The following is a 45,305-nucleotide window of genomic DNA, read 5'->3' on the forward strand; positions in this document are numbered from 1 at the left end:
TGAAAAGGAGGCCAGCGTGCCATACCTGACACAGCTCGCGAAGGTGGCCCGCCGTACCGGCTGCCCGGTGACTGAGGTGTCCGGCTGGAAGACTCGCGGACACGGGCCTCAGCCCGAGGTCGACGGCGTCGTCTGCCACCACACCGCCGGCTGGAATGACATGCACGTGGTCCGCGACGGCCGACCGGGTCTTGACGGGCCGCTGTCGCACATCTGGCTACGCCGCGACGGACGGATCTTCATCGTTGCTGCGGGTCGGTGCTGGCACAACGCGCCGAGTCTGTCGCTGGGCCACACCAACAGCCGCTCGATCGGTATCGAGGCGGAGAACGACGGCCGGACGGCGTGGCCCAAGGTGCAGTTGGACGCCTACAAGCGGCTGTGTGCGGAGCTGTGCCGCGAGTTCGGGCTGCCGGTGTCGACGGTGAAGGGCCACAAGGAGGTCAACTCCTCCAAGCCGGACCCGCACTCGATCAACATGACCAGCTTTCGCAAGGACGTCGCCGCGTTGCTCAAGGGTGAGCCCGCGGCGCCGGCCCTCACGTGGACGGAGAAGCTCGTGAAGGACCTACCCGTGCTCCGCCCCAAAGACGACAACTACGACGTCAAGACGGCCAGGAGCGCACTCTTCGCCCGCGGCTACCTCCCCGAGGCCGTCTACGCCACCGTGGGGCTGCAGGCATGGCTGGAGCGGACCAAGTACGACGACGAATTCGCGGGCCTCATCAAGGGCTTCCAGAAGCTGAAGAAGCTCGACGCGGATTGCCTGATCGGCCCCGACACCTGGCGAGCCCTGCTGACGGCCTCCAGATGAGCGACGGCCTGTTCGCCCTCTGGTGGCCGTGGCCGTACCAAGAACGCCTCCCCGTGGCATCCATGCCGGCGGAGGAGATCGAGCCCGGGGAGCGCATCCCTGGGCTCATCGACGAGTGCAACTGACCGCGAGACCACGTTCTCGCCCTGGGCGGTCCTGCCGGATGCAGGGCCGCCCTTCGCATGTCCCCTGATAGGAAGAGCATCCTCGAATGCGCATCAACAAGAGCGCGACCCTCGCCGCCGGCGTTCTCATCGCGGCGAGCATGACCACCGGTACGGCGTCGGCTGCTGCCGCGCCCGGCGTGGGCGACCTCAAGATTGTGGAGGTCGGTACGGACGCGATGGGCAGCGACACGTTCGCTAACCGGAACCGCGAGTTCGTCACCTTCAAGAACGACACCGCCGCCGCGATCGACATCGATGGTGTGGTCGTTCAGGACAACTGGTCGAAGAACAACCCGAGCCCGCACACCTGCAACAAGTACGTGATCACCGGCCTGCCCGGTCAGGGCTCCGGCGCGATGCTCGGCGTGGGCGAGACCGTGACCGTCTTCAACGGCAGCAGGTGGGGCGGCAACTACAAGAACGGCAGCGAGTACCGGCTGTACGCGCGAAGCGACGTGGACTGCGGCACCGCCGGCCACTTCCTGAACAACGACGCCGACTCTGTCTGGGTGACCGCGGGCGTTACCGCGGTCGACAGCAAGTCGTGGGACTGGAACGGCGGCTACACCGTCAAGTAGGAGGCTGTCATGAAGAAGGTCACCATCTTCGGCCAAGAGCCTGCGATGATCCTCGGGGCCGTCAACGCCCTGGTCGCGCTCGTGGTCGCATACGGCCTGGATCTGTCGCAGGTGCAGACAGCGGCTATCTCGACGGTGGCGAGTGGCGTCTTGGCCATCGCTGTCGCGGTGATGACGCGCCCGGTCGTCGTTTCCGCGCTGACGGGTGCGGTGTCCACGGTGATGGCCGCGGTCGCCGGGTTCGGGCTGGAGTTCACCGCGGACCAGATCGGCGCCACCGTCACGGTCCTGTCGATCGTGCTGGCGCTGGTGCTGCGGGCGAACGTGACCCCTGTGTCCGGGCCGGTGCAGCCTCAGTAACTGGAGTCCGTTTCGTCCGCTTTCCCGGATCCGGGAAGTCGTCTGAGCTGGCTCTTTGCCAGTTGGGGCAATAAGTAGCCCGCTCTCCCTTCGGGGAGGGCGGGCTTCTTTGCTTTGTACGGCTACTGATCCGCGACGGAGCAATGGAGCGCTAGGCGCATCCGCACTTCGCTGCGCGTGTAACCGCCACCAGCCTCCGACGCAGCGGAGAGCAACATGTCCAGCTCCGGCCTCGTCCGGCGCTGATACATGATGGTGCTCTTCGCTATCCCGAGAGTCTGACAGGCGGCACCCAGAGTGGATCCCTCCCGTAGTGCCTCAAGGAGCGGGCGGAGTTGGTCAGCCTCGTGGCGGACGAGCGCCCGATCAACGTTGGCGGCGAAGGCCGGGTGCTGTTGCATATGCCTGTGGACTGTCGAGCGTTCTACTCCAACGGCTGCGGCGGCAAGGCTGATTCGACCAAGCCGGGCTACAGCATCAACGCAAGCTGAATGCCATGGGGCCTCGGATAGCGTCTGAGTGCGCTCTTGGCGTGCTCGCTCCGCGTTCCAGGCCCGGCAGTCGGGGCATCGGCAGCGGCGATCCTTGTAGCTGTACTCGGTCCCGTGAGAGTGCGATTCGTCTCGCGTAACCAGCAGCACAAGATCGAGGTCACGCCGCCATAGCCGATCCCAGCGCGCCCTCGACAACACCTGCTGAGTGGTCACCCCCAGGTCTGCGGCGGCTTCGCCCAGAGGAACGCCACGCGCGAGCGCCACCAGCAGCAATGTCTGAGCCTCGTGGGGAAAGTCGCGGTCTGCCTGCTGCTGGCGCCTGCGCCGCTCCTGCTCGGCGTGCAGCCGCTTCTCTGCGCCCGTCCGAGCAGGCTTCGTCATGGGAGCGCTGGGAGCGAAGCGTCGGTGTTCCCTCGCGAGAGCGTGTCCAGCACTGCGAGTGCCTGGATGCGACTCCATCCCCGGCACGCCTGCGCCAGCGCCGCCTGCTCAACACCCTCGGGCAACTCGTCGGGGTCGATGTCCTCGACTTCCTGTGCGAGCAACTCGCCGGGATTGTGTAGCCATGTCGCGTCCACAACGGTCGAGCGGACGAGGTGCCGCAAGACCTGCCAGAGGGCGCCGGGCATTGGCTCCAGGTCGGCCAATTCCAGTGCGAACAGCCGTTCCAGCAGCTCATCGGCCTCGGGCAGAAAACCGGGCCGATCGAGGCCACGGGCACGAGCGATGGCCTTGTCCACCTCGCCGACGCTGATGCCCAGCAAATCGGCGGCATGCTGGCGTCCGCCTCGGCCGTACTCCTCCACCCCTTTGAGGATCCATCGGGACCGGTCATCGGCGGCGCGCGTACGGGCAACCTCGCCCCGGGCCTTGGCCGCTTCTGCGTGGGCGAACCAATCGGGCGTCGTCACTTCGTCTCCTCCACAGTGCTGAGCGTCTCGGCCTCGATCTCGTCGAACCGTTCGGTGACCGCGTTGCTGGCCTGCTCCAGCAGCTCGTCTAATTCCAGCCCTTCCAGGGTGGCGTCGATGGGGCCGTGGATCTCGCTGAGATGCGGGAACCAGTGGCAGTCGTCGGGCAGCAGGTTGTCGAACTCGCGCTCCTGGGCGTCCATCAGCGCTTCGGCGAGGGCGCCCTGCTGGTCGTCGGTGTATTCGCCGTTGTTGATGTAGCTCATCCAGCCGTCGACCTGGTAGTCGCGGCCGAGCGTGTAGTTCCTGGCGAGGACGGTCGTGGTGGTCATGGAGGACTCCTAGGTGGTGGTGGAGGGTTAGAGGGCGGCGATGGCGGCGCGGACGCCGGAGACGATGGCCTGCCACACCTCGGCGGGGGTGGCGACCCGGGACTCGCTGTAGCCGTAGCGGCAGTGGAGCTTGCCGGTGGCGGCGTCGAACCACACCTGGTCGATGCTGGCGAGCAGCTTGTACGCCTGGCTGTTGGAGATGGTCTCGCCCTGGTAGGTGGCGCCGGAGATGTTGCCGGTGTTGTAGTGGCTGGTCTCGATCCCGGCGAGGGCGGCCCAGTCGTTGAGGTAGACGCGGTCGTGGCCGTTCTTGATCCAGCGGTTGCCGCCGATCGCGGTCATCGTCTCGATGGAGAAGACGGTCTTCTTGGCGGTGAGGGAGATGCGGCGGGCGAGGGAGGCGGCTTCGATGACCCACCGGCCGGCGACCTTGGCGGCGGCGACGGCGCCGTACCGGCACCAGTGCCGGATGGTGGCGACGGTGACGCTGGCCTGGGTGGCGGCGGTGGTGGTGTCCATCTCGGCTTCCTCTCTGGTGCGTTCTCCCTACGCACATAACTATGCCCTACCCCATAAGGTTTGTCTATGGGGTAGGGCATAGTTTTTGGCGGACTGCCCCGGTCCTCTGCTCGTACGGGTGTTCGGTCTAGGATCCCCTCGAACCACGAACGGGGAGACCATGGCAGACCTACCTGACGACCTGATCCAACTCCGGCGCGACTTCCTGGCCGCCCAAGGCCGCCTCGCCGCCGCTGGTCGAGTGCTGCCCTCACACGCTGCCGTCGTCGCGGGAGAAGCCGAACCAGCCACGCCCGAGCAGCATCAGGCGTGGCAGACCGCGCAGGCGGAATGCCGCCGCCTAGCCGTAGCCATCCAGGAGCACTCGCACTGGGAGGAGACTCCTGACCGTAAAGCGGCACGTACAGCGCTGGACGCGATCCAGACGTGAAGACGCCCCGGCCTCAACAGAGACCGGGGCTTGCTCAGGGTGCTGGCTATACGTTCTCGCCTTTGCTGGCCAGGTAGACCCCGCGGTTGACGCCGTGATGGAACGGGCACCCACCATGCGGCCACGTGGGCCAAAGCTCGTCCGCGATCACGCATGCCGAGCAGTCCTCAGCGTCTTCCTCGTTCACGTCGAGCAGGTCCATCAGGTCGATTTCGCTTGCCTCGGCAAGAGACATGGCACCTCTCTTCGTCTCGTTGGTGGGAGTGGGGCTCAGGAGCTCGTCTACCGGTGGAATCCCAGCACGCTCCGGATCGTCGTTCCAGTGGTGGCCTTCTCAGACGCGGCCACCCACGCCTCCATGGCCGCCTCTTTCTCCGGGCCGTCTGGTGTGGACTCGGCCTTCTGTTTGAGCTCCGTCAGTTCGCGGGCGGTTGGTCTGCCGGTCACGATTCCTCTGTCCACTGCTCGACGACCCAGCGCGGAATGATCCCCTCGCTGCCGCAGAAGTCGCAGCCGCTGCCCTCACATCCGGGGCAGGTAGCTGGGTTGTCCTCATACCAGGGCTTGTTGCCGGGAAGGGTCACGTCTCCTCCTCTTCAGTGCTGGTGGATGCCAGCGGATGCCGTGGCGTGCAGAGCGCCGCCTATCGTCGTGACGCCGGCCACGGAGACCTGGTGGCGGCACTGCGGGCGGCACATGCACCCGTACGTCACAGTGGGCGTCCCGTCGACCCAGGTCATGGTGTGGTCGGGGGCGTCGGCCGGTTTGAACGTCATCGTCAGCGCCCGCCCTTCTCGCTACGCGCCTTCTCGATCGCGCCCGGGTACGCCTCCTTGAAGTGGAGTTCGCCCTTCTTCCAGTCGACCCGGTCGAGGCGGTAGCCCTGCTTCTTCTTCTCTTCGACGAGTTCAGAGAATGATTCCTGGGTCAGTTTGCCGATGCTCATGGTTCTCCTTTGATGTGTTGGTGTTGATGAGATCTGGCCTTGCGGGCACCCGCCCGGCCGGGGAAGTGCCGGGCGAGCACCCGCAACGTCAGCTCAGTCCTTCTCCAGGGCGGCGGCGCGTTGCGCGTCTGCGAGCCTGTCGCTCAGCATTTCGAGCTCGTGGCGGGCGTCTGCCTTCTCGTCTGCAGTCATGATCGCCTTGTGTGTTTTGACGAACTCGAACAGGGCGTCGTACTCGCTCTTGAGGCGCCGCGCCTGCTGTTTGAAATAGCCCACGACACGTCAGCGCTTACCGCGCTTGGGGGGAGCCCACCACGGCCGGCGAAGTTCCTCGGCGGCCTCGCCCCAGTCCTTCGCGTTGGCCGCCGCGACCCTGCGGTTGCTGTCGTGCTGCCGGGCCAGGTACCTGTCGGCGTGCCGGTCGGTGCTCTGGCCGGAATCGAGGCGCTTCTGGTACTCCTCCGCCTTCTGCTTCTCTTCGCGTGCTTTGGCGGCTTCCTGGCTGGCGATCTCCGCCGCGCTGCCTGCCAACTTCTTGCGTTCCTTACCCCAACCCATGTGTGTCCTCCTCTCGGTGGAGCTGGCTGCTCCGGGCACCCGCCCAGGCGGGGAAGTGACTGGGCGGGCACCCGCAACGGTCAGCCGGTGACGTGCCGGATGCCGTCCACGACGCTCGTGTTGCCGTCGCGGTGCCGGTTCTGCTCGTCGGCGATGGCGCGAAGGTCCTGCGGGGACACGCCCGCCTTGAGTTGCTTTTCCGTCCACGCACGGGTCTGGTCGTAGGTGGCGGTGTTCACGTCCAGCGTGCTGGGCTTGGGCTTCGCCATGCTGTCCTCCTCGGGGGATTGGTGGAGCTGGGCCGCTCCGGGCACCCGCCACGCCCCCGGACGTGGCGAGCACCCGCAACAGGCAGACCTCACTTGAGGACCTTGGTCGCGAACACGGCGAGCTGGTCGGCGCCCGTGAAGATGCTGTTCAGTAGGCCATTGACCGCGTCGGCGGCCTGGGCGGGACGGCTGAACAGATAGAACACGGCGAAGGCGATGCCCACGTACATGAGCGGCTTCTTGAGACGGTGCATGACAGTCCTTTCTGTTGTCAGGAGTCGCGGACGCCTTCGCGGTCGGGGTGTGCCCGCCGGGCACGCTCGGGCCGGTTGGCGTTGCGGACGAAGAGCACGATGGCTCCGATGGCCAGCGCCGCGTACACGGCCATCGCGGCGAACGCGGCCGGGACGCTCGCGGTGGAGAGCCACACGCATGCGATCAGGCCGCCGATGGCGAACACCCAGCAGGCAAGGAGGATCAGGAAGCGTTGCATCAGCTTGGTCCCCTCGGGGGTTAACGGGTGAGGTAGCCCTTGCCGCGGCAGCCGTGGCATTTGCGCGATTTGAGGTGCTTGCCGCCGGTAAGCGACATCACGACGATCTCGCCTTCGCCATCGCATGTCGGGCAGGTCATGCCGGGTCTGAAGAAGACGCCGAGGATTCCCATGTCTGTTTCTCCGATCGGTTGTAACGGGATCTTGGGAGCGGGTGCTCCGGACACCCCTCCCGAGAGATCGGGAAGGTCTCCGCAACCACCGCTCGCGGGCCCTTCGACGCAACCGTGAGTGACCGTCTTGGGGCTACAGCAGGGCTGCCTCCGAGCGCCGCGCAGGGGTTAAGCGGCCGAAGGCGGGTTAAATTTTTAGTCCTCGGGTTAAATCCAACGATCACGTCGCTGAGCTGGGGAAAGTTAAGCGCGAGTCCGGGTTAAGCGGGTTAAGCGAAGGGGCCCGGAAGCCTGGAGATGGAGTGTCCCGAGGGGATGTTCCTCTCTTAACCCGCGTCGTCCTCGTGGGTGACGCCGGCTGTGGCGATCTCCACCATGCGGCAACGGATGGTGATCGGATCGATGGGATAGCGGTTCTTCGACGAGGGCACCTTGACGCCGAGGAGGCCCAGTTCGCGCACCAGCTCCATCCGGTCGCGGAGTAGCGCGTAAGGGCGGTGCCGCGAGTACGCAGACTTCAAGGCAGCCAACGCCTGGGCGGCCGGAACCGGGTCGGCGCCGATCACATCGAGCAGGTCCGCCAGAAGGTCCCTCTCCTCGTCGTCAAAGGTGGCGTTGCCGAGGGCAGCCTTCTCCCTCAGCGCCACCGCCCGCGCCACGACCGAGCCCATCTCTGCGTACGGCACGTAGTAGGTGCGCAGCAGGCCGGCCTTGGCTTGGAAGCCGCTCGCCATGCAGGTGCCGATGTCGCCCGGCCCTTCCTCCGTCTTCGGCTCTAGGCCGACAGCGGAGATGCCCCTCTTGTACGAGCCGGTGCCGAGCACCGCGTCGTTCGAGGTCTGGTCGCCGATGGCGAAGCACGCCTTGTTGGAGATGACCGCCATCAGCTTGCGCGGCAGCGACGCCGACGACGGTTCCGGGGTGGCGAAGATCAGGGTGACGGCGTACTTTCGGGCCGCGCCCATCAGCTTCACACACAGCTCTTCGGCCTCCTCTCCGAACTCCTCGTTGAGGAACAGCGCCTGGCACTCGTCGATGACGATGATGCGCGGTCGTAGCCGCTCGTCCTTCTCTGCGAGTTCCCTGGTCACCATGGGGGCGCCGTGCTCCTGCAGCGCCTTGCCTCGCACGCTGAGTTCGGCGTACACCTCGCGCAGAAGGAACAGGCACGCTTCGACGACCTCGTCGCCCGGTCCCGTGAGCAGGGTCCGCAGGCGGGGTCGGAGCGGGTCGTAGTCGGCGTTCGTGGCGAAGACGAACACGTCGATCTCGACCAGGTAGTCGAGGATGGCCCCCAGCAGCAGCGTGAGGATCATCGTGGATTTGCCGGAGCCCATCATGCCGGCCAGCGCGTAGTTCTTCTGAAACAGCAGGCCGATGACGGTCTTGCCGCGAATGTTCCGCGACACGGGGACGCCCTCGAAGTAGTCGCCGACGCCGTCCTTCAGTAGCGGCCAGTCAGGCATCGGGCCGGTCAGCGATCCCTGGTCGGCGACCCACAGGTCCAGCACGCCGGGCTGCTTCTTGGGCTCGGTGGCCCACACCTCGACGGGCAGGCGTACGAGGTTGTGCGCGAGCACGGGCTTCTTCTGATTGATCATTTCTACGGTGACGCCCGGCGGCGGTTCAAGCTGGGTCCGGTACCCCTCACCGTCGCGCTGGGTCGGCAGCACGATCCGCGGCTTCCAACCCGCCTTGAAAGCCCTGTTCAGCGGGGCGATACCCAGGTGCTTCAGCGCGTTGATGATCGCTGACTCGTCGGGAATGACGTCCCGGCTGCTGTCGCTCTCTCGATCGTCGGCAACAAGCCACGTCGGCGTCTCACCCAGGCGGCGGCCTTCACGATGGCCTGCCCACGCCAGCAGCGGGACGAAGGCCACCACGAACACGGACCAGGCAACTCTGGTGGCACTGGCCAGCCATCGGAGGACGCCGCCGAACCACACCCACAGGTCCGTCCAACCTCCCGCGCCGGTCGCCCACACCACCGTGGCCGCCACGACCAGCAGCACCGGCACGGCCAGGAGGCAGCAGCAGGTGAGGATCGCCATCTTGAGCACCAGTAGCGGCAGCTTCATGAGCCGCTCGTAGCGGTCGTTCTTGGCTTCCTTCCGCTTTTCGATCCAGAACGCCAGCGCTTCGCGGTCGCCGGTGGCCTTCGCGATGCGGATCTGCTCGCGGATGTCTCCGCTGGTGAGGCCGTCTTTCGCGCGGACGATCCAGGAGTGCCAGCCCGCGAGAACGAGAGCGCCGTGCTGCGCGGCGGTGCGGGCACGCTTCCTGGTGGCGGGGGAGGGCCGCAGCACCGTCACCCGGTCGACCACCGCGGACGGCAGGCGGCTGGAGCGTTCGGGCACGTCGGAGACGATTTCGGCCTCGACGACTGCGGGCTCCACCTCGTGCTCCTGCCGGGGCTCCAGCTCGTCGTGGCGCTGCTCGTCTTCGGGCAGGGTCAGGCCGGGAGCGTCGTCGGCGTTGCGGACGATCTCCAACCTGCGGCGCGGGCTCTCGGTCAAGACGAGACCTCCTCCCTCAGCCAGACCGGGGTGCGGTAGACGCGCAGAGCACGGCCATCCAACGCGGACGCGGTGGCCAGGTGCACCGACAGGCAGGCGACCACGAAGGCGGCCACGTAGACGGCGAACCGTCCGGCGTTCCACAGCGTGTACAGCGGGAACGCGACCGCGACGGCGCCGAGCCAGTAGAAGGGGTGCCACCACTTCAAGGGACGCGGCTCGGCTGTGTCCTGGTCGTCGTCGGGCAGATCGACGATCGACGCCTGGATGAGCGCGAAGGCGGCCAGGAGCCAGACGGCAACGGTGACGATCGTGTTCATGACTGGTCTCCAGTCGGGGCGGCGGGGGCAGGGTGTGTGCCGTTCAGACGGGTCGGCTCGATCGGCGGGATGAGCGGCTCAGCGAGGCTGTTCTGACCCGGTGTCGGCACGGGCTCGGACGGCTGCGGTTCCTGTTCGCGCTTGACGTCGTCGATGACCTCTTGCGCCTCGCGGATCTCCAGCCCGAAGCGGTCCGACAGTTGACGCCGGCCGATGCCGCGGCGCCCGTTCTTGATGCTGTCGGCGTACGCCCACCGTGCCGCTTCGAACCGGTCGGAGGGGATGAGTTCGACGTCGACCTCGACGAGCTTCTCGACCTCGATCTCGCGGACCACCACCCGCTCCGGCATCTGTGTCGGGATGGCCTCGCGGATGGCCTTCAGGAGCCGCATGAACAACTCGACGGCGATCACCAGGACGAGGGCGGATGTGCCGCTGACCAGTCCGCCTTCGATCCCGGAGGCGAGTCCGTGGGCGGCGTTCCCGATGAGGGTTGCGACGATTCCCAGCCACAGCGCCGCACGTGCGAGAGGTGGAACAGGGATGCGGGAGCGGGTGCAGTACAGCATCACCAGCGACGCCATGATGATCAGCCCGTCGATGGCGAGGGGGAACAGGCGTGCCGTGTCTTCGGCCTCGCCGTAGCGCCTCCCAAGGGTGATCAGGTGGCGGTACGAGATGTAGAACGTGATGCCGATCAGAAGGACGAGGACGAGCCATGCAGCCGTCTTGATCCAACCGTCGCCGACCGGCTTCTCCGGCGCGACCTCGGGCTGGCACACGCCGGGGTCGGCGCGGTCGGCGTCAAGGCCCTCGGCGGGCTGGGTGGTGTTCAAGGCGTGCTCCTACGTGTCGGTGTCGTCGAGCTCGTCCGGCTCGGCGGGTTCGTCGGTGGCGGGCTGTAGGGCGGCGAGCATGGCGAGCTCCTCGGCGTTGAGGGCCGCTACAGCTCGGGCGAGCCGCCGGCGTCGCCGCTCTTCAGGGGTCATCGGGGGTGCTCCGTGTGTGGCCCCGTCCGCGGGGGCGCGATGGTTTGGATGCCAGGACACGTCCGCCGCGGACGGGGGAGTAGAAGGGGGTCAGCGCCGGACGCGGTACTTGGCCTCGCCGCGCTTGACCATGCCGGTGTTGCCGTCGCTGAACTCGATCCAGCGGCCTCGCATGAGGAGGCCGTCCTCGTCGCCGATGTCGTAGGCGTCGACCACGCGTGTGCCGTCTTCGAGGACGCCGCCTTTCTTCAGGTCGGCGGCGTCCACTTCACGAATCGCCATGTTGTTCACGTCCTTTTCGTCGTCTCGGGGGAGTAGGGTTGCCCGGCCGCCGCGGCGAGGGTTACCCCCCCGGGATGAGCGGCAGCCGGGCAGGTTCATCGCGCAGCCCTCCGACAGGAGCAGCGGCGGTTCGAACAGCGAGGGTCAGTGCAGGCGATCGTGTCGATCGCCGGGGCGCTCATGTAGCCGCGACGCTTGGGCTGGTGGACCATCCGGCTGGTGACCTCGTTGATCCGCTCCCGGATCTCGTCAGGGGTACGGGTCGTCATCGAGACACCACCTGACGAGGAACGCGCCGGTAGTCGGACAGCCGGACCACGTTGTCGGGCAGGACGGTGGCAGGGGCGATCTCCACGTCATTCGCTTCAAGAAGAAGCCCGACCTTGGCGGAGAGGACGGAAGCGTCCTCCAAGAGCGCGTGGAGCAGGTCTACGGGGACCGCGATGGTCTCCGGAGCTGTATGTGTCATGATGAGGGAGTCCTTCCGTCCTTGACCGGCCTGGAGGACATGCGGGCGGCCCGGATCGTGGAAGTGAGGGGCCGCCCGTCGCATGTCTGGGGCGATCGCGAGCGTCAGTAGGAAATCGCGCCCCATGACGGGAAATGCCGATGCGGATAAATCGCCCGACAAGTTCGCGGGGCTCTTCATGGATTGCCCTCCCTGGAACTGATAGGGCGTCGGCTCGGCTTTCAGGTCGTGCGAAGAGGCGTCGCGTCTAGGTCTACTGAGTTTCGCTAAGCGGTGTTAGCGTGTTGTGCTTAGACGGTAACGCGCCCTATGGGTGTCGTCAAGGCAGCTAAGCGCATCCGCTAAGACCTCTTAGTACTCAAACACCTCAAACAGGGACATAGATGTTCATTGATGCTGATGCGGTTCTTGATCTAGTAACTAGCTCAAACGATCCCGTCGAGCGAATCAAGAACGTAGGGGCCGCCCTCGTAGAGATCCAAAACCTGACGGCAGAGCTCGGCCGACTGCGACGCGAGGAGGTGGAGGAGTTGAAAGCGGCCGGCATGTCACAGAACGCCATCGCCAGGGCGATCGGGCTGACGAGCGCCAGGATGAGCCAGGTTATGAATAACGCCCCAGCCCCGGAGCGCGCTTTTTTCGGCGTAAAGATTGAGCCGATCATCGCGGCCGTCGCCGAGAAACGAGAGGCAGACAAGCCGAAGCCAGGCCCCGTGATTTCCATCGACGACATGCAGGCATACGACGGCCTGCGCAACCTAGTCGCAGACCTCGGATTGACGTCGACCTATGAAGTGGTAAGACCGCCCGGCAATATATGGCTCAACCGAAACGGACTCGTCGTCATTTGCGGACCTCGTCACTCATCTCTCATTGAGCAGGTGCTGGGATCTGACGACAAGCTCTCGTTCGAAAAGGACGACGCCGGATGGCACCTGGTGGACCATGTCGAAGGCGTTGCCTACCGCTCGCCGGAAGACTCCGACGAGCCAGGCGACATCGCCTATCTCGGTCGCCTGCCGCGGCCTGACGGCAAAGGGTATTTCCTGTACCTCGCTGGCATCCACGCCGCCGGCGCCGCAGGGGTCGTCCACTACCTCGGCAACGAACTGGCCAGCCTGTACCGGGAGGTCCGCAACCGCAGGTTCTCGACCCTGATCCAGTGCCGCTACGACCCGGAAACCCATACGATCATCTCCAGCGAAAGGATCACGCCGGTCTACAAGCATGAAGGATGACGTTGCATATCGCGTTCGAGACGGTCGCTGGTTCCCCTGATCGAGTCAACGAGGATTGGGCGGCGGCCAGCCCGAACGCCGTGATCGTCCTTGACGGAGTGACCGCGCCTCGCGTGGCAAGCCGGGGATGCCGCCACCCTGTTGCCTGGTTCACGCAGCAGCTCGGTGTGCGTCTGCTCATGCTGCTCGACGACGACCTGGACATGCCAGACGCACTCGCCAAAGCGATCGACCAGGTTGCCGAGCTACACCGGAACTCCTGTGACCTGGAGAGTCCCGGTGTTCCGGCAGCGGCTGTTGCCATGATCCGCAAGCGCGGGGATGGCACGCTGGACTATCTCGTGCTGGCTGACACGGTGATCGTTTTGGACACCGACACGGAGATGCGAGTGGTGTCGGATTCGCGCGTGGAGCATGCCGCGCCAGAGGAGCTCGCCGCCACCAGAGAAGAAGCCATCGGCACGCCTGAGCATCAAGCAGCGGTAGCACGAATGTCGGTCGAGCAGTTGAAGAAGCGCAACGTGCCAGGTGGCTACTGGGTGGCAGCCGCAGAACGGGAAGCAGCGTTCAACGCCCTCGTCGGCCACGTGCCGGTAGAGCGGGTTCGGCGAGTGGCGATACTCACCGATGGAGCCAGCCGGGCGGTGGACACCTTCAACGAGATGGACTGGGCGGCCTGCCTCGACTACCTCCAGGAACACGGACCGCGAGGCCTCATTCAGCATGTTCGCCGCATCGAGCAGACTGACCCCGCTGGCGCGAGATGGCCGCGGTTCAAGGTGTCAGACGACGCCACGGTGGCCATCGTGGAGATGTAACTGGTGGATGGAATGGGGGCATGAAACCCATCGCCTGACCTTCTTTCACGCTCTACCTTTGGAGCATGGACCCCACAGAGAGTGATCACTTCGCCACGATCACGACCCCCGCCGGAAGCGTCGTCCACTTCCCGTTCCTCACTGGACAGGAAGCGGGCCAGATCGCCCAGCAGTATGGCCCTCCAACCGAGCCGCTCCCGCCCCACATCGAAGCGGGCAAGGATAAGCAGCCCTGCGGGAAGTGCGGGGGCCAGGGACACTGGTACGAGACCGTGGAAGTCGAGAGCCCGTCCGGGAGCAAGGTCACCACGCAGAAGCGGGTCAACTGCCGGACCTGCGGCGGCACTGGAAGCATCCCCAAGTAGATCGGCCCCGTCTCCGAGAGGAGGCGGGGCCGCGGTCGCGTTGAGGCGTCTATCGTTCGCAGACCACGCCGTCGCCGTCGCGGTCCTGGTACCAGGAGTACTCGGGGTCTACGCCCTTCCTGTACGGGCCGTAACCGTTGCGGTTGGCTTCGGCGCAGGTGCCGTAGCGCGGATCGTTCCCGGAGGGCGGGTCGCTCTCCGTCGGCGTCGGCTTTGGCGTCGGGGTGGGATTGCTGCCGCCTCCGTCGCACTTACCGGACCAGATGCGCAGCCGCTCCTTCTTCGCCTTGGCCTGCTCGGCGAGCATGACCTTGATGTACTTGTCGTTAGGCTTGTACAGGGCAGCTTTGCCGTATCCGTATCTGATGAGGTTCCTGTTGACGTGCACGCCCTTGGCGTTGAACGCGTAGTACAGCCAGCGCCCGTACCTGTCCTTTGGCGCCTTGTCGGCGAGCGGGTAGACCGCCTTACCGACCGGGAGCAGAGCGGCGGTACGGGCGGTCGCGGTCTTGAACCAGCACTGGCCGCGCTCCGGGGTGTCCACCTCTAAGAGCCGGACCCGTAGTTTTTTGCCGCCGCGCATGACGTCGATCGTGTCGCCGTCCACGATTTTCACGACCTTGGCCGACACCGTGCCCTTCGGAAGGCCCGGGGGAGCGGCATACGCCGGCGCCGCGATGGCAAGCGGGGCGAGGACGGCGGCGGCTGTGAGGGTGGTGGCCGTGCATGAGCGTACGCGCATGGCGTGACTCCAGAGACTGAAGATGTGGACGGGGGTAGGACGCCCGAGAGGCTGGCGAGGTGTACAGCCGTGCGCCGCCGCTGTGCTCAGCTATCCGTTGGCTGCCGTTGGATGCCGAGTTGTTCCAGCGGTCCGAACTCTTTCTCGACCCAGCCGAGTCGGCCGCTGGCGGCGCCGTTCAGCAACTCGATCACTGGCTCGTTGGTTTTCGGGTCGGTGCGTCCGCTGTCCATCCACAAGCGGCCTTCGCGGTCCATCCATGCCCAGGCGACGTTGGAGCTCATGGCGCGTCTCCGGTCCAGATGGACAGCCCGCGGTCCTCGTCGCTGCGGCCCTGGGATGCCTCCCACGCCCACACCTTGACCCGGTTGCGCGTGGCTTCCTGTGTCAGCTCGGTCTCGGTTGCGGCCCGGACCTCTTGCACGCATCCGTAGTCGAGAGCGTTCTGGGGCAGCTTCTGAAAGAGACGGGCGTGGAAGCCGTCTCCGTCTGCCCACGTCTCGTACTGCAGCAGACCGCGGGGTTGGGAAGGCTGCCCATTGTCCGTAGGGTTGTCCATAGTCGGACCTCCACCCGTCCGATCAAGGCCCCTGCCAGGTGGTTGCACGCCTGGCGGGGGCCATCTTTATGTGCGCATCAGTGTGGCACGTCAAGGTGTCTTAAACCATCCCTACGTGCATTACAGAGCCCCTACGTGTACCTATGTTTGCCCTGGTACACCCAGCCATCGTTGATCGCATGCATCCGAGTCGATCGAAGTGGCGGCAGGCATACGCGGCCATCTGCGACCGGATCCGCACCGGCGAGCTCGCCCCCGGCGACAGGGTGCCGACCGTGCACGAGCTGATGACCGAGTGGGGCATGTCCAACACCGTCGCCCAGAAGGTGCATCGGGCCTTGCGCGAAGCGGGGCTAGTGGAGACGGAGCCCGGTACGGGCAGCTACGTGCTTGAGGGCGCCGCGGAGAAACTTCAGGCGGCCGGCGAGGACGACGGCTGAGTCTGCGACCTTGCCATGTCCGGAACGCGATTACCTGACCAGGGCACGCTAGGTCATGACCGGGCATGCCCTGTCTCACCGGATCAGGCGCGGGCATGCCCTCTTACGGTCGGCTCCATGATCGAGTGGGCGCCGGACGAGACAGTGTGGGAGCAGCTCTATACGATTCTGCGCGAACGCATCGAAACCGGTACTTATAAGCCACGGATGCCGCTGCCGTCGATAACCCACCTAGAGCAGGAGTTTGGGGTGGCCAGAGGGACGGTCCGGAAGGTATTGGGCAAGTTGAAGGATGACGGCTACCTTCGGGCGATTCCAGGCAAGGGGACCTTTGTCGTGCCTCGAACGCAGTAACCGGACAGCGCTCACGCCCCAGCCTCAACCGCTGGGGCGTTTTGATGCCCGGCGTCCGTTGTCACCCTCCGTCTTTACGTAACCCATGACGTTTGGGCCCACGCAAGTTCGACGAAGTGAAGCCAAAGGTCCGCGTCTGACATGGCATACCGACGACCCGCACACACTCGCTCGACGCGCCCCGACGCGGCTTCCCGGCCGGCACGTGCCGAATCACGCACTCCGCCCGCGCATGCCGAGCGGAGGACGCGCTCAACTCATGTCGCCGTGGGCACGCGTCCGGCCGATGCCAGCCTGAACGGCGGGCTCGCACCGGCGGGTGGGGATGGCACGGACATTGTGGGCTTCCGATGACATACGCCGATACGGACGGTGACGAGCGCAAGCACGCCTGGCCTCTTTCGCTCCCTGCCGTAGCAGCCTGGGCCAGTGCCCTGATCCTCCTCGGCTGCACCGCTTTCGCCGGCATGATCGTGGCAATGTCCGCAGCCCTCGGCGCCTCCGCCGTAGCGTGGTGGACCCGCACACCCGCCAGGCCGACCACCCAGTGTGACACGCGCCTGCCATTCCGATGGAGTGCGTGGCGTTCGCGCTCGCCAGCCCCGGCAACAGCATGGCGCAACGCCACCATAGCCACACTGGTCTGCGCAGCGGCGACCTCGGCATCGGTCGCCTTCCGAGTCCAGGCCCTGACCACCGGACCGACGGCCGAACTGGCGGCAAGGGGCTCGTCCATCACCGCCCAGATCGCCCTGACCGACGATCCCAAACGCCGGCCGCACCGAGGTGGGCACTTCAACCAGGAGAGCTACGTCATCCCGGCCACCCTGAAGGTCATTCGACTCGCCGGGAGCAGGCAAGCCGTCAACGTCCCGATCACCGTCTTCGCCAGCGGACGCCACTGGAGTGCCTTGCTCCCCAGCCAGCACCTTGAAGTCACCGGCCGCCTGGCAGAACCGACCCCCGGCGACCTGGTTGCAGCCATCCTCTTGGTCCGGGGCGCACCACGAGTCCTGACGCCACCGTCCCAACTCCAGACGGTCGCAGGCAGCCTGAGATCCGGCCTGCGAGCCGCTGCGGACACCCTTCCCCCGGACCAGCGCGGCCTCCTCCCGGGCCTGGTCGTCGGCGACGTCTCACGCATGGATCCCCAGGTGGCATCCGACCTCAGGGAATCCGGGATGAACCACTTGCACGCGGTGAGCGGGGCAAACCTGGCCATCGTCGCAGGCGCGGCCCTCGCGATCTCCCGCCTCGTCGGCCTCTCCCTGCCCATGAGAGCGGGCTTCGCCGCCCTCGCGATGCTCGCGTTCGCCGTGGTGGCCCGCCCCTCCCCGAGCGTTCTGCGAGCCCTCCTCATGGGCTTGGTGGCGGCCGTCGCCCTCGGTACAGGCCGCGCAAGGGACGGCCTGGCGGCTCTGTCGGCAACGGTCCTCCTGCTGATGCTGTTCGCGCCCGAGCTGGCTCGCTCGTACGGCTTCGCCCTCTCGGTCGCGGCCACCGCAGGCATCCTCATCCTCGCCCCACGCTGGCGCGACCACCTCTCACCCACAGAGAACGAGGGCGACGAGTCCGAGCATGAACGGGAGACGAAGGGCGAGGACCGCAACCAGCGCCAGGTACACCAGCGGCACCAGAGCCCAGGCCACCGCCAGAACCCAGCTCAGAGCCGTGATGGGGCACCGCAGGGCGGTTCCGGGCGGCCGTACCGGCTCCCGCGATGGATGGCCGAGGCGGTGGCGGTGCCGGCGGCGGCCCAGGTGGCGGTGACTCCCGTGCTGGTGCTGATGTCGGGACAGTTGACGCCCGTGGCGGTGCTCGCCAACCTGCTCGTGGCACCGGCGGTGGCCCCCGCGACCCTGCTCGGGTTCGGCGCCGCACTCATCGCACCCCTATGGCCCGATGCCGCGAGCCTCCTGGTCATCCCGGCCGGTTACGCCGTCGGCTGGATCATCGCGGTCGCCCGCTGGGCGGTGAACCTCCCCTTCGCCACCGTGCCGTGGCCCAGCGGCCTCCTGGGGCTCGGCCTGCTCGGGCTCACGGTGGCGATCGCGATCCCCATCCTGCGCCGCCGGGCCTGGCGAGTGCTCGCGTTGACGGCTGCCGGCGCCGCGCTGGTGGCGGTGTTGGTGGTCCGCCCCATCACCGGGCCCTGGCCGCCCAAGGGATGGCTGATGGTGATGTGCGACGTCGGGCAGGGCGACGGGCTGGTCGTCGCGGCCGGACCAGGGCGGGGCGTCGTCGTGGACACCGGACCCGATCCGATCGCCATGGACCGGTGTCTGCGCAGCCTCGGCGTAGATGACGTACCGCTGCTCGTCCTCACGCACCCGCATGCCGATCACGTGGACGGCCTCCCCGGCGTCCTCAGGAACCGGCGCGTCGGCGCCGTGGTCGTCAGCCCGCACCAGACCGGCGCCGGAGCCGCCGACCGGATCTCGGCCACGTTGGCGCAGCGCCGGATACCCGAATGGGTGGCCGGACCGGGCAGCCGCTGGCGGTTCGGCCCATCGGAGCTGACCGTGCTCGCCCCCGATCCCGCCATGAGCGAGATGCACGGGCATGGGGAGGGCAGCGAGATCAACAACTCCAGCGTGGTCCTCCACGTACGCTGGCGTCCCGGCTCGATCCTGCTCAGCGGTGACCTGGAGACGGAAGCCCAGGACGATCTGCTGCACCGGGCCGGCATACGAGCGGACATCCTCAAAACCCCGCACCACGGATCGAACAGGCAGTCACCCGCCTTCCTGTCGTCCGTCGGGGCGCGAGCGGCGTTGATCAGTGTGGGCGCCGACAACGACTACGGTCATCCGGCCCCGTCCACGCTCGCCCTCCTGCGGCGGCTCGGCGCGGCCACCTACCGCACCGACCAGTCAGGAGATCTTGCTGTGGTGGAGCGGGATGGGGGATTGGCGGTGGTTCCGCGCGGGCCGTAGCCACCGGCTCTGGTGTCTCGGACAAATAAGAGGTACGCCAAACCCGTACTGAGGGTGGGCGGGTCATTCTCTTGAATACCAGGTTGTCGGCGGCGCATGGCATGCTGCCAGGCATGGCGGGAACCGATCCAGCACCTGTGACCTTGGTGCTCGGCGATGAGGAATTGCTGGCCGAGCGGGCGGCGAGTGGCATCGTCGCGGCGGCGCGGGCCGCTGATCCGAGTGTCGAGACGCACGACCTCGTGGGGAGCAAGGTGACGACCGGTGAGCTGACGCAGCTGACCTCCCCCTCGCTCTTCGGCGATCGGTCCGTGGTGGTGATCCGCTCGGCGCAGGATCTGGCGAAGGACGTGATCAACGAGATCGTGGCCTACGCCAAGCAGCCGTCCGACGACACCGCGCTCGTGCTGATGCACCCGGGTGGGGTGAAGGGGAAGGCACTGGTCGATGGGGTGAAGAAGGCCAGGGCCGCGATGATCACGATCAACAAGGTCACCAAGGCGGGGGAGCGGCTGGAGTTCGTCAAGGGGGAGATCAAGCGGGCCGGTCGTGGCATCTCCGGGGACGCCGCGCAGGCGTTGCTCGATGCCGTCGGCAACGATCTGCGGGAGCTGGCGGCGGCGTGCAGCCAGCTGGTGTTCGACACCGAGGACAAGACGATCGGCGCGGCGGCCGTGGCGCGCTATCACAAGGGGCGGGCCGAGGTCACCGGGTTCAACGTGGCCGACTCGGCGATCGAGGGGCGGCTGGCCGACGCTCTGGAGCAGTTGCGGTGGGCGCTCGGCACCGGAGTCGCTCCGGTGCTGCTGGTGAGCGCGCTGGCCGGTGGGCTGCGGTCGCTGGCCAAGGTCGGCAGCGCGCCGCGCAACCTTCGGGGCGGGCAGTTGGCGAGCCATGTGGGCATGCCGCCGTGGAAGGTCGATCGGGTGAAGCGGCAGCTGAACGGGTGGGGGCCGGAGGGGTTGTCGAGGGCGATCCAGGCCGTGGCCGACGCGGACGAGCAGGTCAAGGGCGGGGGAGCCGATCCGGCGTATGCGTTGGAGCATACGGTGCAGGTCATCGTGGCCAGCCGGACAGGGCGGTAGCACGGCGGCCGTGGCGGCGGCCAGCTGTACGGGGCGGTAGCCGGGTGCCTCCAGATTCGGCGGCTGCGTGGTGGTGGCCGATCGGACGGGGCGGTGGTCGGGCGGAGCGTCCTCCCAGGGGATTCTGGTGGGAGGATCACGAGAGGCGGCGTCCCTCCTGCGCGGTCAGGTGAGGGCGGCCTCGCTGACCACGCCGTCGCTGATCTCCAGCACGCGATCGGCCAGCGTGATCAGGCTCGGGTCATGGGTGGCGACCAGGGCCGTGACCCCCTCGTTCCGTACGAGCGCCCGCAGCAGCTCCATGATCTGCCGCCCCGTCTGCGAGTCCAGCTGCCCCGTCGGCTCGTCGGCGACGAGCAGGCGCGGCCGGTTCGCCAGCGATCTGGCGATCGCCACCCGCTGCCGCTGCCCGCCCGACAGCTCGTACGGCCGCTGGTTGGCGTGCTGTTCCAGCTCCACCAGGGCGAGCAGCATCCGCACTCGCGGCTCCCGCTCCTCCACCGGCATCCGCACCAGCCGCATCGGCACCCCCACGTTCTCGGCCGCCGACAGCACGGGGATCAGCCCGAACGACTGGAACACGAATCCCACCACGTCCCGGCGCAGCTCCAGCAGCGCTTCCTCGGACATCGCGGTGACCTCGTGCCCGGACACGACCACGCGCCCCGCGTCCGGCCGGTCCAGGCCGCCGATCTGGTTGAGCAGGGTGGTCTTGCCAGACCCGGACCGCCCCCTGACGGCGACCAGCTCGCCGGGGAACACGGAGAACGACACGTCACGCAGCGCCACGACCTCCTTGGGCCCGGTCCGGTAGACCTTGCGCAACCCTTCCACCACGACCAGGGGCGAATCAGTCATTCGAGGGCTCCTCTCGGGCGGGCCACACACCGATGTGGTCGGATTCGAGCTCCAGGCGCACCCGGCGCTCCATGTGGAGGGCGTTCATGAAGTCGCGGGGAAGCTGCAGCCGTCCCACCCGGTCGAGCACGGCGTACTCCTCGGCGATGATCTGCCCCTCGGCGTCCTCGCGCCGGAGCGTCTCGCTGCTGGTACGCCCGTCGCGAATGCCCACGGTCCGGTCCACCTGCTCCGACACGAGCGGATCGTGCGTCACGATGACCACGGTCACTCCCAGCTCCCGGTTGGCCGTCCGCAGCGCCTGGAAGACCAGCTCCGACGTCTCGCTGTCCAGCTCGCCCGTCGGCTCGTCGGCCAGGATGAGCTGCGGGGAGTTGGCCAGGGCGACGGCGATGGCGACACGCTGCTGTTCGCCGCCCGATATTTCGGGAATCTTCCGGCCGGCGCAGTAGTCCACGCCCAGCAGTTCCAGGAGCTCCATGGCCCGGCCCTTCCGGGCGCCGCCGGCCAGCTTCATCGGCAGCTCGACGTTCTCCCGGGCGGTCAGGTACGGCAGCAGGTTCCGCGCCGTCTGCTGCCAGATGAACCCGACCACGGACCGCCGGTACCGCAGCCTGTCCTTGGGGCTCATCGACAGCAGGTCCATGCCCGCCACCCTGGCCACCCCCGCCGTCGGCACGTCCAGCCCGGACAGCACGTTGAGCAGCGTCGACTTCCCCGACCCCGACGCACCGACGATGGCGACCAGCTCGCCCTTGTCGATCACGAGATCCAGCCCCTGCAACGCGACGACCTCGACGCCCTCGGTCTTGTAGATGCGGACCAGGTTGTCGCACACGATGTGCGCGTCACCGCCGAACGCGGCCTTCTTCCGCGCGGCCCTGGCTTCGAGCTCGGACAAGGTCGGGTTCACGACTGGCTCCCCTTCACGACAGGTCTCCCACTCGGAGTGCGGCGCCGAGGTTGCGACGGCGGCCGATGGCGGTGTGCGCGTACGCGCCGAGCACGGCCACGACGGCCAGCCCCGCCGCCAGTGCCGTCGGCGTGAGCAGATCGGGCGAGTAGTCGCCGACGGGCAGGCCGCCGGCGTACGAGGACACGTCCACGCCGGGCCCGAGCGCGGCCGGCAGCGCCAGCCCCAGGCCGAACCCGACCAGCGCGGTGACCAGGACCATGGGCAGCACCTCCAGCACGGTCAGCCGCTGGGCCTGCCGGTCGGACAGCCCGAGCGTACGGAGGAACGACACCGCCCTGGCCCGGTCGGCGGCCCCGGCGACCAGCGACAGGACGACCGCGACCAGCGCGTACAGCCCCAAGGCCACCGTCACGATGAGCAGCGTGGACCGGACCGAGCTCGTGAGCGGATCGTCCCGGATGGCGGCCAGCGCCTGCTCCTGGGACTCCACGGTCGCCGACGGGACCAGCCGCGCCAGCTCGGCCGGCGCCGCGTCGCCCCTGATCAGCAGCGTGTTCACCGCGGGCCGGGTCAGCACGTCCAGGGGCATCACGATGAACTTCCCGCTGGAGTAGAACCCGGGGACCGAGTCGATCACACCCTGGGTGGTCAGCTTCACCCGCGACTGCCACCCGATCTCGAACGTCCCCCGCCCCCGCAGCTCCGGCGAGACCAGCGCGGACGCGCTGCCCGACAGCGTCGGCAGGCCGACGGGCGCGTCTCCTACGACCTGCCGCCACTGCGCCAGGTCCACCGCGATGGCCTCGGCCCGCTCGGCGGCGTACCCGACCTGCACCCGGCCCGTCTGCGCGACCACCACCTGCTCCACCCCGGCGGCCGCGCGCACCCGCTCGATGGCGTCGGCCGGGATCTCGACGGTGGACGTCATCTTGATCGGCGCGCCCACCCGCTGCCAGGACGCCAGCCGCTGCGTGGCGGCGATCCCGTCGGAGATCACCGCCGCGAACACCGACACGCCGAGCGCGGGCAGCAGGATGAGCACAGGCAGCGCGCTGGCGGAGCGGGCCCTGGCCGCCCTGGTCAGCCCCAGGAACGGCACGGCCGCCCGCCCCCGCGCGGCCAGCCGGACGAGCAGCCGCAGCGGGTACGGGTAGCAGCGCAACGTGATCAGCGCGGCGGCCAGCGTCAGCGCGACCGGCACCAGCAAGAGGAACGGATCCTGGGACAGCCCGCGCGCACGCAGCAGGTACGCCCCCGCCAGCGCGAGCACGACGACCAGCACCTCCAGCGTGACCCGCCGCGCGGACGGCCGGGCGGCGGCCACGTCGTCGCGGCGCTCGTGCAGCGGCGTGCGATGCGCGACCGCCGGCCGCGCCGCCGCGAAGGCCACAGCGGTCACGACCACGACCGCCGGCCCGAGATGCACGATCGGCAGTGCAGGCCCCGGCACGAGGAACGAGACCGCGTACCCGGCCAGGGCCGCGGGCCCCACCGCGAAAACGGTCAGCGCCGCTCCGGCGCCCGCCACCTGACGCAACGACCCGCCACGCGCCCGGGCCAGCGCCAGCGAGTGCTCCATCCGGTCGGTCAGCAGCCGCACGCCCAGCACGATCACGCCGAGCGCGACCGCGAGCAGCCCGCCGAGCACCAGGTACATCACGGTCTGCGCGGTGCCCAGCGCGGTGCTGAAGTCGCCGAGCACCTTGGGCAGCCCGGTCTCCAGGTGGTGGGGGGCGGTGATCGACGACTGCAGTGCCACCACCCGCTCGAACTCGCTGATCGCCGCGCCGACCTCGGGCACGGCCAGCGCGCTCGCCGCCCCGCCGCCGACCGGCAGCACCCAGCGGTAGTACAGGTTGCGCCCCTCGCCGCTGAGCGCGGCCAGCCCCTCGTCGGACATCAGCGTCGTGATGTGGAACTCGAATTCCATCTTGCCCGGCGGCGGCAGCCGCGTGACGTGCAGGATGTCGGCGTTGTGACTCCAGTAGCGGTCGCCCGGGTCCCTGGCCTTGAAGGCACCGACGATCTTCACGGCCACGTGGTCGCTCTCGCCGAGCGTCTTGACCTGGCCGATCCGGAGGTCCATCTCGCGCAGGGCCTCCTCCACGACGCCCACCTCGATCAGCGGGATCGTCTCGCCCTCGTGCCGCGTCGTGGAGGGCCTGCCGGGCACCCTGCCCTGCACCCAGTCCACACGCCGCCCGGCGTCGGACAGCCAGCCGAGGTTGATGTACGTCTGGCCACCGGTCCCGGTGACGGGCGTGAGGGCGGTCTTGGCGCTCATGTGGCCGACCGGCAGGACCAGCGGCCGCAGCGCCGGCGGCAGGTTCTCGCGCCAGCTGCGGTCAGCGGAGGTGAACTGGCCGCGTTCGTGCAGGTCCGTCTCCTGGAAGCGCGACTCCATGGTCACGGTCAGGTCGGCCTGCACGGCGGGGGCGGCGGCCAGCGACCGGCGCAGTGCCTCGTCGAACGACGCCTGCGTCGTCCTGGGCAGCCCTGAGACGAGCAGGCAGGCGACCGACGTCAGCGCGAAGAGCACGGCCAGCGTGCCTGCGTGTACCCGGGCCAGCAGCGCGATCCTCACCGGTCCTCCAAGACTTGCCCGCGCCGCAGGTGACGTGCCAGCCCGGCGACGATCGCGAACAGCACCCCGGCCACCAGCGCCAGCATCGCGGCCGTGGCCGCCCACGGGATGTCGAGCAGCACGCCTGGCGTGACCGCCGAAGCCTGCCCGGTCAGCACGATGTGCGGCACCACCAGCGCGCCGACGGCCACGGCGAGCCCGGTGCCGGCCGCCAGCGACAGCCCGATGACGAACGCCTGCTCGATCGCCAGCAATCCGAACACCTGCCGGGAGCTCGTCCCGAGCGCCCGCAGGATCGCGAACTCGGCCGTCCGCTCCCGCGCCGCGACCGCCGCGTTCACCAGGAACCCGAGCACCGCGAACATCAGCGCCGCGGCGAACCCCAGCATCAGCGCTCCCTGCAGCCCGCTGGCCAGCGGGTCGTCCTGGAGTGCGGCCGCCAGCTCGCGCTGGTCGACGGCGGTCACGTCCCAGTCGGGTTCGGCGCGGAGCGCCGCACGCGCCGCGGCGGTGTCGCCGGCCGCGAGCCACCACTCCGTGGCCGGCCTGGGCTGCTGCGCCGCGGCCAGCTCCGACGCCTGCAGCGTCCCCCAGTCGGCGAGCACGGCCTGCTGCCCGGGGGCGGTCGTCGGCATGCTCTCCACGATGCCCACCACCCTCACCTGCAGGACGCGGCGGTCGATGCTGGCCCGTCCGGCCTGCCCGACGCCCAGCTTGAGCGAGGCGGCCAGGTCGGCGGTGAGCACCACGGGCAGTGGCCCCGGCTCGGGCAGCGGCGCGAAGGCGGCCACGGTCGGCCGCGTCCCGTTCACCTCCATCGACAGTGCCGGCGCCGGCAGGTCCCGGCCGTCGACGCTCAGCCCGGTCAGCGTCAGGGTGGCGCTGCCCTCCGGCGCGCCCGCGACGAGCCCGCGCAGCGACAGCGGGTACGTGATCTTCCCGGACCGCCCGGCCAGCGACCGCAGGTCGAGCTCGATCCGGTTGCCGCCCTTCCGCAGCACGCCGAGCGGCAGGTCGCGCCAGACGCCCAGCGCGTCGGACAGCACCAGCCGCAGCGGCAGCTCGGCGTCCGCCTCGGCCCGCAAGGTGAGCGTGACCGGCTGTCCGGGGAGGTCCAGCTTGCCCGCCCGGTTCCCGGCCAGCGCGCGCGACATCTCCGCGATCGGCTGCGCCGACAGGTCGGGACGCAGCCGGAACAGCTCGCCGAGCTTGGCCGCGTCGAGGCCGAGCAGCAGCGCGCTCTCGCCGCTCACCTCGCTCTGCCCGCGGAAGGCGGGGGAGGCCGCGGTGACGCCGGGCAGCGTGGTGAACGCCGTGCCGCGCCCGAACGCCCCCAGCTCGGGCCCGTCCGGCGGCCCCGACAGCCGCAGATCGGTCCCGGCCTGGTGGCGGGCCTGGTCGAGCTGCGAGGCCCGCCAGGTGGACGCGGTGGCCATGGACACGATGCCGATCGCGATCGCCATGGTCAGCAGCAGCGCGGGGCCCGCGTACTTGAGCGGTCGCCGGCTCACCTGCCAGGCCCCGAGCGCCGGGGCGAGCGTGGGCCGCCTGGCGGTCAGCCGCTCGGCCAGCCGCGACACGCGCGGCACCAGCCGCAGCCCGAGCATGCCGCCCGTGAGCAGCGCCAGCGCTGGCCCGGAGATGATGAGCGGGTCGATGCCGAGCCCGCCCGCCGCCGTCGCGGTGACCGGCGCGCCGTAGCGCTGCAGCTGCCAGATCGCCAGCCCGGCCACCACCAGCAGCGCCAGGTCCGCACCGGCCCGCTCGGCCAGCCCGCGCCCGCCGCCGCGGCCGCGCGCCGATTGCTCCTCCACATAGGTACGCCGCGCGCCCGCCACGGCCGGCAGCACCAGCAGCACGCCCGAGGCCAGGGCCACGCCGAACGACACGAGGAACGTGCCAAGATCGGCCGTCGGCGCGAGGCGTACCCCCGAGGACCTGATCCACGGAAGCTGGCTGACCAGCGCCAGCAGCGGCGGGCCCAGGAACGGCGCGACGACCGCGCACGGGACCGCCACCAGCATCGCCTCGCCCCCCGCCAGGGCGGCCAGGCGCACCGTGCCCGCGCCGCGCGAGCGCAGCAGCGCCACCTCCATGCGGCGGTGGTCGGCGAGCAGCCGCGCGGTGAGCATCAGCGCGTACGCGGCCAGCAACAGCAGCTGCAGCACGGGGATCAGCATGGTGGAGCGGGCCACCAGGGACGCGGTGCCGAGCTGGGTGAGGATCTCGGGCAGGCGGCTGGCTGCCACGCAGTTCGCGCAGCCGGCCGCCTTCAGCCGCTCGCCCACCCGGCCGATGGCGCCCGCCAGCGGGCGGAGCCGCTCGGGCGTCAGCGTGCGCAGGTCGGGCACCGCGCTCCAGGTGGCGTTCACGCTGGTGGCGAAGCGCCCGAGGAACGTCTCCCGCGCCACCATCAGCGGCCCGTACGTGGAGAACTCGCCGCGCTCGACGCCCCGGCCGAGCAACTGCTCGCCCGCCCAGCGCTCGCCGGCCGGGTCGTCGAGCTGGAAGACGCCGACGACGCGGACCGTGACCGGGCGCGGGTCGAGCCGGCCCTTCGTGGTGAACTCCCGGCCGACCTCGAACCCGGTCGCCGAGGCCGCCGACAACGAGATCGCCGCCTCGATCGGGGACTCGCCTGCCCGCGGCCACGTGCCGGAGACGAGCTTGGCGTGCCGGTCGAGGCCGTCGTAGCTGCCGAACCTCAGCAGCTCCGGCTGCTCCTTGCCGTCCTGTCCCGGCATGACGTAGGAGTCGGAGCGGAAGCTGGTGGTGACGGCGGGGACCGTGGTGTACGCCCTGGTGAGCTCGTCGCGAATCGCCCGGTCGTAGGTGGGGAAGGTCTCGGCGGTCACGGGGGCGCTGATGGTGGCGGCCGTCTGGCGGTACGAGGCCGTCTCCATCGCCCTGCGGACGCCGGCGTCGGCGATGGAGGAGGCGTACATGGTCAGGGCGACCAGCGTGGTGGTCGCCAGCAGGATCGACCCGAACGCGGCCACGAGGAGCAGCGGTTCGCTGAACGCCCTTTTGACGACCAACGGCCCCCGCATCCGTCCCCCTTCACCCGTTTAGTGCACCTTCCGGGAGAGGCCGGACCGAGGGCAAGGTGATCTTTGGAACGGTGACGGACCCGATACGCCCATGTGATATCGAAACTGTGACAAAAGCTGCGCAAAACAAGAACGCCGCACCCCTAGGGGGCACGGCGTCTGTTCTGCCAGGCCTTACTTGGCGGCCAGCGCCGAGGCCTGCTTGGCGATCGATGACTTGCGGTTGGCGGCCTGGTTCTTGTGGATGACGCCCTTGCTGACGGCCTTGTCCAGCTGGCGGGAGGCAACCCGCTGCAGGGCCACGGCCTGCTCGACGTCGCCCTGCTCCGCGGCCTCGCGGAACCTGCGGACGGCAGTCTTCAGAGAGGACTTGACGGCCTTGTTGCGCAGACGAGCCTTCTCGTTCTGCTTGTTGCGCTTGATCTGGGACTTGATGTTCGCCACGAAGAAGCCTCGGTGAAAGTCTGGTGATGGATGGGGCGCGCGGGCTCGAGAGAGGGCGCGCCACACGCAGTTGAACAGGTTACCAATAATCCAGGCGGCTGCTCAAATCAACGGCCTGGGCGAATGAGTCTGTTCTCTATCAGTGTACGGTCATCCAGCGGGTCATGTACTCCTGCCAGTCCTCTTCGGTGGCCGCGAAGTCGACATAGAGGGCGAGACCGTAGCGTTCACGGGGGCCGTGGTCCGACAGGGCCAGCCGGGCGCCCTCGGCGGCCATCGCGACGCTCTCGGCGGCGTCCAGCCACGGTACGCCGTGGTCGTGATAGGCCGGGGCGCCGATGAGCAGGGACTTCTCCGCGGGGACCAGGTCCAGGGCCAGCCGGGCCTGCCGGGCCGCGTAGCCGCCGTAGAGGGACTGTGACGGCGTGAACGAGTCGTAGGTCATGACGGCGACCTGGTCCACCCGGTTCACGACCTCACTGAAGTAGCCCTCCGACCAGTACTTGTCATGGTTGAGGAGCAGGCGCGCCGCCGGGCGCATCAGGGGATACGGCTCGATCTGCGGGACCGAGGTGGACAAGAGCTTGGTGTGTCGCCTGGTCCGCTCCAGCAGGTCCAGGAACTCGGTGTCGCCGTCGCCGATGGGCTCGAAGTTGTAGTGGATGCCGTCGTAGCCCTGCTTCATGATGGCGGCGACGCCGGCCAGGACGTTCTCCCGGGACTCGGGGTCGTCGAGGTCGAGGGAGCCGTTGACCTTCTGGCCGAGCCAGGCGGAGACGCGGACGGCAGGGAGCTGCTTACGCATCCATTTCATGAAATTTCCGGCGTTGGGGTATTTGGCGGGATCTAAGCGTCCGTCCTTCCCGAAGGGGCCCGAGTGGACGTACACATCCTTCACACCCGTGGTGCGCAGCCGTACGGCGAGCTGCTCGACGTCGCGCTCCGTACGGCGGCCGTCCACCCACATGTGGCCCAGCCAGAGGGCGTCGTTGCCGGTGCTCTTCGCCCAGGCCGCCGGGGCACCGGTAAACTGGAGGCGGAGCGCGGCGGCGAGCAGGCCGACCAGCGCCAGCACGATGGCCAAGGCAAGCGCGAGCAGGCGCAGGCCGCGGCGGATGACGGTCCTGGTATTCACCGGGGCATGTCACCATAGAAGACTGCTTGACCTCAACCCTGTTGAAACGGACTTCGGTGCGCACTCAGCCTGGCCAGACCGACCCCGCGTTGATTCGCAACTTCTGCATCATCGCGCATATCGACCATGGCAAGTCGACCCTTGCCGACCGGATGCTGCAGATCACCGGCGTGGTCGACGACCGCTCCATGCGCGCACAATATCTCGACAGGATGGACATCGAGCGCGAGCGCGGCATCACGATCAAATCGCAGGCCGTGCGGCTGCCGTGGAACGGCCACGTGCTCAACATGATCGACACTCCCGGGCACGTCGACTTCACCTACGAGGTGTCCCGGTCGCTGCAGGCGTGCGAGGGCGCGGTCCTGCTGGTCGACGCGGCCCAGGGCATCGAGGCGCAGACGCTGGCCAACCTCTACCTGGCCATGAACGCCGACCTGAACATCATCCCGGTCCTCAACAAGATCGACCTGCCCGCGGCGCAGCCGGAGAAGTTCGCCGAGGAGCTGGCCGGGCTGATCGGCTGCGATCCCTCCGACGTGCTCAGGGTCTCCGGCAAGACCGGCGCGGGCGTGCGCGAGCTGCTCGACCACGTGGTCGAGACGATCCCGGCGCCGGTGGGCGTCGCCGACGCGCCCGCCCGGGCGCTGATCTTCGACTCGGTCTACGACACCTACCGGGGCGTGGTCACCTACGTCAGGGTCATCGACGGGCACCTGGGCAAGCGCGAGCGCATCCTGATGATGTCCACCATGGCCACCCACGAGACCTTGGAGATCGGCGTCATCTCACCCGAGCCCAAGATCGCCGACCAGGGCCTGGGCGTCGGCGAGGTGGGCTATCTCATCACCGGCGTGAAGGACGTGCGCCAGTCGCGCGTGGGTGACACCGTCACCTCGGCGGTCAAGGGGGCCAGCGAGATGCTGGCCGGCTACGAGCACCCGAAGCCGATGGTGTTCTCGGGGCTCTATCCGATCGACGGCGACCAATACCCGGAGCTGCGCGAGGCGCTCGACAAGCTCCAGCTCAACGACGCCGCGCTCGTCTACGAGCCGGAGACGTCGGCCGCGCTCGGGTTCGGGTTCCGGGTGGGCTTCCTCGGCCTGCTGCACATGGAGATCGTCCGCGAGCGGCTGGAGCGGGAGTGGGGGTTGTCGCTGATCTCCACCGCGCCGAACGTGGTCTACCGCGTGGTCATGGAGGACGGCAAGGAGCTCACGGTCACCAACCCGTCGGAGTTCCCGACGGGCGGCAAGATCGCTCAGGTCTTCGAGCCGGTCACCAAGTCCACCATCCTGGCGCCGGCCGAGTTCATCGGCGTGATCATGGAGATCTGCCAGGGACGGCGCGGCCAGCTCCTCGGCATGGACTACCTGTCGGAAGACCGGGTCGAGATCCGCTACACGCTGCCGCTCGGTGAGATCATCTTCGACTTCTTCGACCAGCTCAAGTCGCGCACCCGGGGCTACGCCTCGCTCGACTACGAGCCGGCGGGTGAGCTGGAGTCCGAGCTGGTCAAGGTCGACATCCTGCTGCAGGGCGAGCCCGTCGACGCGTTCAGCGCGATCGTGCACAAGGACAAGGCCTACACGTACGGCGTGGACATGGCGAAGAAGCTGCGCGAGCTGATCCCGCGGCAGCAGTTCGAGGTGCCGATCCAGGCCGCCATCGGGGCCAGGGTCATCGCCCGCGAGAACATCCGCGCCATCCGCAAGGACGTGCTGGCCAAGTGCTACGGCGGCGACATCTCGCGTAAGCGCAAGCTGCTGGAGAAGCAGAAGGAAGGCAAGAAGCGGATGAAGATGGTCGGGCGCGTCGAGGTGCCGCAAGAGGCCTTCGTCGCCGCGCTGTCCACCGACTCCAGCACGGACAAGACCAAGAAGTAGTTCTACAACCCGAGGACGGCGGGCGTGCGCGCGAGCGAGCGCCAGCGGGCCTCCGGGTCGTCGATCAGGCGGCGGGCCTGGAGATCCAGCAGCCCGCCGACGCCGGTCATCTCGGCCGCCAGCTCGCCGTCCGCGCGCCTGAACTCCTGCCTGATCCTGAACGTCCTCCCTTCGCCCCACTCGAACGCGCACGTCACTTCGACCTCGTCGCCGTCACGCAGCTCCCGGTGGAAGCGGATGGTGTTCTCCAAGGTCACAGGGCCGACACCGCTGCCCACCAGGTCGTCGACCGAGATGCCGGCGGCGCGCAGGCACTCCCAGCGGGCGTGGTCGCCGTACTGGTGGTAGACGGCGTTGTTGACGTGGCCCTGCGTGTCGAGCTCGTAGGCGCGTACGGCGATGCGTACCGAGAAGGTCATGTCCGCTCCTCAATCCAGGCGTGTGATTTGGCGGTGAGGTAGCGCAGGCCGTCGTCGCCGATCTCCACCCAGTCGCCGCGCGCCCATCCACCCGTGGTCTGCGGGGCGAATCCGTGCCGCTGGAACAGCGCCGACGCCTCCTTCTGGGTGAGCCCGCGCCGTCCCCACTCCTCGATGACCCGCGCCGTCCGCTCGTCCTCGCTCGCCTCCTGCTCGCCGAGCGCGCTCGCCAGCTCCTCCAGCCCGCGCGCGATGAGCCGCAGCGAAGCCTGGATCTTCGGTACGTCCACCTGATTGCCCATCGATCGGTAGCGATTGCCATTCGATGGTAACGGCTACCCTGAAAGCATGGAAGTGGTGCAGACGGCGCGAATGCTGCTATCTCGGGTAACAGCCGACGATCTGCCAGCCGTCCACGAGCTTCACTCCGACCCGCGTACCAGCGTGTACAGCCCCGCAGGTCCTTCACCTGACCTTGAGTCGAGCCGGGCCATGCTGGACCTGTGGCTGGCCGACTGGGACGAGCGCGGGCTCGGCTACTGGGCGGTGCGGCTGCTGGGGGAGACACGGGTGATCGGCTTCGGCGGGCTGCGCCGCGCGATCGTCGACAGGGGTGAGGTGCTGAACCTGTACTACCGATTCCGGCCGTCGGCGTGGGGGCACGGGTACGCGCTGGAGCTCGTGGAGGCGGCGCTGCGGGTCGGCGAGGGGCTCGGGCAGGTCGTCGCGGTGATCCGCGACACCAACGCGCCGTCGCGGCGGGTGGCGGAGCGAGCGGGCATGCGAAAGGACCGCACGATCCCGTACGGGGGCGTACCGAGCGACGTGTACGTCGCCTGACCGGCACCAAGGCGGCTTCGCCCGTCTACTGCACTTCGCCCGTCAACCGCGCCTTGCCCGTCTACTCGGCTTTGCCTGGCCGCGCCCGCCACACATAGCCCGCCAGGACCGCCACGCCGGCGACGGCCTGAGCCGCCAGGAACGCACCCAGGCCGCCGGGCGGGGTCATCAGCGCCATCGCGGCAGGCAGGCACCCCAGCACCGCCAGATCCACGCCCGTGGCCGCCCAGAGCACCGGCCCGAGCGGGATCGCCCCGCCCGGGGTGTCGATGACCGGCAGGGAGTGGTCGACCGGACCCCGCCTGGCCATCCGCAGCGCACCTGCGGCCAGCGCGGGAGCGATCAACGGCCCGAACAACCACCACGCCCCGGCACCGGCTCCGACCCCGAAGTCCATCCCGCTCGCTGCCGCACCGCCCACAGCCGAGGCGACGCCGGTGAGCGTCGGCCCGTCGGCCAGGGTCGGGCCGCCGGTCAGCGTCAGGCCGCTGACCAGGGTCAGGCCGGCCAGCGCCGCGGCCGTCCAGGCGCCGCTCAGCAGTGCGGGCAGCGCCGCTCGGGCCGCCAGCGCCGGGCGGTGGCCCACGCCGATCAGCCTGGCCAGGGCCGGGTTGCCGTTGTCGCGGCGCGCGCCCGACGCACTCGCGGACGCCACGGCCAGACCGCCCGCCAGCACGGCCGCCCCGAGCGCGGCCGGCGCACCACCCGCCTGGGCCAGCACGGCAGGCAGCGCCGCGGTCGCGAACATGGCCGCCAGCCGTCCCGGCCTCCGGGCCAGCCGGCGCCAGTCCTGCCACGCCAGAGCGAGGGGCGCGGGCAGCGATGGCCACCGTCGCGAGCTGAGCTTCCTGGCCCGCCAGTGGTTGTCCTCGGCGATCCAGGTGAACACTCCGGGATCGACCCCGACGGCGGCGCTCGCCACGTGTCCCGCGCGGGTCGAGGCGGCCAGGATGTCGCGGGCGGGGATCCGGTCGAGCGACGCCCACGCCTGACGTACCAGCAGGGCAGCGGCAACGGAGGCGCCGCAGACGGCGACGGCCACCGCCTGCGGGGGCGCGCTCGCGGCGATGGCCAGCACCGTACGGAGCCGGCCGCTCACGCTAATGACCGCCACCGCCAGGAGCGCGACCATCGCGGCCGTCAGCCAGACCTGCCACGACTGGGACGCCTGCGCGAGCACGGCCAGCGCCATCGCCCCCACGGTCGCCGAGATGCCCAGCGCCAGCGCGCCGAGCAGCCGCCACACGAGCTGGTCGGGTGCGCCCAGCACCGCCAGCATCCCCAGCCCGAGCACCGCACCCGCCACCACGGCGACCGTGAGGAGCGCCCGTCCGGTACGCCCGAGCAGGTGCCGCCGGTTCAGCGGCGACAGCAGCAGCCAGGAGGCGTCCGGACCAGGCAACACCACGGGACCCGCCGCGCGGGCCGCACGGAGGAAGCCGGCCAGCCCGAGCGCGACCAGCGCCGCCCCCGCACCCGTGCGCGCGGGATCGCCGGTTCCGGCCAGCCCCGCCACCACGTCGGAGAGGGGCTTGCCGAGCACGGCGAGGAACATCGCGATGCAGAAGGCGGTGACGTAACGATCGACCGGGGCCGAGCGGGTACGGCCGCGGAAGCGCAGGAAGGCCCGCACCGATCGCAGGCGCGGATCGGCGCCTGCTCCGGCAGTCGCCTGTCGCCCGATCATGCGGTCACCCCCGAAGGTGAGATCTGGCGGGCGCGGGCGGCGAGGCCCGGGTCGTGCGTGGCCATCATCACGGTGCCGCCCTCGTTCGTGTAGGCGTCGAGCAGATCCGCCAGGCGGGCGCGGAAGTCGCCGTCCAGACCGCGTTCCGGCTCGTCGAGCAGCAGCAACGTGCTCGGCCTGAGCAGCGCGGCGGCCAGCGAGAGGCGCTGGCGCTGGCCGGTGGACAGGTTCAGCGGCGGCGCGTCGGCCCGTTCCGCCAGGGCGAACACCTCCAGCGCCACCTCGACCGTCATGCGAACCCGGGGATGTACGGCTGCCATCAGCTCCAGGTGCTCACGGACGGTCAGCCCCGGATACCAGGCGGGCTCGTCGATGAGCAGTGCCACATGCCGCCAGAAGGGGACCTCGTCGGCGGGCGGCTTCCCGAACACCCGCACCTCGCCGGAGGCGGCGGGCTGGAGCCCGGCCAGGCAGCGCAACAGGGTCGACTTGCCGGAACCGTTCGGGCCGACCACCGCGACGATCTCGCCCGCGGTCACGGTCAGCTCCATCCCCCGGAGCACGGGGTTCCCGCCGAGCTCCACCGTGAGGTCCTCAAGGCTGATGATCGAGTCGTGCATCGTTCGAGCGTAGCCAGCCGGGACGTCGATCGCGCGGTGCCGCCGTCGCACAGAGGCGTCGCGATCCCCGTGTGCGTAGGAGTTTCTGTCGGTCGCGCCGTCTACCTTGTGTACCCGAACACTTGTGCGACTGGAGGGTGACATGATTGCTTCTGAGAGATTCGAGCGGGCCGCGGTGCTGGGGGTTGCTGTGGCGGAGGAGGCCCGGCGGCTGCTGGGGCGGCACCTGGACGCGGCGGGCGGGGAAGGGGGCGACGGCACGGTGCTCGTCGACGTGCCCTATCCCGACGCCGCGGTGGTCACGGCGCTGCTGGACGTGGCGGCCGAGTGCTTCGGCGAGCGGGGCGACTCGGTCGAGGAGATCAGGCAGGCGGCGCTGGAGACGTTGTTGCAGCTGGCGGGCTTCGATGACGAGTCGCAGCTCAACTCGGGCCAGGTGCGCCGGTGAAAGAGCTGTTGTCCCGGGCTTGGCGGGAAATGGGTCGCTGCTCATTGTGTCGCTCGATTACCGTCCAGGTATGCGCATTCTCTCTGTGAACATGGGCAAAACGGTCGACGCTGAGTGGGCGGGGAAGACGGGGCGTACGGCGATCGACAAGCGGGCGGTCACCCATCGGGTAGGGGTGCTGGCCAACGGGCTGGCCGGTGACGAGCGTGCCGACAGGGAGAGCCACGGCTCGCCCGACCACGCCGTCTACTCCTACGCCAGGGAAGACTACGACTGGTGGGAGGGCGAGCTCGGGCGGGAGTTGCGTGACGGGCGATTCGGAGAAAACCTCACCACGTCCGGCCTCGACGTCAACGGGGCCATGATCGGCGAGCGGTGGCGGGTGGGCGGCGCCGTGCTGGAGGTGACCGGGCCCCGGACGCCGTGCGTGGTGTTCCGCAACTGGATGGACGAGCCCGGGTGGCTCAAGCGGTTCACCGATGCGGCGCGCCCCGGGGCATACCTGAAGGTGGTCGAGCTCGGTGAGCTCGGGGCCGGTGACGAGGTGGAGATCGTCTCACGTCCCGAGGCCGGGGTGACGGTGGCCGACTGGTTCCGTGCCCGTCACGGGGACAAGGATGCGCTACGCAGGATCCTGGCCGTTCCCGGACATCACAGCCGGTGGGATGAGATGGCGGAAAAGGTTCTCGGAACGGCCGGGTAGGGGTCGCCTACCCGGCCGGATCCTGTGTCAGCGCAGGACCGAGTAGAGCGCCGACGTGAGCGAGGCGCGCGAGTCGTCCTGGTCTATCGACCACATCATCGACCCGCCCAGCCCCTTGAGCCGGATGTAGGCCGCCTTCTGCAGCATCATCGCCGGATCGTCGTACGACCAGAACTCGTTCCCGTCGTAGAGCCACATAGCCCCGGTGCGCAGGTCCCGGTAACGCTTGCCGGGCTTGCTCACCAGGTCCTTGTAGTCCTCGCTGCCCGGTGCCCACTTCCCGGGAGCGGGTCCGGTGGCGGGCTTGTACAGGCCGTCTCCGCCGCCGGTCACGCCGGTCCAGCCCTGTCCGTAGGCCGGCACCCCGACCACGAGCTTGCGGGCGGGCGCCCCGCGCGTCAGGTAGTCGCGGACGGTCTGGTCGACGCTGTACTTCACCGGGTTCGGGTCGCGCCGGTCGGTGAACAGGTTGCCGTTGTGCCCGGTCTGCGGTTCCCAGGTGCCGTGCAGGTCGTACCCCTGGAGGGTGGCGAAGTCGAGCTGCTTGAACGCGCGCCGCACCTCGAACCCAGAGTCGATCTTGGCGGCCGCGGCCGGCAGGAAGGCCGTGAGCTGGGACGCGTCCGAGTACGCCGTCATCTGCGCCCGCAGTTCCTCCACGAACAGCGTGAAGTTCCGCTTGTCCTCGGGCCGGATGACGTTCCCGTCGGCCCCGGACGAGCCGGGCCACTCCCAGTCCAGGTCGATCCCGTCGAACACGCCGGCCCCCGCGCCCGCCTCGAGCCCGGGCAGGTCGCCGCGCAGCCACAGGTCGATGCAGGACTGCGCCAGCTTGGTCCGCGACTCGGCGGTGAGGACGGCGTCGGAGAAGTATTTCGACCCGGTCCAGCCACCCAGCGAGATCAGCACCTTGAGCCTGGGGTGCTTGGCCTTGAGCTTGCGGAGCTGGTTGAGGTTGCCGTTCAGAGCCTGGCCCGGCGCGTCCGCAACGCCGTCCACGCTCTGCTCGGCCGGCACCGGCCGCTGCCAGTCCGCCCACGGATCGGCCGAGTAGCAGCCGCCCTCGGCGTTGACGAACCCGAAAGCATAGTTGAGGTGCGTGAGCTTGGCCGCGGCGCCCGAGGCGTCCACGTCCTTGACGTGGAAATTGCGGCCGTAAACGCCCCATTGGATGAAGTACGCGACGCGCTTGAAGCCGGTGTTGGCCTCGGCGGGTACGGAGACCGCCGTGAAGCCGAGCAGGAGCGAGAGAGTGCGATCAGGACCTTTTTCTTCACCGAGGTCTCCCGGATGCCACAACTTTTAGGAAACTTTCCTATAAGTTGAGGCGATCGTAGAGCCGCTCACACCAGGGCGTCAACGAGCCGGTTCAGCTTGTCCGGGTTCGACAGCACCGCCCAGTTGCGCACGGGGTCCCCGAACAACCCCATCACCCGGTCGGCCACCTCCACCCGGGTCGCGGCGGCCGCGAGCAGGCCGATGATGTGGTCGGGCGGCGGCTGCAGGAACATGTTGGTCCACATGGTGACCGGGCCCGCCGCCTCGTCCCACATCCGTTCGTCGGTGGCGTGGGCGAAGCCCACGTCGTACGGCCCGCCCGCCGCGATCGACTCGGCCGCGATCCAGGCGCAGGCCGAGCCCCCGTTCGCGCCCTGCCCGGTCAGCGGGTCGTTGGTGATCCAGGCGTCGCCGATCGCCAGGGCGACGCGCCCGCTGGGCAGCTTGGCCACCGCCTCCCGCACGGTCGGCGTGACCGCGCCCTGCAGCGCGTCTTCTGGCCCCGTCAGCTCGAACCCGGCCGGGTCGATCATTTCCCGCAGGCGCGGGGCGTGCTCGGCGATGGCCGCGAGCAGCGCGGGCGCGACCTCGGCCGGATCCATCAGGGTGAGCGGCTCGAACGGCCCGCCCGGTATCGCCTCGACGACGATCGAGGAGACCAACCCGTGCCGCGTCATCATCGGCATCCGGAAGATCTCGCCGCAGGCAGGCGAGATGTTGTAGGCGAAGGTCGTGCTGGGCCGAATGCCGTGGAACAGGCCCGCGAACAACCTGCGCTGCGGGCTGTCGTACGGCGAGCGGCCGGCATCGCGCGGGAACAGCTCGGCCACCGAGCGCCGCCCCGCCGCCACCACCATGAGCTCGTGCCGCTGCGACCAGCGATCCACCTGCGCGGCGTCCGGCGAGGTATCCGCCACGACGATCTCGCCGCCCCGGCGGGTGAAATCGTCCATGAGCGCGGGCAGCAGCAGCCGGAAGTCGGCCACGTGGTACGGGTCCGCGATCCGCCCGGTGAACTCCAGCGGCGGCACGCCCTTGATCGAGAAGCTGACCGTGTCCATCAGGCACCCCGGGTCGGCGAGGTGCTCGCAGCCCAGCTCCCTCTCCCGCGCCTGGGTCTGCTGCGTCCTGGCCACGGTGTTGGGCAGCCGCCCCGAGCTCATGGACGCCGCGTCGCCCTCGCTGTAGAGCGTCGCCTCGACGCCGAGCTGCTGCAGCCGCAGCGCGAGGGTCAGCCCCGAGATCCCCGCGCCCACGATGCCGATGCCTGCCATGTGTTCTCCCCCCATTGATCGGTGAGAGACCAGTTGACGCCACCGCTCTTGTGCCCGACTTGGAGCACTCTTGTGTTCGGGCAAACTGGAAGAGTGCCATCCACCCTGCCTGACGGCGATCCCGTGCCCACCTCAGGCGAGCTCCCAGAGAGCGCCCTGAGCGGCCTCGGCGAGCGTCCGTTCGGCTTCTACGTCCACGTGCCGTTCTGCGTGACCCGCTGCGGCTACTGCGACTTCAACACCTACACCGCGAGCGAGCTGGGCCCCGGCGCCTCACACCGGGACTACGCGGACACGGTCGTCGAGGAGATCCGCCTCGCGCGCCGCGTGCTGGGTGCCGCCGAGCTGCCGGTGGAGACGGTGTTCTTCGGCGGCGGCACGCCCACTCTGCTGCCTCCCGAGGACCTGGCCAGAATCCTGGCCGCGATCGACTCCGAGTTCGGGCTGCGGCCCGGGGCCGAGGTCACCACGGAGGCCAACCCCGAGTCCGTGGACCCCTCCTACCTGGAGAAGCTCCGCCACGGCGGGTTCAACCGGGTCAGCTTCGGCATGCAGAGCGCCCGCGAGCACGTGCTCCAGGTCCTCGACCGCAGGCACACGCCCGGCCGGGCGGCGGCGGCCGTCCGCGAGGCCAGGGAGGCCGGGTTCGACCACGTCAACCTGGACCTGATCTACAGCACGCCGGGCGAGAGCGACGACGACTGGCGGGCCTCGCTGGCCGCGGCGATCGAGGCCGGGCCCGACCACGTGTCGGCGTACTCGCTGATCGTCGAGGAGGGCACCAGGCTGGCCGCCAGGATCAGGCGCGGCGAGCTGCCGATGCCCGACGACGACGTGGCCGCCGACCGCTACCTGATCGCCGACCGGATGCTGGCGGAGGCGGGATTCCGCTGGTACGAAGTGTCCAACTGGGCCAACTCTGACCAGGCCAGGTGCCGCCACAACCTGCTCTACTGGACCGGCGGCGACTGGTGGGCGGCCGGCCCCGGCGCGCACAGCCACGTCGGCGGCACGCGCTGGTGGAACGTCAAGCACCCGGCCGCCTACGCCAGGCGGCTGGCCGGGCACGCCTCGCCCGCGCATGCCCGCGAGGTGCTCGGCGGCGAGGACCGCGCGGCCGAGCGGCTCATGCTGGAGCTGCGGCTGGCGACCGGCTATCCGCTCGCCGAGGTGACGCCAGCGGCGCGCACGGCCGTGGCCAGCGCGCTGGCGCGCGGCCTGCTGGAGCCCGGGCCGTTCAAGTCCGGCCTGATGGTGCTCACGCTCCAAGGACGGCTGCTGGCGGACGGCCTCATCAGGGATCTGCTCGTCTAGGCACCCTACGTGATCATGCGGATGGCGAACGGGTAGCGGTAGTTCTGCCCCCGGCTGGTGGCCATGGCGGCCTGGACGTGGAAGATCAGGGACAGGATCCAGATGACGGGGAAGAAGAGGATCCCGATGAAGATGATCGTCAGGAAGCCCGCGACCACGTAGCCGATGAACATCGTGATCTGGAAGTTGAGCGCCTCCGCCGCCTGGTCCCTGACGTACGGGGACTCGTCCTTCTTCATCAGGTAGATGATCAGCGGGCCGATCCAGGAGACCAGCAGGCCGAGGAGGTGCGACAGCATGGCCATCGTGGTGTCGTCGGTGCCGGGGCGGGGGCCGTACCTGCCGGGGACGTACGGCTCGCCGGGGCCTGCCGTGTATCCGTAGCCGGGCTGCTGCGGCTGGCCGTAGCCGGGCCCGTAGCCGCCGGATTGCGGCTGGCCGTAGGGGGGCGGCTGCTGGCCATGGCCGGATGGCTGACCGTAGCCGGGCTGGCCGTAGCTGGGCGGCTGCTGCCCATAGCTGGGCTGCTGGCCGTATCCCGGCTGGGACCCGGGCTGCTCACCGTAGCCATAGCTCGGCTGAGACCCGGGTTGCTGGCCATACCCGGGCTGGGATCCGGGTTGCTGGCCGTAGCCCGGCTGGGATCCCGGTTGCCGGCCGTACTCCGGCTGCTGAGGGCCGGAGCCCTGGTTCCGCGGGATCTCCGATGGGGGTACGTACCGGGTGGCGTCGTCGTCTGGCGGTGGCTGCGGCGGGTCCTGGCTCATGATGCCTCCGTAACGAAGTCGATCAGTTCCTCGACCCGGCCGAGCAACTCCGGCTCCAGGTCTGCAAAGGTCGAGACGGCGCCGAGGATCCGCCGCCACGCGTCCGCGGGCTCCAAGCGCCAGCCCAGGGCGGCGATCACGCCTTCTTTCCACGGTACTCCGCGCGGCACGTCGGGCCAGGCGGGAATGCGCAGCACGGAAGGTTTGACCGCCTGCCAGATGTCGACGAACGGATGCCCCACCACGAGCACGTCCGGCGAGGTGATCTCGGCGGCGATCCTGCTCTCCTTGGAGCCCGGCACGAGGTGGTCGACCAGGACCCCCAGCCGGCGCCCCGGCTCGGGACCGAACTCCGCCACGATGGCCGGCAGATCGTCCACGCCCTCCAGGTATTCGACCACGACCCCCTCGACCCGCAGGTCATGGCCCCAGATCTTCTCGACGAGGGCGGCGTCGTGCACGCCCTCCACGTAGATCCGACTCTCTCTGGCCACCCTCGCCCGCAGCCCCTCCACCGCGATGGAGCCCGACGCGCTGCGCCTGGGGCCCGCCGGCGCGGCAGCGGGGCGTACCAGCGTCACGGTCTTGCCTTCCAGCAGGAACGCGGCCGGCGCCAGCGGGAAGAGCCGCCGCTTGCCGAACCGGTCCTCCAGCGTGACGGCCTCCTTGTCGCAGGCCACCACCGCGCCGCAGAAGCCGCTGTCGGCGTCCTCCACGACGAGGCCCAGCTCGGCGGGCACCTTCGGAATCTTGCCCTTGCCGGGCCGCCGCCAATTCTCCGCCAGCACATCGCCCTCGTACACACGGGGACCGTAGCAAATCACCCGCCGACCGCAAGGCGCTTACGCGCGCCGCTCCGGCGCATCACGACGACGATGGTGCCGACGATCGCGACGAGCAGCCCGGCGCCGGGGATCAGGAACAGCGCGGCCGACCCGCCGACGATCCCGCCCGCGGCGGCGGTCACCGGCTTGCCCACGCCGTACCGTACGTTCGCCGCCTCCTGGTTGGTGCAGGTCAGCTCGTAGTCGCCCTTGGCGGGCGCGTTGATCACGAGGATCTGCTCCCATGTGACGGCGCCGACCGTGATCGTCTGGGAGCCGGTGGTCTTGGCGAGTTTGGCCTGGCCGGGGCCGCCGGAGACCTGGCACTCGTATTTGACGGCCGTGTCGGTGGCGATGTAGATGGCCGGCTTGTCGGCCGGGTCGACCGTCACCGTGACGCTTTCGCCCGACGTGAACGTCTTGGTGGGAGCAAGGTCCGACACGCTGCTGAGCACGCCGCCGACGAACATGACCACGCCGACGACCGCACACACCACGGCGATCGCCCAGGCGAGTGCGATCCACCAAAGGCTGGGCTTTATGGCTTTGGAGTCGATTCGCGGGGGGAACTGGGATGGTTGGCCGTATTGTCCGTACTGGGCCGGCTGCCCGTACTGGGCCGGTGGGTTCCCGTACTGCTGCGGCGGCGGGCCGTAACCGGGCTGAGGACCATAACCCGGCTGTGATCCGGGCTGAGGGCCGTAGCCGGGCTGCGATCCGGGCTGAGGGCCGTAACCAGGCTGCTGGGGAGGCTGTGGCTGACCGTAGTAGGGGCCCTGTCCAGGAGGCGGGCCGTACGACGGAGGCTGTGATTTGTCCGACATGTGCGCAAGTGTGCTGCCTGGCACTTGTAAGACGCTAGCAACAGGATGGGAGACGGTGTTATCGCACCTTGTGGGCGAGAGCCGTACACTTGGCACTCGGGAACACAGAGTGCTAGACACTTCGTTTCCTAGAGGGCAGAGGCAGGAGGTGAGCACGTGCTCGACGATCGGAAGCTAGCGGTGCTCCGCGCCATTGTCGAAGACTACGTGTCCACCAACGAACCGGTGGGCTCCAAGGCGCTGGCCGAGCGTCACAACTTGAAGGTCTCCCCGGCGACGGTCAGGAACGACATGGCCGCACTGGAGGAGGAGGGCTACATCACGCAGCCGCACACCAGCGCGGGCCGCGTGCCGACGGACAAGGGATACCGCCTGTTCGTGGACCGGCTCTCGCAGGTCAAGCCGCTGTCGGCCGCCGAGCGCCGGGCGATCGAGACGTTCCTCGCCGGTGCGGTCGACCTCGACGACGTGGTCACCCGCACGGTGCGGCTGCTCGCGCAGCTCACCAGGCAGGTGGCGGTGGTGCAATACCCGACGCTGACGCGCTCGACGGTCCGGCACGTCGAGTTGGTGCCGTTGCACGACCGGCGGGTCATGCTCGTGCTGATCACCAACACCGGCCGCGTCGAGCAGCGCGTGATCGAGCTGCCCGAGGTGGTGGAGGACGCCCGCATCGCGCATCTGCGCGCGGTGCTCAACGCCTGCCTCGACGGGTGCGGCCTGAGCAACGTGCCCGAGCTGGTCGCCGACCTGCCGGAGCGCCTGCCCGCCGAAGACCGGCCCGCGGTGGCGACGATCCTGTCCGTGCTGCTCGAGACGCTGGTGGAGCGGCACGACGAGAAGATCGTGTTCGCCGGCGCGGCCAACCTCGCCGGCGCCGACTTCTCCGTCGGCCTGCGTGACGTGCTCGAGGCGCTGGAGGAGCAGGTCGTGCTCATGCGGCTGCTCGGCGAGACCACCTCAGACACCCCGTCCGCGCTTACCGTGCGCATAGGTTCGGAAAACCCCTACCTGCGAGGCACATCCGTCGTCGCGACCGGATACGGTTCTGGCGACAACCAACTGGCCCGGCTCGGTGTGCTGGGGCCTACCAGGATGGACTATCCCGTGACGATGGGCGCCGTGCGCGCGGTCGCTCGCTACGTCAGCCAGATCCTGGCTGCATCATAAGAGGTCGATAAGTGGCAAACAGCGACTACTACGCCACCCTCGGGGTGCGGCGTGACGCCAGTCAGGACGAGATCAAGAAGGCGTATCGCCGTCTCGCCCGCGAGCTGCACCCCGACGTGAACCCCGATCCCGCGACACAGGATCGGTTCAAGGAGATCACGCAGGCCTACGAGGTGCTGTCGGACCCGAACAAGCGCCAGATGTACGACCTGGGCGGCGACCCCTTCAGCAGCGCGGGAGCAGGCGCGGGCGCCGCGGGCTTCGGAGCGGGCTTCCCGTTCAGCGACATCATGGACGCCTTCTTCGGCACGGCGGCCGGCGGCCGCGGGCCGCGCTCGCGTGCCCGCAGGGGCCGCAACGCCACCATCCGGGTCGAGCTCGACCTGCGCGAGACCGCGTTCGGCACCACCCGTGAGCTGGTCGTCGACACGGCCGTCCTGTGCGAGGTCTGCCACGGCGCGGGCGCCGCGTCCGGCACCCACCCCGACACGTGTGACATGTGCAACGGGCGCGGCGAGATCTCCCAGGTCACCCGCTCGTTCCTGGGGCAGGTCATGACCTCGCGGCCGTGCCCGCAGTGTGGCGGGTTCGGCACCATCATCCGCCACCCCTGCCAGGAGTGCTCGGGCGACGGCCGGGTGCGCACCCGCCGTACGATCAAGGTCCGCATCCCCGCGGGCGTCGAGGACGGCACCCACATCCAGCTCGCCGGAGAGGGTGAGGTCGGCCCCGGCGGCGGCCCGCCCGGAGACCTGTTCCTGGAGATCGTCGAGCGGCCGCACGAGATCTTCGAACGGCGCGGTGACGACCTCCACTGCACCGTCCAGATCCCGATGACGGCCGCCGCGCTCGGCACGATCCTCACGGTGGAGACGCTCGACGGCGCCGAGGAGATCGACGTCCGCCCCGGCACCCAGTCCGGCCAGGTCATCACCATGTACGGGCGTGGCGTGCAGCGGCTCAACGAGTCCGGCAGGGGCGACCTGCTGATCCACGTCAATGTCGAAACCCCGAGCCGCCTGGACACCGCGCAGGAAGAACTGCTGCGCGAGCTGGCCAAGCAGCGGGGAGAGGAACGCCCGCCGGGCAAGTTCGCACCGGGGCAACAGGGTTTTTTCTCCCGCCTGCGTGACGCGTTCAACGGTAGGTGACGTTGACCGTTCCGGTGTTCCTGGCCCAGGAGCTGGGCGGCGGCGCTGAGCTGACGCTCGACGGCCCTGAGGGCCGGCACGCGGCCTCCGTACGCCGCCTGCGACCCGGCGAGCGGGTCGACCTGACCGACGGCGCCGGTGCGGTCGCCGAGTGCGTTGTGCGCGAGGTGCTGAAGGACGCGCTCAGGCTCGACGTGATCGGCCGCTACGAGGTCGAGGCGCCCCGGCCGCGGCTGGTCGTCGTCCAGGGGCTGCCCAAGGGCGACCGGGGCGAGCTGGCGGTCGAGATGATGACCGAGGCCGGCGTCGACGTGATCGTGCCCTGGGCGGCCTCGCGCAGCATCACGCAGTGGAAGGGCGACAAGGTCGCCAAAGCGCTGCACCGATGGCGCTCGACCGCCCGCGAGGCGGGCAAGCAGGCACGCAGGTTCCATCTGCCGGAAGTGACCGAGCCCGCCTCCACCGCCCGCGTCGAGGCGCTGCTGGCCGGCGCGGCGCTGGGGCTGGTGCTGCACGAGGAGGCGGCCGAGCCGCTCTCCGGCGTGGCGCTGCCACCGGGAGGCGACATCGTGGTGGTCGTGGGGCCAGAAGGGGGCGTCTCGGAGGACGAACTGGCCAGGTTCCGGGCGGCCAAGGCCGTGCCCGTGCTGCTGGGGCCCACGGTCCTGCGGACGTCCACGGCGGGCGTGGCGGCGGCGGCCGTGCTGCTCGCACGTACCGGGCGCTGGTGAGCTCCTGACGCGCTAAGGCGTGGGCTGGGAGGCGTCCATGAGCGGGCTGGTCAGCTCGCTGGGCTCGCTGGTCGCTTCTTCGTGCGGGCACTGGTCAAGAGGGCAGGCCGAAGGCTGCGTGGTCGTCTCCGGGGCCGTCGGCGTCGGTGAGGCCGACGGGCAGTCCTCCGGCGGTTCGGCCAGCTCGGCCGCGGACGGGCACGGGGCTTTCTCTTATACACATCT

60 protein-coding genes (1 of these 60 cut by a window edge) are annotated in these 45,305 nt (G+C 69.2%); 23 read left to right on the top strand and 37 right to left on the bottom strand.

The annotated features are described in order from the left end of the window. The 6 genes from EJK15_RS03750 to EJK15_RS70140 all read left to right on the top strand — a co-directional run. On the top strand, positions 1–3 hold the 3' portion of the coding sequence (locus EJK15_RS03750) for a hypothetical protein (RefSeq protein ID WP_138708935.1). 651 nt of this gene lie to the left of the window's left edge; only the last 3 of its 654 coding nucleotides appear in the window; its start codon lies beyond the left edge, outside the window; its stop codon occupies positions 1–3. A gap of 13 nt (positions 4–16) precedes the next feature. Beyond that, the gene (locus tag EJK15_RS03755; protein ID WP_138708936.1) at positions 17–814 is read left to right on the top strand and encodes a peptidoglycan recognition protein family protein; all 798 of its coding nucleotides are present in this window, start codon (positions 17–19) and stop codon (positions 812–814) included. Next, positions 811–939 carry a hypothetical protein gene (locus tag EJK15_RS76145; protein WP_276615356.1) on the top strand — a complete coding sequence of 43 codons (129 nt, stop codon included), beginning with the start codon at positions 811–813 and terminating at the stop codon, positions 937–939. Before EJK15_RS03755 ends, EJK15_RS76145 begins: the two co-directional genes overlap by 4 nt. Positions 940–1,025: 86 nt before the next feature. Further along, a complete protein-coding gene (locus EJK15_RS03760) occupies positions 1,026–1,559 on the top strand; it encodes a lamin tail domain-containing protein (protein ID WP_138708937.1) in 534 nt (177 codons plus the stop codon). Between the two features lie 9 nt (positions 1,560–1,568). After that, positions 1,569–1,919: a hypothetical protein gene (locus EJK15_RS03765; RefSeq protein WP_138708938.1), complete on the top strand. Its 351-nt coding sequence runs from the start codon at positions 1,569–1,571 to the stop codon at positions 1,917–1,919. A gap of 335 nt (positions 1,920–2,254) precedes the next feature. Further along, positions 2,255–2,410 carry a hypothetical protein gene (locus EJK15_RS70140; RefSeq protein ID WP_171074094.1) on the top strand — a complete coding sequence of 52 codons (156 nt, stop codon included), beginning with the start codon at positions 2,255–2,257 and terminating at the stop codon, positions 2,408–2,410. Positions 2,411–2,790: 380 nt separating this feature from the next. Here EJK15_RS70140 and EJK15_RS03770 read toward each other — a convergent pair whose 3' ends face one another. The 3 genes from EJK15_RS03770 to EJK15_RS03780 are packed head-to-tail and all read right to left on the bottom strand — an operon-like array spanning position 2,791 to position 4,175. Next, positions 2,791–3,324 carry a hypothetical protein gene (locus EJK15_RS03770; protein WP_138708939.1) on the bottom strand — a complete coding sequence of 178 codons (534 nt, stop codon included), beginning with the start codon at positions 3,322–3,324 and terminating at the stop codon, positions 2,791–2,793. Then, positions 3,321–3,656 carry a hypothetical protein gene (locus EJK15_RS03775; RefSeq protein WP_138708940.1) on the bottom strand — a complete coding sequence of 112 codons (336 nt, stop codon included), beginning with the start codon at positions 3,654–3,656 and terminating at the stop codon, positions 3,321–3,323. The genes EJK15_RS03770 and EJK15_RS03775 overlap by 4 nt, the downstream gene beginning before the upstream one ends. Before the next feature lie 27 nt (positions 3,657–3,683). Then, positions 3,684–4,175, bottom strand: a complete 492-nt coding sequence (locus tag EJK15_RS03780) for a hypothetical protein (protein WP_138708941.1) — start codon at positions 4,173–4,175, stop codon at positions 3,684–3,686. Between the two features lie 160 nt (positions 4,176–4,335). On the opposite strand from EJK15_RS03780, the gene EJK15_RS03785 reads away from it, so the two are divergent. Further along, positions 4,336–4,605 carry a hypothetical protein gene (locus EJK15_RS03785; protein WP_138708942.1) on the top strand — a complete coding sequence of 90 codons (270 nt, stop codon included), beginning with the start codon at positions 4,336–4,338 and terminating at the stop codon, positions 4,603–4,605. A 46-nt stretch (positions 4,606–4,651) separates the two neighbouring features. Here EJK15_RS03785 and EJK15_RS03790 read toward each other — a convergent pair whose 3' ends face one another. The 16 genes from EJK15_RS03790 to EJK15_RS03840 all read right to left on the bottom strand — a co-directional run bounded on the left by EJK15_RS03790 (position 4,652) and on the right by EJK15_RS03840 (position 11,800). Next, positions 4,652–4,840: a hypothetical protein gene (locus EJK15_RS03790; protein ID WP_138708943.1), complete on the bottom strand. Its 189-nt coding sequence runs from the start codon at positions 4,838–4,840 to the stop codon at positions 4,652–4,654. A 47-nt stretch (positions 4,841–4,887) separates the two neighbouring features. Further along, entirely contained in the window at positions 4,888–5,052 is a 165-nt protein-coding gene (locus EJK15_RS70145) for a hypothetical protein (protein WP_171074095.1), read from the bottom strand. 149 nt (positions 5,053–5,201) lie between these two features. Then, positions 5,202–5,381, bottom strand: a complete 180-nt coding sequence (locus tag EJK15_RS03795; RefSeq protein ID WP_138708944.1) for a hypothetical protein — start codon at positions 5,379–5,381, stop codon at positions 5,202–5,204. A gap of 2 nt (positions 5,382–5,383) precedes the next feature. Continuing rightward, positions 5,384–5,551 (bottom strand): hypothetical protein, encoded by a 168-nt coding sequence (locus EJK15_RS70150; protein ID WP_171074096.1) that lies wholly within the window; start codon positions 5,549–5,551, stop codon positions 5,384–5,386. A 93-nt stretch (positions 5,552–5,644) separates the two neighbouring features. Then, entirely contained in the window at positions 5,645–5,827 is a 183-nt protein-coding gene (locus EJK15_RS03800) for a hypothetical protein (RefSeq protein WP_138708945.1), read from the bottom strand. 6 nt (positions 5,828–5,833) lie between these two features. After that, the gene (locus EJK15_RS03805) at positions 5,834–6,109 is read right to left on the bottom strand and encodes a hypothetical protein (protein WP_138708946.1); all 276 of its coding nucleotides are present in this window, start codon (positions 6,107–6,109) and stop codon (positions 5,834–5,836) included. 80 nt (positions 6,110–6,189) lie between these two features. Further along, positions 6,190–6,378 carry a hypothetical protein gene (locus tag EJK15_RS03810; RefSeq protein ID WP_138708947.1) on the bottom strand — a complete coding sequence of 63 codons (189 nt, stop codon included), beginning with the start codon at positions 6,376–6,378 and terminating at the stop codon, positions 6,190–6,192. A gap of 89 nt (positions 6,379–6,467) precedes the next feature. Beyond that, the gene (locus tag EJK15_RS70155) at positions 6,468–6,632 is read right to left on the bottom strand and encodes a hypothetical protein (protein WP_171074097.1); all 165 of its coding nucleotides are present in this window, start codon (positions 6,630–6,632) and stop codon (positions 6,468–6,470) included. A 17-nt stretch (positions 6,633–6,649) separates the two neighbouring features. Continuing rightward, the gene (locus EJK15_RS03815; RefSeq protein ID WP_138708948.1) at positions 6,650–6,871 is read right to left on the bottom strand and encodes a hypothetical protein; all 222 of its coding nucleotides are present in this window, start codon (positions 6,869–6,871) and stop codon (positions 6,650–6,652) included. Between the two features lie 20 nt (positions 6,872–6,891). Then, positions 6,892–7,044 carry a hypothetical protein gene (locus EJK15_RS70160; protein WP_171074098.1) on the bottom strand — a complete coding sequence of 51 codons (153 nt, stop codon included), beginning with the start codon at positions 7,042–7,044 and terminating at the stop codon, positions 6,892–6,894. Between the two features lie 326 nt (positions 7,045–7,370). Beyond that, entirely contained in the window at positions 7,371–9,560 is a 2,190-nt protein-coding gene (locus EJK15_RS03820; protein ID WP_138708949.1) for a hypothetical protein, read from the bottom strand. Continuing rightward, complete coding sequence (locus EJK15_RS03825) at positions 9,557–9,880, bottom strand: hypothetical protein (RefSeq protein ID WP_138708950.1); 324 nt, start codon at positions 9,878–9,880, stop codon at positions 9,557–9,559. The genes EJK15_RS03820 and EJK15_RS03825 overlap by 4 nt, the downstream gene beginning before the upstream one ends. After that, positions 9,877–10,716 carry a DUF2637 domain-containing protein gene (locus tag EJK15_RS03830; RefSeq protein WP_138708951.1) on the bottom strand — a complete coding sequence of 280 codons (840 nt, stop codon included), beginning with the start codon at positions 10,714–10,716 and terminating at the stop codon, positions 9,877–9,879. Before EJK15_RS03830 ends, EJK15_RS03825 begins: the two co-directional genes overlap by 4 nt. A gap of 9 nt (positions 10,717–10,725) precedes the next feature. Beyond that, entirely contained in the window at positions 10,726–10,869 is a 144-nt protein-coding gene (locus EJK15_RS70165; protein WP_171074099.1) for a hypothetical protein, read from the bottom strand. Positions 10,870–10,959: 90 nt separating this feature from the next. Continuing rightward, complete coding sequence (locus EJK15_RS03835) at positions 10,960–11,151, bottom strand: hypothetical protein (RefSeq protein ID WP_138708952.1); 192 nt, start codon at positions 11,149–11,151, stop codon at positions 10,960–10,962. 265 nt (positions 11,152–11,416) lie between these two features. After that, positions 11,417–11,800 carry a hypothetical protein gene (locus tag EJK15_RS03840; RefSeq protein ID WP_138708953.1) on the bottom strand — a complete coding sequence of 128 codons (384 nt, stop codon included), beginning with the start codon at positions 11,798–11,800 and terminating at the stop codon, positions 11,417–11,419. Positions 11,801–12,003: 203 nt separating this feature from the next. Here EJK15_RS03840 and EJK15_RS03845 point away from each other — a divergent pair, with 203 nt between their 5' ends. The 3 genes from EJK15_RS03845 to EJK15_RS03855 all read left to right on the top strand — a co-directional run bounded on the left by EJK15_RS03845 (position 12,004) and on the right by EJK15_RS03855 (position 14,041). Next, positions 12,004–12,858, top strand: a complete 855-nt coding sequence (locus EJK15_RS03845) for a helix-turn-helix domain-containing protein (protein WP_138708954.1) — start codon at positions 12,004–12,006, stop codon at positions 12,856–12,858. Then, on the top strand, positions 12,855–13,676 hold the full coding sequence (locus EJK15_RS03850; RefSeq protein WP_138708955.1) for a protein phosphatase 2C domain-containing protein: 822 nt from the start codon (positions 12,855–12,857) through the stop codon (positions 13,674–13,676). The genes EJK15_RS03845 and EJK15_RS03850 overlap by 4 nt, the downstream gene beginning before the upstream one ends. Before the next feature lie 65 nt (positions 13,677–13,741). Continuing rightward, positions 13,742–14,041 (top strand): hypothetical protein, encoded by a 300-nt coding sequence (locus tag EJK15_RS03855; RefSeq protein WP_138708956.1) that lies wholly within the window; start codon positions 13,742–13,744, stop codon positions 14,039–14,041. 49 nt (positions 14,042–14,090) lie between these two features. On the opposite strand, the gene EJK15_RS03860 is transcribed toward EJK15_RS03855, so the two are convergent. The 3 genes from EJK15_RS03860 to EJK15_RS03870 all read right to left on the bottom strand — a co-directional run bounded on the left by EJK15_RS03860 (position 14,091) and on the right by EJK15_RS03870 (position 15,342). Continuing rightward, complete coding sequence (locus tag EJK15_RS03860) at positions 14,091–14,783, bottom strand: thermonuclease family protein (protein WP_138708992.1); 693 nt, start codon at positions 14,781–14,783, stop codon at positions 14,091–14,093. Positions 14,784–14,869: 86 nt separating this feature from the next. After that, positions 14,870–15,067, bottom strand: coding sequence for a hypothetical protein (locus tag EJK15_RS03865; RefSeq protein WP_138708957.1), 198 nt, complete (start codon positions 15,065–15,067; stop codon positions 14,870–14,872). Continuing rightward, on the bottom strand, positions 15,064–15,342 hold the full coding sequence (locus EJK15_RS03870) for a hypothetical protein (protein ID WP_138708958.1): 279 nt from the start codon (positions 15,340–15,342) through the stop codon (positions 15,064–15,066). Before EJK15_RS03870 ends, EJK15_RS03865 begins: the two co-directional genes overlap by 4 nt. A gap of 179 nt (positions 15,343–15,521) precedes the next feature. Between EJK15_RS03870 and EJK15_RS03875 the strand changes: the two genes are divergently transcribed. The 4 genes from EJK15_RS03875 (at position 15,522) to holA (ending at position 20,157) form a co-directional block, all read left to right on the top strand. Continuing rightward, positions 15,522–15,782, top strand: coding sequence for a GntR family transcriptional regulator (locus EJK15_RS03875; protein ID WP_138708959.1), 261 nt, complete (start codon positions 15,522–15,524; stop codon positions 15,780–15,782). Positions 15,783–15,899: 117 nt separating this feature from the next. Further along, positions 15,900–16,136, top strand: coding sequence for a GntR family transcriptional regulator (locus EJK15_RS03880; protein ID WP_138708960.1), 237 nt, complete (start codon positions 15,900–15,902; stop codon positions 16,134–16,136). 479 nt (positions 16,137–16,615) lie between these two features. Continuing rightward, complete coding sequence (locus tag EJK15_RS03885; protein WP_138708961.1) at positions 16,616–19,072, top strand: ComEC/Rec2 family competence protein; 2,457 nt, start codon at positions 16,616–16,618, stop codon at positions 19,070–19,072. A gap of 113 nt (positions 19,073–19,185) precedes the next feature. Continuing rightward, positions 19,186–20,157 (top strand): DNA polymerase III subunit delta, encoded by a 972-nt coding sequence (gene holA, locus EJK15_RS03890; protein WP_138708962.1) that lies wholly within the window; start codon positions 19,186–19,188, stop codon positions 20,155–20,157. Between the two features lie 165 nt (positions 20,158–20,322). Here holA and EJK15_RS03895 read toward each other — a convergent pair whose 3' ends face one another. The 6 genes from EJK15_RS03895 to EJK15_RS03920 all read right to left on the bottom strand — a co-directional run bounded on the left by EJK15_RS03895 (position 20,323) and on the right by EJK15_RS03920 (position 29,144). Next, positions 20,323–21,015 (bottom strand): ABC transporter ATP-binding protein, encoded by a 693-nt coding sequence (locus EJK15_RS03895; RefSeq protein ID WP_138708963.1) that lies wholly within the window; start codon positions 21,013–21,015, stop codon positions 20,323–20,325. Next, positions 21,008–21,928 carry an ABC transporter ATP-binding protein gene (locus EJK15_RS03900; protein WP_138708964.1) on the bottom strand — a complete coding sequence of 307 codons (921 nt, stop codon included), beginning with the start codon at positions 21,926–21,928 and terminating at the stop codon, positions 21,008–21,010. Before EJK15_RS03900 ends, EJK15_RS03895 begins: the two co-directional genes overlap by 8 nt. 13 nt (positions 21,929–21,941) lie before the next feature. Beyond that, positions 21,942–24,515 carry an FtsX-like permease family protein gene (locus EJK15_RS03905; protein ID WP_138708965.1) on the bottom strand — a complete coding sequence of 858 codons (2,574 nt, stop codon included), beginning with the start codon at positions 24,513–24,515 and terminating at the stop codon, positions 21,942–21,944. Beyond that, a complete protein-coding gene (locus EJK15_RS03910; protein ID WP_138708966.1) occupies positions 24,512–27,565 on the bottom strand; it encodes an ABC transporter permease in 3,054 nt (1,017 codons plus the stop codon). The genes EJK15_RS03905 and EJK15_RS03910 overlap by 4 nt, the downstream gene beginning before the upstream one ends. Positions 27,566–27,739: 174 nt before the next feature. Then, positions 27,740–28,009, bottom strand: coding sequence for a 30S ribosomal protein S20 (gene rpsT, locus EJK15_RS03915; RefSeq protein ID WP_138708967.1), 270 nt, complete (start codon positions 28,007–28,009; stop codon positions 27,740–27,742). Between the two features lie 139 nt (positions 28,010–28,148). Then, positions 28,149–29,144 (bottom strand): glycoside hydrolase family 18 protein, encoded by a 996-nt coding sequence (locus tag EJK15_RS03920; protein WP_138708968.1) that lies wholly within the window; start codon positions 29,142–29,144, stop codon positions 28,149–28,151. 56 nt (positions 29,145–29,200) lie between these two features. On the opposite strand from EJK15_RS03920, the gene lepA reads away from it, so the two are divergent. Beyond that, the gene (gene lepA, locus EJK15_RS03925) at positions 29,201–31,030 is read left to right on the top strand and encodes a translation elongation factor 4 (protein ID WP_138708969.1); all 1,830 of its coding nucleotides are present in this window, start codon (positions 29,201–29,203) and stop codon (positions 31,028–31,030) included. 2 nt (positions 31,031–31,032) lie between these two features. Here lepA and EJK15_RS03930 read toward each other — a convergent pair whose 3' ends face one another. Then, complete coding sequence (locus EJK15_RS03930; protein WP_138708970.1) at positions 31,033–31,449, bottom strand: acyl-CoA thioesterase; 417 nt, start codon at positions 31,447–31,449, stop codon at positions 31,033–31,035. Next, entirely contained in the window at positions 31,446–31,739 is a 294-nt protein-coding gene (locus EJK15_RS03935) for a hypothetical protein (RefSeq protein WP_138708971.1), read from the bottom strand. Before EJK15_RS03935 ends, EJK15_RS03930 begins: the two co-directional genes overlap by 4 nt. Before the next feature lie 58 nt (positions 31,740–31,797). On the opposite strand from EJK15_RS03935, the gene EJK15_RS03940 reads away from it, so the two are divergent. Further along, positions 31,798–32,289 (top strand): GNAT family N-acetyltransferase, encoded by a 492-nt coding sequence (locus EJK15_RS03940; RefSeq protein ID WP_240776749.1) that lies wholly within the window; start codon positions 31,798–31,800, stop codon positions 32,287–32,289. A gap of 61 nt (positions 32,290–32,350) precedes the next feature. On the opposite strand, the gene EJK15_RS03945 is transcribed toward EJK15_RS03940, so the two are convergent. Then, positions 32,351–33,976, bottom strand: a complete 1,626-nt coding sequence (locus EJK15_RS03945; RefSeq protein ID WP_138708972.1) for a DUF6297 family protein — start codon at positions 33,974–33,976, stop codon at positions 32,351–32,353. Then, positions 33,973–34,596 carry a heme ABC exporter ATP-binding protein CcmA gene (gene ccmA, locus EJK15_RS03950; RefSeq protein ID WP_138708973.1) on the bottom strand — a complete coding sequence of 208 codons (624 nt, stop codon included), beginning with the start codon at positions 34,594–34,596 and terminating at the stop codon, positions 33,973–33,975. The genes EJK15_RS03945 and ccmA overlap by 4 nt, the downstream gene beginning before the upstream one ends. 142 nt (positions 34,597–34,738) lie before the next feature. On the opposite strand from ccmA, the gene EJK15_RS03955 reads away from it, so the two are divergent. After that, positions 34,739–35,044 carry a hypothetical protein gene (locus EJK15_RS03955; protein WP_138708974.1) on the top strand — a complete coding sequence of 102 codons (306 nt, stop codon included), beginning with the start codon at positions 34,739–34,741 and terminating at the stop codon, positions 35,042–35,044. Positions 35,045–35,114: 70 nt separating this feature from the next. Beyond that, entirely contained in the window at positions 35,115–35,747 is a 633-nt protein-coding gene (locus EJK15_RS03960; protein ID WP_138708975.1) for an MOSC domain-containing protein, read from the top strand. Between the two features lie 27 nt (positions 35,748–35,774). Here the strand turns inward: EJK15_RS03960 and EJK15_RS03965 are convergent, their stop codons facing one another. Together EJK15_RS03965 and EJK15_RS03970 are read right to left on the bottom strand one after the other, a co-directional pair. After that, complete coding sequence (locus EJK15_RS03965; protein WP_138708976.1) at positions 35,775–37,046, bottom strand: glycoside hydrolase family 18 protein; 1,272 nt, start codon at positions 37,044–37,046, stop codon at positions 35,775–35,777. A gap of 44 nt (positions 37,047–37,090) precedes the next feature. Then, complete coding sequence (locus EJK15_RS03970) at positions 37,091–38,299, bottom strand: styrene monooxygenase/indole monooxygenase family protein (RefSeq protein ID WP_171074102.1); 1,209 nt, start codon at positions 38,297–38,299, stop codon at positions 37,091–37,093. A gap of 93 nt (positions 38,300–38,392) precedes the next feature. Here EJK15_RS03970 and hemW point away from each other — a divergent pair, with 93 nt between their 5' ends. Then, the gene (gene hemW, locus EJK15_RS03975; protein WP_138708978.1) at positions 38,393–39,613 is read left to right on the top strand and encodes a radical SAM family heme chaperone HemW; all 1,221 of its coding nucleotides are present in this window, start codon (positions 38,393–38,395) and stop codon (positions 39,611–39,613) included. A gap of 5 nt (positions 39,614–39,618) precedes the next feature. On the opposite strand, the gene EJK15_RS03980 is transcribed toward hemW, so the two are convergent. From EJK15_RS03980 to EJK15_RS03990, 3 genes are read right to left on the bottom strand one after another with little or no spacing between them, the layout of a single operon-like run. Then, positions 39,619–40,380: a DUF4870 domain-containing protein gene (locus EJK15_RS03980; RefSeq protein WP_138708979.1), complete on the bottom strand. Its 762-nt coding sequence runs from the start codon at positions 40,378–40,380 to the stop codon at positions 39,619–39,621. After that, positions 40,377–41,183, bottom strand: a complete 807-nt coding sequence (locus EJK15_RS03985; RefSeq protein WP_138708980.1) for a DUF3097 domain-containing protein — start codon at positions 41,181–41,183, stop codon at positions 40,377–40,379. The genes EJK15_RS03980 and EJK15_RS03985 overlap by 4 nt, the downstream gene beginning before the upstream one ends. 17 nt (positions 41,184–41,200) lie before the next feature. Beyond that, positions 41,201–41,698 carry a hypothetical protein gene (locus tag EJK15_RS03990; protein WP_240776750.1) on the bottom strand — a complete coding sequence of 166 codons (498 nt, stop codon included), beginning with the start codon at positions 41,696–41,698 and terminating at the stop codon, positions 41,201–41,203. A 486-nt stretch (positions 41,699–42,184) separates the two neighbouring features. Between EJK15_RS03990 and hrcA the strand changes: the two genes are divergently transcribed. From hrcA to EJK15_RS72595, 4 genes are all read left to right on the top strand, one after another. Beyond that, positions 42,185–43,198 carry a heat-inducible transcriptional repressor HrcA gene (gene hrcA / locus EJK15_RS04000; protein WP_138708981.1) on the top strand — a complete coding sequence of 338 codons (1,014 nt, stop codon included), beginning with the start codon at positions 42,185–42,187 and terminating at the stop codon, positions 43,196–43,198. A gap of 11 nt (positions 43,199–43,209) precedes the next feature. Then, positions 43,210–44,349, top strand: coding sequence for a molecular chaperone DnaJ (dnaJ, locus tag EJK15_RS04005; protein ID WP_138708982.1), 1,140 nt, complete (start codon positions 43,210–43,212; stop codon positions 44,347–44,349). A 2-nt stretch (positions 44,350–44,351) separates the two neighbouring features. Continuing rightward, positions 44,352–45,080: a 16S rRNA (uracil(1498)-N(3))-methyltransferase gene (locus EJK15_RS04010; protein ID WP_138708983.1), complete on the top strand. Its 729-nt coding sequence runs from the start codon at positions 44,352–44,354 to the stop codon at positions 45,078–45,080. A 37-nt stretch (positions 45,081–45,117) separates the two neighbouring features. Continuing rightward, a partial coding sequence (locus EJK15_RS72595; protein ID WP_206060639.1) for a hypothetical protein occupies positions 45,118–45,305 on the top strand: 188 nt, incomplete at its 3' end.

This window comes from Nonomuraea basaltis (assembly GCF_005893125.1).
In the GTDB taxonomy this organism is placed as follows: domain Bacteria; phylum Actinomycetota; class Actinomycetes; order Streptosporangiales; family Streptosporangiaceae; genus Nonomuraea; species Nonomuraea basaltis.

Coding starts and splice junctions, on each gene's coding strand:
- EJK15_RS76145 (WP_276615356.1), top strand. CDS start 811: ATGAGCGACGGCCTGTTCGCCCTCTGGTGGCCGTGGCCGTACCAAGAA.
- EJK15_RS03760 (WP_138708937.1), top strand. CDS start 1,026: ATGCGCATCAACAAGAGCGCGACCCTCGCCGCCGGCGTTCTCATCGCG.
- EJK15_RS03765 (WP_138708938.1), top strand. CDS start 1,569: ATGAAGAAGGTCACCATCTTCGGCCAAGAGCCTGCGATGATCCTCGGG.
- EJK15_RS03775 (WP_138708940.1), bottom strand. CDS start 3,656: ATGACCACCACGACCGTCCTCGCCAGGAACTACACGCTCGGCCGCGAC.
- EJK15_RS03780 (WP_138708941.1), bottom strand. CDS start 4,175: ATGGACACCACCACCGCCGCCACCCAGGCCAGCGTCACCGTCGCCACC.
- EJK15_RS03785 (WP_138708942.1), top strand. CDS start 4,336: ATGGCAGACCTACCTGACGACCTGATCCAACTCCGGCGCGACTTCCTG.
- EJK15_RS03790 (WP_138708943.1), bottom strand. CDS start 4,840: ATGTCTCTTGCCGAGGCAAGCGAAATCGACCTGATGGACCTGCTCGAC.
- EJK15_RS03795 (WP_138708944.1), bottom strand. CDS start 5,381: ATGACGTTCAAACCGGCCGACGCCCCCGACCACACCATGACCTGGGTC.
- EJK15_RS70150 (WP_171074096.1), bottom strand. CDS start 5,551: ATGAGCATCGGCAAACTGACCCAGGAATCATTCTCTGAACTCGTCGAA.
- EJK15_RS03805 (WP_138708946.1), bottom strand. CDS start 6,109: ATGGGTTGGGGTAAGGAACGCAAGAAGTTGGCAGGCAGCGCGGCGGAG.
- EJK15_RS03810 (WP_138708947.1), bottom strand. CDS start 6,378: ATGGCGAAGCCCAAGCCCAGCACGCTGGACGTGAACACCGCCACCTAC.
- EJK15_RS70155 (WP_171074097.1), bottom strand. CDS start 6,632: ATGCACCGTCTCAAGAAGCCGCTCATGTACGTGGGCATCGCCTTCGCC.
- EJK15_RS03815 (WP_138708948.1), bottom strand. CDS start 6,871: ATGCAACGCTTCCTGATCCTCCTTGCCTGCTGGGTGTTCGCCATCGGC.
- EJK15_RS70160 (WP_171074098.1), bottom strand. CDS start 7,044: ATGGGAATCCTCGGCGTCTTCTTCAGACCCGGCATGACCTGCCCGACA.
- EJK15_RS03825 (WP_138708950.1), bottom strand. CDS start 9,880: ATGAACACGATCGTCACCGTTGCCGTCTGGCTCCTGGCCGCCTTCGCG.
- EJK15_RS70165 (WP_171074099.1), bottom strand. CDS start 10,869: ATGACCCCTGAAGAGCGGCGACGCCGGCGGCTCGCCCGAGCTGTAGCG.
- EJK15_RS03835 (WP_138708952.1), bottom strand. CDS start 11,151: ATGGCGATTCGTGAAGTGGACGCCGCCGACCTGAAGAAAGGCGGCGTC.
- EJK15_RS03840 (WP_138708953.1), bottom strand. CDS start 11,800: ATGAAGAGCCCCGCGAACTTGTCGGGCGATTTATCCGCATCGGCATTT.
- EJK15_RS03845 (WP_138708954.1), top strand. CDS start 12,004: ATGTTCATTGATGCTGATGCGGTTCTTGATCTAGTAACTAGCTCAAAC.
- EJK15_RS03850 (WP_138708955.1), top strand. CDS start 12,855: ATGACGTTGCATATCGCGTTCGAGACGGTCGCTGGTTCCCCTGATCGA.
- EJK15_RS03855 (WP_138708956.1), top strand. CDS start 13,742: ATGGACCCCACAGAGAGTGATCACTTCGCCACGATCACGACCCCCGCC.
- EJK15_RS03860 (WP_138708992.1), bottom strand. CDS start 14,783: ATGCGCGTACGCTCATGCACGGCCACCACCCTCACAGCCGCCGCCGTC.
- EJK15_RS03865 (WP_138708957.1), bottom strand. CDS start 15,067: ATGAGCTCCAACGTCGCCTGGGCATGGATGGACCGCGAAGGCCGCTTG.
- EJK15_RS03870 (WP_138708958.1), bottom strand. CDS start 15,342: ATGGACAACCCTACGGACAATGGGCAGCCTTCCCAACCCCGCGGTCTG.
- EJK15_RS03875 (WP_138708959.1), top strand. CDS start 15,522: ATGCATCCGAGTCGATCGAAGTGGCGGCAGGCATACGCGGCCATCTGC.
- EJK15_RS03880 (WP_138708960.1), top strand. CDS start 15,900: ATGATCGAGTGGGCGCCGGACGAGACAGTGTGGGAGCAGCTCTATACG.
- EJK15_RS03885 (WP_138708961.1), top strand. CDS start 16,616: ATGTCCGCAGCCCTCGGCGCCTCCGCCGTAGCGTGGTGGACCCGCACA.
- holA (WP_138708962.1), top strand. CDS start 19,186: ATGGCGGGAACCGATCCAGCACCTGTGACCTTGGTGCTCGGCGATGAG.
- EJK15_RS03895 (WP_138708963.1), bottom strand. CDS start 21,015: ATGACTGATTCGCCCCTGGTCGTGGTGGAAGGGTTGCGCAAGGTCTAC.
- EJK15_RS03910 (WP_138708966.1), bottom strand. CDS start 27,565: ATGCGGGGGCCGTTGGTCGTCAAAAGGGCGTTCAGCGAACCGCTGCTC.
- EJK15_RS03930 (WP_138708970.1), bottom strand. CDS start 31,449: ATGACCTTCTCGGTACGCATCGCCGTACGCGCCTACGAGCTCGACACG.
- EJK15_RS03940 (WP_240776749.1), top strand. CDS start 31,798: ATGGAAGTGGTGCAGACGGCGCGAATGCTGCTATCTCGGGTAACAGCC.
- EJK15_RS03945 (WP_138708972.1), bottom strand. CDS start 33,976: ATGATCGGGCGACAGGCGACTGCCGGAGCAGGCGCCGATCCGCGCCTG.
- ccmA (WP_138708973.1), bottom strand. CDS start 34,596: ATGCACGACTCGATCATCAGCCTTGAGGACCTCACGGTGGAGCTCGGC.
- EJK15_RS03955 (WP_138708974.1), top strand. CDS start 34,739: ATGATTGCTTCTGAGAGATTCGAGCGGGCCGCGGTGCTGGGGGTTGCT.
- EJK15_RS03960 (WP_138708975.1), top strand. CDS start 35,115: ATGCGCATTCTCTCTGTGAACATGGGCAAAACGGTCGACGCTGAGTGG.
- EJK15_RS03970 (WP_171074102.1), bottom strand. CDS start 38,299: ATGGCAGGCATCGGCATCGTGGGCGCGGGGATCTCGGGGCTGACCCTC.
- EJK15_RS03980 (WP_138708979.1), bottom strand. CDS start 40,380: ATGAGCCAGGACCCGCCGCAGCCACCGCCAGACGACGACGCCACCCGG.